The following is a 55418-nucleotide window of genomic DNA, read 5'->3' on the forward strand; positions in this document are numbered from 1 at the left end:
TGGCCCGATACGGCTTCGCTTTGTGGAGGCTACACCGCATCGGGCCAGCTAACCGCACGTCAAACAGGGGGTCAATTTTGGATGCCTATAGGGGGTCAAAGTTCCATGCCGATTGACAAACGTCCGGTGCGATGGGCGAACTTTGCCGAGCGGGTTCCCGTGCGAAGGTCGGCTAAGGGCCGATTGACGCGGCAAATTCGCTTGTCCTCTCAAGAACGCTTTTCACTACTTAGCCCTGCTTTCTTGGCCCTACGACGCGAGTTGGCAAATCTCTGCCTGCCGATTTTCCGCGCTTGTGCGCCCGAACACGTACAATTTTGCCATTCGAATACCGTCTTTCATGTTCGGCCACCCAATGCTCCGTAGGCGCGGCTCGGCTTGCAGCCTGTTCCTGTTCAAAACGACGTCTCGCCTCTTGCTCGTTCAGGTGCCGCTCAGCAGCTGGCCCAATTCGAACGGTAATGTGCGACTTTAGCGTTTCTGTCATCCAAGCTTTGCCAAATCTGCGCGCTGTTTTGGCCTGGGAGGATGTTAGGCTCGCAACTTCTCGAGACAGCAGATCATCTTCTCGCGCTTCAAGCGCTGCGAAAAGCATGAACCCGATCACCATTTCGTAGGACAGGAGCCCCTTGTGTTCTTCGAAGTATTCTCTTGCCGAAGTTTCACTGCGCAACAGACCTGCTCGCATAAGTCCTGCAATAACCGTCCGTTCGGGTTGCCACCTAACATCGTCAAAGTCGGGGCGGCCATCTTGTGCTTTCGAAATCTCCAGGACCAAGGGTGCATCAAAAAACGATTTGTCACTCACCGCGCTGAACAGACGCACGGTGAGCTTATCGGGAGACCGGTTGTCGTAAAGAAGTCCTTTTTGGTGGCGGTTACTCAAGCCCTCTTCACCTAGGGTGGATATTCCCCGCGCAATTCGATCTTCCCATAGTTTACGGTCGTCGAATTGGATCCAAATGATGTCTTGTGGGAAGTCGACATCACGGACGTAGCCTTGGATGTCGGACTCTGGCCGATCCTCCCATGGCATTCCCTGTACATCCATTCGGAGTGAGTCGAGATAATTCGCAGCATTGTGATCTAGTAAATAGATTTTCGCTGAGGCGAGGTCGCCAAGTACGCTTTGCCAATGCTCGCGGATTTCCTCAGCCAATACTGGCCGTCCATCGGGGCCAGGCGTGTTCACAGGTTGCTCGTTCTCTAGGTAGTGCCCGAACTTCAGGGCAATCGTCTTGTAAAGGATCATTGCATCTGCTCAGAAAACAAAGGGTAAATGTGATTTGGGTCAATAACTTGACCCATGCCGCGATACTCCGCTGCTTTTGCCTTCCGGTGCAACAGTGAAACCACCGATGCGGATAGCTTAATGTCCTGCAGTCTTCGCTTGTCAGATGCCGGGCTTTTCAGCACCGTGGGGCGTTTGCAATTTGGAATACCGATTTACGGCAGGCATTGACAGCTATAGAATGTCAACGATATTCACCCCCCCCCTCGTGCAACCATTTGGTTTATCAGTGAGTGGCGCAGTTGTTTTAGCGCACTCGATTTAGGTTCGAGGGGTCGCGGGTTTGAATCCCGCCTCACTCGCCTCCTTTTTCGGACGGAGCCCGGAATCGGCCAGCGCAATTCGATTCTGCAGCCCCAACTATTTAATCGCCAACAAAAAATCGACGCGCTGGTATGTTTTACATTGAATGCGCATGACTATTCCAAGTTACGAACTCGCCTTATCGGCAGCCCTTTGCATCATAGAGAACAGATTGTAGGCAAACATGCCCGTCACAATTGAAAGAAGCATTGAGGCGTACACACCACCGCCGTCAACTGACGCGATCACACCCTCAGCTGAGGCACTGTCCACTCTGCCATCGGCAAAATAGGCTTCTGCGACAATTGAAATTAACCCACTTTCAAAACTTAGGATGGAGATAACGGCAATAAAACCAGCTCCCAGAATGCCTCCCATGTTTTCGGCCATGACGTCCCCAGTCAGCAACGATCTACCCACCGCCCCAAACAAACCACCTAAGAACGCAGGGCCAAGAGAAAACAGCGCATTCAAATTTTGGTCCAACAGCGTCGCAACAGATTCGCTAAGCCGGAATCCACCAACGCTGACGTACCACCCAATTGAACCCGCAATAATCAACATTAATGTGGCAAACATTACTTGGCCATTTACGATCTTTTGACGATAGGCCGCCTTCATCTTGTATAGCTGAAAGTCTCGCTGAATATCCGAAAGATCTACCTTAGCAGCCTTCTTGCCATCACCTGGATCTGGTTTGGTTTCAGTATCTTCGTTGTTGTCAGCATTGTTTAAATCTTTAGCCATACTACTTTCTTTCAAGAGTGTTACTTTTGTTGCGCCCTGAAATCTGCTTGCTGCGCAGCCTTTATCTTCTTCTTCGGTTCGTCGCAAAATTGGTTCCGCTCATCGCCTTCCCTATAAAGTGCGCCCATGCCGGATGCTAGACTTTGCACAGTCCGGTTTCTGCGCTCCGCCGACCTTCGAGCGGGGCGCAGCATCGTCCTGGTCAACTGTGCAGCCCTGAAGGTCCGCTCTCGGGAAATTTGGCTGGTTCCTTCGCGCTTGCAGCGAGGAAGTCGCCGCGCTTCGTGCAAACGTCCGAATTGGGCTGAAACCGTCGACTGCACTCGCGGCAGCCCGTGGTCGCGGCAATGCCAGGTGTGAGCTCGCGTGCCTATTTCCCCTAGGCATCTAAGAGAGTTTCAGACCCACCATTGGTCGATGGCTGCGATTTCCTCGTCAGTCCATCCGAAATGATGGGCGAACTCGTGAATGACAACATGCGCGATCAACTGGTTCAGCTCGACATCGCCACGATCGCGCCATTCCGCCAGGATCGGCTGACGGAAGAGCCAGACAACATCCGGTGGTGGAGCCATGTCGAGAACCGATTTCTCTGTCATAGGAATTCCCTCGTAGAGTCCGGTCAGTTCATATGGATCCGCAAAACCAAGTTCGCGAAGCATGGCAGGCGCGGGCCATTCGGCAATGCGCAGCATGACCTTTTCTGCAGCTGGCCTGAAGGCCCTTGGCAGGGAGGCTATGGTGGAGCGAGCGATCTTCTCGAAATAATCAAGGTCATGATGCATGCGCTTAATATGAATTCTTGGAACGGCGTTGTGAACGGCAAAGCCGGAGGAGGGCAGTTCATGCGCCTAATGCAATCCGCAGCCTCCGGTCTAAATTGGTCTGCGACGGTCACGCTGCCCGTCCTCTGAAAGCGTGAACCGTTGCTTGTCATTTGCGCGACAATCTGGCGGGCGGCATCCGGAGTAATCCGGTGCCTTGCCTTCCTCATGCCACGCAGGAGGTCGTCCAATTAGAATCAGCCCCCTCGACCGAGCGTCAGGCCAACGATATCGGGTTGATGTCGCAGGATACAGGATAGGAACTTGCTCTCATCTGACATGAAAACTGCGGAGCCTGCCTCCTTTTATTCAGGGGGTGTAGTCACCACATCGATGCTCGTGTTTTGTCTTATGTTGTCACCAGGCCTGACCTTGCGTCAGTCATTTGCCGCCTTGTTCATAATCGCTGCCAGATAGTCATAAGTTTCTTCGGCGACCTGTTTTGCGTCGGAAATCAAAAGGTCATCGAAGTAATACCATCCTTCGCCACTCCCGACGAAGGACGTGGGCCTCGGATAGCGGCGCGCCAAGGTTTCAAAGAACATCTTGATCTCGAAGGCGTGTGAAACAAGAACCTGCTTTTTAGCCCCTTCAATGTGCTCGAATTCACATATGAGAACGCAGCGTTTCCGCCTCGCCAAGGCATAAATGCAGGGGATTTGGTTTGCTTCGCAGTGTTTGTGATGGGCCTTCACGTCAATACCGTCGCCGCGATACTTGGTGATCAGGTATTTCATTTATCTTCTTCTTTCTTCTCTTGGAGGCTTGTTTCTGCCGGACGCGGAAGGCGAACAGCGTCGGCAACATCTCTTTCAAATATGGCGCCGTAGTCTTGGCCGTCGGGACTGAAGGGGCACACACCCGTGGTTGCCAATCTGAGCCGAAGGGCCTGCCATGAGGTGCCTAGTTCAACGGCCAGCCCGCGCAGGGTTACGAAACGCTCATGGAAAGCCGCGAGGTCGGCCGGCGCCAGGAACCGCTGCCGGGCTCCCGTCTTCGGGTGTCGGCCCTCCGTAGATGGAACATGACCTTCGCGCACCAGTCGCATAGCAGCGGCGGGTTTAAGGCCGCATTGGCGGGCGAACACCTCGATGCTGATGCCTGGGGCCTCAGGGCGCTCCAGAAGGCGTTCGATCTCGTCATGGGTCACAAGGATCGCTCCGTAACCCTCACGGCCCATGTGGCGTCCGACCCTTTGAACCTTTCCATGTTCGAGGAGCGTGAGAATGGTGCCGGGAGAGATCTTGAGGCGTTGCGCTGTACTCGAAATGTCACCCCAAGCATGCATTGGGACGTAAATCGGCTCAGCTCCAGTCAGCAGGCCTTCCAGATACCTGTGGGCGTCACGCACATCCCAGAGGGGCCTGTGGTCGCCGCTGTCGACCGTGGGAGGGAAATGGTCTTCCTTGCGCAAGAGCTCGAACTGCGAGCGGGGCATGTTCAATGCCTGCTGAAAGTCCTTCGCGGACACCAGGGTGCTGATCTTGTCGAGATGCGGCTGAGCCTGCTTGGCGTCAAACAACTCCCACTGATCATCCTGGCCGGTTTCAGCCGGTCGGACGAGGTTGGCATCAACCAGAAGCTTGCGTAAGCGCCGGGGGTCCATCCCGAGTTCCCGGGCGGCGCTGCGAACGGAGTGAACCTTGCGCTCCAGCACAGGCTCTCCCATCAGGTCGTCACCGGGGCCAAGCGGCCAAGTTGCAGCAATGTGGTCTCGGAGAAAGTTCCGGAACGGAGCATAGGCTTCACTGAGGAGGTCGAAGGCGAGGCGGTCATAAAGCGCGCCGTACTTCTTCTTAGGGCCGTCAGTCGGCGCTCCGATCGTGACCTGCAGTTCCATCAGAGCGGCCCGGATACTGTCTTCGCCTTGAGTGGCGAAGCGGAAGCCCATCTCGAATGCCATCCAGGCATGCTCTGGCTTAAACTTCTTCCATTTCGGGATCCTGACGGCCCATATGGCCCGACCCAGCAACTCGCAGAAATGCGCGGCTGCGTAGAGATCGAACTGGTCCAGCCAGCTTTCCGTGGGGGTGCCGAGGAGGCGCGCCTCGATCCAGTTATCGAAGTCATTGGGAGCACGGGCTTCTTTGTCCAGCTCTCCAGAGCAGACGTCGAGTGCGACCTCGGCCAAACGCGCGGCAACGTCATAGCGATGTCCTACCTTAGGTTCGGTCCATAGCGGGACGAGAGGATGGCAATGCTTCAGGCAGAGGGTCACCGGCCGGAAAAGCCAATGTCCCCTGATGTACATGGCACCTTCTAAACTGTCGGAGTTGATTTCTGCATCCGCTCTCAAGCAGGCAGGGCAACCCCTGAGAGTGCTATCTTTGATGGCCTTAGCGTGAAGGCGTTGACCGCGGAATGCATGTTCCCGGTTGCCTAGGTGGTGAGGTGTCCAGCGCCGAAGGTCTTCGACGTCGATGGCGCAGAGGACCGCCAGACGGTGCAGGTCTTGGGGATTGCCGTTTATCACATTTGTGAACGACAGCCCCATGTCGGTGCAGAAGCCCGCGGTATCCACACCATTCAGAGCTGCCAGGCGCGATACGAACGAAAAGGCGGTTTCCCGTTCTTGTAGAACAGGCACGAGGGGGAGCGGTTTGGTCATGGCCAGGCCTTTGGGTCGTCGTGATTTGCCTTGGTTTCTGGGAGGTTGCCGATCACCACGGCGGCTTCGGTTTTGCGGCCGCTTTGGGAGTAGGCCATGAAGCGCTCAAATGCTTGGCTTTGCATGGTGTTTTCCTCCATTCCTCGATCGTACGATCCGGCTTCCGGAAGCGTCGATAGGAAGCACACCTGAGCCAGATTATCTTCCTGTTCGCCAAGCGTTTCCTCCGGGTAGCAAAACACTTCCTTCAAGGCTTGACCGAAGGTCCCGGACAAGTCGCCATGGACAAAAATGGGGGCGAGCTTTTCCTGGCGCAGGCGATCCTCCAGACCATGAAAATCGAGAGGGTTGCTGCCGTGCCAAAAATGGGATTTGAAGTGGAGGTTCGCGATATTGGCGACTGTTCCGCCGTCAGCAGGTATTTGAAGAATGGACGGGCAGGGCAACTCTGCCTCCTATGGTTTCAAGTGTAACCACCCCGACCGGATGGTTTTGAACAGCCTGATGGAACTTAAGCACCTGATCCGCCAGTATTTCTGGTGGATCTGCAATACCTTCTTCGTCTGTGCAAGGCTGGTGCCGAGCGGTTCAACTTTTCGCAATCGTCGATGAAAGGCTGTGGGCCAGAGTTAGCAGGGGGCTCACGGCTTAGAAAAAAATTATTCGCAAATTTCTATGAGGCTGATCTGTTCGATTTTTCGCATTTTCCCTGCTCAAACTAGCATTCATCGGGTGGCAGGCTGGCGCATCCGACCGGTCACTGAATAAAAAATCAGAGCCGTATTCCGAATCGGTTGTTTTCTGGGGAGTTGGCGATCGAACAAAAGCAGCTCGGCTCTGTTCTATCCTGCAAGGCATTTCCAACCTCGCGGAAGAACTTGTATCGCCGTTTGTTCAAGTCGCATGCAACTGAAGCCGAGAAGATGAGAGGTGCGCGGCTGAGCGTGGTTTTCATCTCTGTTCTGTCCCTTCTGGTGGCACTCCTGATGACCGACATCATCAGCGCCTATCAATGGGCGCTCCGGATTTCGACGGCCACTTTGGTGGTCCCCTTCCTGGCCGCGATGTTCTGGCGTCGGGCAACGTCGAAAGGATGCGCGTCGGCCATGCTCTCGGCCATTGTCGTGACGGTTTTCTGGGCCTTTTGGGGGACAGGAACCGACCCGGTGATCCCCGGCATGCTGACCTGCCTGATCGTGCTGGTGATCGTCAGCATGATGACGCGGCACTCGCCCCTGGAGTGTCCGTGCGCGGTCTACTGGGAAGATTTCCCCACAGCCAAGAGCCGGGCTGAGGCCATTCCGGCAGCCGAAAAAACGGCCGCAGTGGTCTGAAGTCTCGCCAGGCGCGACACCAATATTTTCGGGGTGAACCTTGGTTTGCCCCGAAGAATACACTCCGCCATTTTAGGACTGTTTACGTGAGAAGCGGTCCTTCGCTGCAAGATGTTCGAACTGGTAAATCGCGGGACTTTGCTGCCGTTGCCCTTCCTAGTGTTTGCTGACGCAGCATTCGCTCGCGGGTTCGGCGTAATTTTCGCTGTGAAGCAGCATGTGTCGCCAAACCGGCCGTTGAAAGTCAGCACGAGGGGCCAAATTCAATCCACCCTTTCTCCGCAACGTGGATCGACCAACAAAGAGCGGGACAAAGTGACGTTTCGCTGCAAGCTGTCACAATGGCGGTAAACTGCCTGTTGTGTCTGCGGGGATCCACCGGGAAGGTGGAAACCAGCCATTCCAGCGTAAGCGAACGGACCAAAGCTTGGATAAAATGCAGACCTTCGCAGAGAGCATTAAGCTCTTCATTCACCAGGCAGAACGTGACAATGTTCCGGCAGCCAGTGAACCAAGAGCTTCTGTCCAGCTCTGATGTCTACCGTCTTAAGTTCGTCATGTCCCTTTTGCACCTTCAGTTCCTGCCCCTGATCTGTTTCCAAGAAAACAGTTGCAGAGGCCCCTGCAAATTCGCCTCCAACTACCGTGGCTTCTATGCTGTTTCCTGCCCATGGCGTACCAATGGTGGCCAAGGACATGTTTTCGGAGCTCACCGCGAAAGCCACAGGAGACCCGTCAGTCTTTTGCACCTCTGAAGGAGCTTTCAGATTGAATGAAGAGTGCTCAGTTTCAATTTGCCACACCTCGTTTCCGCTGGACTTTAGGCGGCCGTCAAACACGTTGGATGAGCCTAGGAAACCAGCAACGAAGCGGTTGCGCGGTTCACGGTAGATTTCCTCGGGCGTGCCGATCTGTTCGATCTTACCGCGGCTCATAATCACCACCCGGTCTGCCATGGAAAAGGCTTCGGACATCGAATGGGTCACATAGACGAAAGTGATGCCTAGATCCTTCTGCAGGCCCGACAGAACTGATTGCATGCGAACTTTTAAATGGGCGTCCAGAGCAGACAGCGGTTCGTCCAGCAGCAGGATTTTCGGCTCAGTCACCAGCGAGCGGGCGAGAGCGACACGCTGGCGCTGGCCGCCCGACAGCTGCGAGATATTGCGGTCTGCAAATTCCAGAATGCCCAACCGGTCCAGCCATTTGCGGGCCCGCTCACGCCGTTCGCCCTTAGGCACTTTGCGCATCTTCAGACTGAATTCGACATTCTCCTGCACCGTCAGGAAAGGGAACAGTGCAAGGCTCTGCCAGACCATCGGCGTGTCCCGTTCCCAGGTCGGCTTGCCGTTGATTTTCTTCCCGTCCAGCAAAATATTGCCTTCGGTCGGATCTTCCAGCCCTGCCAGCATCCGCAAGGTCGTGGTCTTGCCGCAGCCGGAAGAGCCCATGATCGCCAGGAACTCTCCGCGGGCGATCTGGAAGTCGGCCTTTTCAACAGCGGTGAAGCTGCCGAACTTTTTAACAACGTTGTCAAAATGTACAATTGGGGTGTCCAGCATGGCTCTGTCCTGTTCGTTATGAGGGCTTGGATTCCGGATTACGCATCAAAATCTGGGCAATCACGATGAAGGAGATCGAGCTGACAAAGGCGAGCGAGCCGATGGCATTGATCCGGGGGCTGACCTGGCCTTGGAGGAAGCCCAGAACCTTGACCGGCAGGGTCTCGTTCAGGCCCGATACGAACCAGGCCACCGCGAATTCGTCAAAGGACACGGCCATGGTGATGAACAAGGCGGCATAGATTGCGGGTTTGGTGAAGGGGATGATCACATGGCGCATGGTTACCCATTCATTGCCGCCCAAGTTCCAGGCTGCGGCTTCCAGATCAGGGTCCATCTGCGACAGGCGCAGGCGGATGATCGCCATGGCAAATGGGCTGCACATCACGCCGTGGGCAATGATCACCGAAATCACATTCCCGGAGAGGCTGACGCGGGAGAGGAAGGCAAGCATCGCCAGCCCCATGATCACCACTGGGATGGTGGGCGGCAGCAGGGCAAGGGCCAGATAGACGGGCTTGCCGAAAAACTTGTAGCGAAAATCGGTGTAGGCGCCGCCAAAGCCCAACAGCGTGGCAATCGCTGCAACGCAGGCGCCAACAAGAAGAGTGTTGAAGAAGCCGGCCCAGACCAGTGGGTCTTCCCAGATAAGCCGGTACCATTCAGTTGAGAACGAGCCTAGCGGCAGCGAAGGGAAGCGGTCCGAGTTCAGCGAGAATACAAAGCTGCCGGCAATCGGGGTGAAGATGAAGATCAGGCAGAGCGTGATATGCAGCTTCAGCAGGCCGTTGATAAGGGGATTACGGTTACCGGTCATTTTCCTGCCTCCCTGTAGGCAAATTTGATGGCGGCAAAGGCAACTGTCAAAAGTGTGGCGATCATCGTCAGCGCCACCACCGCAGCGCGCGGCCATTGCTGCCCGGATTTTGTGATATCGGTGATCATGATCGAAAGGGTCGGCGGGTTGCCTCCACCCAGGTAAAGGGGGCTCACGAAATCGCCGAAGCTGAGGATGAAAGCGAAGAGGCCTGCGATCACCAGGCCGGCTTTGGCAGAAGGGATGATCACTTCCAATACTGTCCGCAGGCGGCCGCAGCGCATGTTGTGCGCGGCTTCAACCAGATCACGGTTCACGAAATTGAGGCTGAAGACCTGCAACAGAATGACTAGCGGAAGACATAGAGTCGCATAGCCGGTGAGGGTGCCGAAGCTGTTGTTGAGCATAGAATAGGGGCCGAGACCAAGGTAGCCTAGGAAAGCATTCAGGATGCCTGCGTCGGACAAGAAGACCTGCAGCGAATAGACGCGGACCAAATAACTGGTGAAGAAAGGGATGATCAGGACGAAGATCATCCAGCGTTTCGCATTTTCACCCAGTTTGAACGAGATCGCATAAGACGCCGGGAAAGCCGTCAAGCTGATCAAAACCGCACTGGCAGAAGCCAGCAGCAGGGTCCTGAAGTAGGCATCCCAGAACACGCTGCGGGAATAGATTTTCACCCAGTTCACGGTGTCGAAGTCGGGCTGCATCTGAAAGTTCCGCACCGTCCAGAAGCTAAGTGCCACCAGAAACGCCAGCGGAAACAAAAAGAAGGCCAGCTGCCAGATCAGAAGCGGCAGCGAAAAGGTCAGTGAAAACAGAGATGGCCGTGTATTCATCGGTTTTCCAGCGCCGGGCGGCAGCTGGCCTTCAGTTGGGCACCGGAGACCGGGGAGGAGAAATCTCCGGTGCTGGTGGAGTTACGCGCCTTTGTAGTCGGACCAGAAGTCGTTCCAGTCCTCCAGGCTTTGCTGCACGGGCAGCTGGCGGTACTTGATGCGGCCCTCGCGGATCAGGTCGATAGCGTTTCTCGAGCCCAGAACCATGTTCTGCCGTTTCGCTTCCGCCGGGTTCGCGTCATTGAGTTGGACCCAGCCCTTCTTGTTGGGGATCAGCGCCGGGTAGGCCGCCATATCCGCAGATTTCGCCTGGCCTTCCGGCGAAGTGATGTACTGGATCCACTTGCGCGCCATCTCCTGGTTGCGGGATCCCTTGCCGATCGAGAAGCTCTCGGTCCACTGCAGACCGCCTTCCTCTGGAATGGCGGTGCGCACATTGGCGCCGTTTTTCTCCAGCACGCCGGTGATCCAGTCGCCAATACCCGCAAACGCAGTCATCTGACCGTTCTTCAGCGACGAGAAAGTGCCGCCATAGTCGAAGAACCCGCCTACCTGGCCGCGCAGCGCCATTGTGCTGTCCTGCACCTGCTGCCAAGCCTCGTCACTCAGGTCGAAGGGATCGGGATTGCCGTTCAGCAAGCTGATCTGCCCCAAGTTCGGAAGGTGCCAGTCGAAGTGGCCCAGCTTACCGGTCAGACGGCTGTCGCCGAAGATGTTGTAACTGGCCGCATCGCTCTCGCTCAGCACCTCGGCATTGTAGGATATGCCCAGGAAGCCGAAGCGGGTGATCACCGAATAGAGCTTGCCGTCCTTCCAGTGGCCCGGGAATCGCTGGAACTCCGGGAAGAAGTCGTCAAAGGCATAGTCATTCGGGTCCAGTTCCTCAATGTAGCCGGCAGCGTTCAACTGCTGCACATATTCGGCGTCGGACAGGATGACGTCATAGGTGCCCGGCGGCGACTGGGCGATCAGCCCCAGCATGTTGTCGCCCCCGGTGTAGTATTTCGGGATGAACTTCACATTGTGCAGCTCTTCAAATTCGCCAACGACATCAGGCTCTGCGTGGCCGTACCACGCCAGCATCGACAGGTTCACGGTTTCAGCCGCGGCCCGGATTGACAGAAACGGGGTTGCGAGCGCCGCACCTGCGGCCGACTTCAGCAGCGCTCGCCGGGTGGGATGGGTAAGTTTGGCAGTCATGTCAGTCTCCTTGCTGGTTTTATTGCGCAGCTGTAGCCGCCGCGCTTGCCGGAGAGCGTTCTCCGAATTCTTTTTGCAGCGCTTTGACGATCCCTGCGGTGCAGACATTGAGAAGCAGCTCGCCCTTTTCGGCCGAGGCATCCTTGGGAGAGGAAAGGGTGCCGGTGGAGGGCGTCCAGTCCTCGTGCGGGGGGTAAACGTCATAGGGCGGAAATTCGGCCGGCGGGTGGTCGATTGCGTCCTGCAGCCACACCAAATCCGGGTAGAGCTTGAGCATCAGCGAGGTTTCCAGCACGCCGCCGTGTTCGATGTCCCAGCCCAGGAAGCCGTCCGGGTAGAGCTTGGCGATTGAGTCGTCCCCGACAAAATCCCAGTAGGACAGCACCATAATTTTCATATCGGTGATACCGTCCCAGCGCAGTTCGCGAAGGGCCAGATCGATGCCCTCGACTATGAACCAGGAATTCTCAAAGTGGCCGTTCACCAAGCAAATCTGCCGGTTGCCGTGGCGGGCGAATTCCTTGATCACGTCCTTCAGCGCGTTGACCAGGCTGCTGCCATCCAGGCTGGTGGTTCCCGGGAAGAAGTTCCCGCCGCCGGATTTCTGGTGCGATTTGTAGCCATAGGTAAAGGGCGGGGCGACAAGGCTGCCGGTCTCTGACGCAACCCTGCGGGCAAATTCAGTCGGCAGCAGCACGTCCACATGCATGGGCATGTGATGCCCGTGCTGTTCCATGGAACCGATCGGGATCAGAATGGGAGTGCAGCCGCCGGCAACGCGGGACTTGTATTCAGGCCAGGGCAGCTCAGCGGCAAAAACAGAGGCGTTCTTCATGGCAAGGCTCAATCCGGGAAAGTTAAGACTGGCTTTACTTTGACTCCGGGCCACACATGTGGGAAATTGATAGTAGCAATGCGAGAATAAGAAATGTAAATGTCCAGAAAGTTCACGAACCTGCAGACCGACTTGCTGCGCACCTTTGTGACGGCAGTCGATCTTGGGAATTATACAGAAACTGGACAGGCTCTTGGCCGGACCCAGCCGGCGATTTCACTGCAGATACGCCGCCTGGAAGAGCTTAGCGGCTGCAAACTGATCGTGCATCAGGGCAAGGAACTGACACTCACAGAAGATGGCCATGCGCTGATCGGATTTGCCCGTGAAATATTGCGGCTGAACGACAGTGCCGTGGCCCGATTGTCACGTTCCAGCATTCAGGGCGTGCTGCGGGTCGGCCTGCCGATCGATTATGCAATCGGTTTTTTCCAGTCGATCATTTCGGAGTTTGTCGCTGAAAACCCGGCTGTAAACTTGGGTATCCGCTGCAATTGGAGCCGTGATCTGCTGAGCAAGCTGCATGCGGATGAGTTGGACATGACAATTGCCATTACCGACTCAATGCCGGCGCCATATGTCTCGCACTACTGGTCCGAGCGCCCCAAGTGGGTTTGCGCAAAGGAGTTCCATTTCGATCCGGATGAGCCGCTGCCACTGGTGCTTCATCCGGAGGGCTGTGTTTACCGCAGCCGAGTGATCGAAGCGCTGAGCGGTGAGGGGCGCAAGTGGCGGATCGCGTTTGAGAGTCCGGGCATTTCAGCGCTGCAGAACGCGGTAGCCAGCGGCTGGGGCATTTCCGCTCTCACAACTAAGACCCTGCTTCCGGGCATGCGCATCCTGACTCCGGACATCGGATTCCCGGAGCTGGCGCGGATACATGTAGGGTTGTTCTACAAGCACGTGCGCCAGAGTGAGGCAGCACTGAAGCTGATCGACCAGATTGCCGGAGGCGTCGGGGGCTTCCGCAAAACTTTGAAGCCGACATCTGGATAGGAGAATTTGCGACACTTATGATGGGATCATATCTATTAATTTTTTGAAATCTTTCTTCGGTGCTACCGACTGGGGCACACCCTGAAGAAAGGATCAAACATGTCTGAAGATATGCTCCACGTCATGGAATGGCATAATGGCGAAAAGGACTATTCGCCATTCTCTGATCAGGAAATGAAACGCCGCCAGGACGAGCTGCGCGGCTGGATGGCAGAGCAGAACGTGGATGCGGCGCTGTTCACTTCCTACCACTGCATCAACTATTATTCCGGCTGGCTCTACTGCTACTTCGGGCGCAAGTACGGCATGGTGATCGACCAGAAGAATGCGACCACGATTTCCGCAGGCATTGATGGCGGCCAGCCCTGGCGCCGCAGCTTCGGAAACAACATCACCTACACAGACTGGCGCCGTGACAATTTCTACCGGGCGGTCCAGGACCTGACCAAGGGTGCCAAGCGGGTCGGGATCGAGTTCGACCACGTGTCGCTGGACTACCGCCAGGCGCTGCAGGATGCCTTGCCGGATGTGGAATTGGTCGATGTGTCCGGCCCCTCTATGTGGATGCGGACGATCAAATCCGGCGAGGAGCTGAAACTGATCCGCGAAGGTGCAAGGATCTGTGATGTGGGCGGCGCGGCCGTAGCCAATGCCGTGCAGGCAGGTGTGGCCGAGCATGAAGTGGCAATTGCGGGCACCAATGCGATGATCCGCGAAATTGCCGCCTCTTTCCCGTTTGTCGAGCTGATGGATACCTGGACCTGGTTCCAGTCGGGCATCAACACCGATGGTGCGCACAACCCAGTCACCAACCGCATCATTCAGTCCGGCGATATCCTCAGCCTGAACACTTTCCCGATGATCTTTGGCTATTACACTGCCTTGGAGCGGACCCTGTTCTGTGATCATGTGGATGATGCCAGCCTGGACATCTGGAAGAAGAATGTCGCCGTGCATGAACGCGGCCTGGAGCTGATCAAGCCCGGTGCGCGCTGCATGGACATTGCCACTGAACTCAATGAAATGTACCGCGAGTGGGATCTGCTGAAGTACCGGTCGTTCGGGTACGGTCACAGCTTCGGCGTGCTCAGCCACTATTATGGACGCGAAGCTGGTGTCGAGCTGCGTGAAGACATCGACACGGTGCTGCGGCCCGGCATGGTGGTGTCGATGGAGCCCATGGTGATGCTGCCTGAAGGCCAGCCCGGCGCCGGTGGGTACCGCGAGCACGACATCCTGATCATCGGAGAAGACGGTGCCGAAAACATCACCGGCTTCCCCTACGGTCCGGAACACAACATCGTCGGCGGCAAGGCTTAAGATGCGGGGGAAGGCAGGAATACTGCTGCAGGGGCTGACCTGTTTGATTGTCCTTGCTGGGTCCATTGGCCTGCTGGCGCTGGCGCCGAACCCGCGGCAAACCAGCGAAAACGCCACCAAGTGGGTTTACCTGCGCCTAGCCTTCTCCTTCCCGCAATAACACTGTACCGCGCCCGCGGGCGCGGTGCCTGGAAATGCCCGAAAATCAAGCCCCGGACAGAAGCTTGCTTTCCGATGTTCTGGAGACTGCCATGCAAGACAACCGCTTCCTTCCGAAAGGTGCAGCAACCGTACGCTTCGACAGCGATGCGCCACCGAAGAAATTCCATTTTCTTCTGCTTCCCAACACTACGATGCTGGCCTTCAGCGCTGCCATCGAGCCGCTGCGGATTGCCAATCAGCTGACGCAGAAGCCGCTGTTTGAATGGCATGCGCTCAGTCCGGACGGCCTGCCGGTGACCTGCTCCAATGGCATTCCGATACAGGTGGATTCTGGGCTGGTCGACCTGGACCGTAATGCTTCGCTCTTTGTCTGTGCGGGGACTGAGCCAGCGCAATCCTATGACAGCCGGGTTGTCAGCTGGATCAGCCGCCAGAAAGCGCACGGGGCAAGCGTTGGAAGCATCTGCACCGGCGCCTTTGCTCTGGCGGCAACGGGTGTTCTGACCAGGCGGCGGTTTACTTTGCATTGGGAAAATGCCCCGGGGTTTGCCGAGCTGTTTCCCTGTCTCGAGCCGACCGGCAACTTCTATGAATCCGATCGCGGGCTCTACACATGCGGCGGCGGCCACGCGGCAACTGACATGATGCTTGAGATCATTGAGAAACATTGCGGCGCCCACCTTGCTTCCTGCGTTGCCGACATGTGCCTGCACAAACGCCTGGGAGCAGGTATGTCGCGGCAGATATCGCCGGTGTCGTCCATGCTCGGCTGCCGCAATCAAAATCTGATCCGCGCCGTGCGACTGATGCAAGCCAACCTGGAAGAGCCGCTGGACATGGATGGAATTGCCGACGCGCTGGCTGTTTCTCGCCGCCAGCTGGAGCGCCTGTTCCAGAAATACGTCGGGAAGTCGCCTTGGCAATTCTATTTTGGCCTGCGGCTGGAACGGGCCTTTTCCCTGCTGAACGAAACCGATCTAAGCGTGCGGGAGATCGCAATGGCCTCAGGCTTTGAAAATGCCTCGTATTTCTCCAGGCAATTCAAGCGGAAGTTTGATCGTTCGCCGCACAGTTTTCGCAGATCCTGGTCGTTCCGCAGCAGCGCGACATAAGCATCCTTAATCCAGCTATTTGCAGTTCTCATTCCCTGCTTCCCCAATGCTCCGCTAAAGTCTCAGGCTGAACATCTATTGCCTGTTGGCGGCTCGGGAGGCCGGGTCATGGCTGGCCCGCCCAGGTCCAGCCGAAACACTATGACAGGGAGAAACAATGTCACTCGAACAGGGCTTTGACGGCCACTACCCCTATAACGCCGTCGCCAGAACCGGCCTGTTAAAAGGCGTCCACCCCCGGATGAGCATCGCCTCGAAACTCATGGTCATCGCCTTTGTGCTATTCACTGTAGCAAATGTCGAATTCGCCTCGAGCGTGTTCGACGGGATCAAGCTGTGGATCACCAGCACCCTTAGCTGGTATTACATCCTGATGATCAGCATCTTCTTGCTGTTCAGTGTCTGGCTGGCATTCAGTCGCTACGGCCACATCCGGTTGGGCAAAGACAGCGACCGGCCGGAATTCGGTAACTTCTCTTGGTTTGCCATGCTGTTCAGCGCAGGCATGGGCAATGGCGTGCTCTTCTGGAGTATCGCCGAGCCGATGTACCACCTGCAAGGCAACCCGTTTATCGAAATGGCCGGAACTGAGGCGAACTCGGCGCTGGCCGCCAGCACTGCCATGCTGATCACTGCCTTTCACTGGGGCGTCCACGGCTGGGCGGTCTATGTGATTGTAGCTTTGTCGCTAGCCTATTTTGCCTACCGCAAAGGGCTGCCGCTTTCGATGCGGTCCACCCTCTACCCGCTGATCGGCGATCGGATCTACGGATTTTGGGGCCATGCCGTCGACCTGCTGGCAATCTTTGGTACCATTTTTGGCGTTGCCACCACGTTGGGGCTGGGCGTCCAACAAATGAACACGGGACTAAGTCTGCTTACCGGAATCGCCACTTCGACAACCAATCAGATCATTCTGATTGCTGTAGTGACCGGCGTTGCCACGCTGTCGGCAGTCTCAGGCGTTTCCAGAGGTGTCCGCATCATCAGTGAATTGAACATGTGGCTGACCTTCGCGATCCTTGCCTTCTTCCTCTTTGCGGGTCCGACCGTCTATCTGCTCGGCCAATACGTCAATCTGCTTGGCAACTATGTGCAGAATTTTGTGCCGATGGGGATGTGGGTGGATGAAGAAGCCGGGCGCGACTGGCAGGGCTGGTGGACCGTATTCTATTGGGGCTGGTGGATCGCCTGGTCGCCGTTTGTCGGCCTGTTCATCGCCCGTGTCTCCAAGGGCAGGACCTTGCGCGAGTTTGTGATTGCATTGCTGATCGTCCCGCCGCTTGTCACCATGTTCCTGCTGGCCATGTTCGGCGGCAACGCGGTCAGCATCGAATTGCAAGGCGCTGGCGGTATCATCGAGGCGGTGAATGAAAGTCCGACCCTAGCGCTTTACGCAACGCTTGAGGGCATGGACGTTGGTCTCTGGGGCACTGCCTTTGCGGCAATCGTCACCTTCCTGATTGCCTCATACTTCATCACCTCGTCGGACTCCGGCACCTTGGTGATCTGCACCATGCTTGCGATGGGCAGCCAGCATCCGCCGCGCCTGGTCCGGATCTTTTGGGGCGTCACCGAAGGAGTAGTCGCCAGTGTTCTGCTGGTCGCAGGCGGGCTTGTTGCTCTGCAAACGGCTTCGATTGCCGCTGCTTTGCCATTCTCCATTGTGATCCTTCTGATGATGATCAGCTTGTACAGGGCGCTAAAGGAAGAGTTACCGTCCAAATAGCCCAGGCGGTTCTAGGTATGCACGCCGCATTACACAAACAGCGGCGTGCATATTTTTTGTTTCCTACCGCCAACATCGCAGATATTGAGCAACTTCATATTTTCTAAGCTGCAGCGAAGGTCTCCTTCAACTGGCTGCTTCGTAGCATCGCGGAGTGTAATGCGGGTCCGGTTTGGGCTGGCGCCACTTTGTCCAACGAAGACTTTGTGCGGTTCCTAGCCGTTCATGTCTCACGCAGCATTCGGTACTGTGGGCTCGCAGTCAAATTTCGCCGTCTGCCACACGAACATCTGCTGCCGATACGGGAACGTCTGGTCGCCGTTCCAGGCCGCACGATTTCAAGGACTTGGCCGTAACTCTGGGTGGCAGCTTCTGTTGCCTCAGAGCCATCGGTCTCGCTGCGTGAGCAGTCGGCAGTAGAGAGCCCATTCTACCGAATGCTGCGCCTGATCTCAGCGGCAGCTATGCGAGGAAAGTTGCGTTTCCAAGGTCGGCACTAGTCGACGCAATGGATCAGCCTGTCCGGACCATTTCAGACATTCCTCAGCATCGAAGCAGCCACAACTCGGCAGGCCCAAAGCAGCAGTTCTGCGGTAGATGCACTGATTGAGGTTCACCGCCGGCAGTGAGGCTGGCATGCGTTCATCCACTTCAATCAAATACTGCGATATACGTATGCACCTTTGCTTCCGAGTAAGGACTTTGAGCCTAACCGCATCAGTCCTCCATTTCCCGAAGTAGTATTCAGTTTTAACAATTTAACGAAATCAGTTTCTTGCGATGACGCCTTTTGGCGCCCCCTCTAAGCCGCCTCACTAGACTTTGGCGCTTGACAGAATAAGTTCAGTTTGCCTAAGTCCCGGCCATTCTGGTCCGGCTGGGAGACCACCCGGTTAAAAGGGAACACGGTGAGGTGTAGCCAACAGGCGCCGAATCCGTGACTGCCCCCGCAACTGTGAGCGGAGAGCAATGCTGCGATATGCCACTGCCCCAAGGGGCGGGAAGGCGCGGCAAAGCCTCGACCCGCAAGTCAGGAGACCTGCCAGGATGATCACCCTGTCCGGGTGCGGGGCGCGCCAAGGACAACGGACTTCCGTAGTGGTGGCAGTTTTCACCGTCTGCGGGGGCAAAGCCTTCCAAAGACCAAAATTTTGAACATGCTGCCCGGCATGGGCAGCCGCTTGGCCTGTGCTTGCTGCGCGGGCCGGGAGGAATGGAATATGCGCAAGGCAAGCTTGTCCCTGGCCGCCGCCCTGGCCGCCGCCCCTGTAATCGCAACCGCTCAGGATGAAGAAGTCACCGATCTGGGGGAGATCATCGTCTCCGGCGGCTTCACGCCGGTCGAGGCCCAGAAGTACGGCCGCTCCGTCTCGGTCCTGACCAGCGAGGAGATCGATGATCGCGGCATCACCACCGTCCAGGACGCGCTGCGTTCGGTACCCGGCCTGATGGTGAGCGGCTCCGGCGACAGCTTTACCCAGGTCCGCATCCGCGGCGCAGAAGCCAATCACACGCTGATCCTGATCGACGGCGTCGAAGCCTCGGGCGGTGACAGCGAGTACATTCTGTCCGGCCTAGACACTGCCAATATCGAGCGGATCGAAGTCCTGCGCGGCCCGCAATCGGTGTTCTACGGCTCCAACGCCTCGGCCGGTGTGATCAACATCATCACCAAGTCCGGCGGCATCGGCACGGAATACGGCGGCAGCGCGGAAGCGGGGTCCGACGGCTACCGGGCCTCGGCCCGGGTTTCGTCGCGGACCGAGCGCGGCGGTATCGCCTTCAGCTTCGCCCATGACAATGACGACGGCTATGACACCTCGGGCGATGGCGGTGAAGAAGACGGCATCCGCCGCAATACACTGCAATTGAAAGGCGACTACCTGGTCACCGACCGGCTGAAACTTGGCTTCAACTTCCGCACGTCGGATGAACGCTATGACAGCGACCGCACCTCCTTCACCGCAACGGATGCGGCCAGCTATGTCGTGGATGATCCGACGCAATTCAGTGACCGGGATGAGCAACTGGCTCAGGTCTATGCTGAACTGGACACATTGGGCGGCCGCCTGAAACACCGCCTGTCAATCGAACGTACTGACTTTGACCGGTCCCTCAATGGCGGTACCCCGACCGAGACCAAAACGGAAGCAGCAAAGTACCTGCTGAGCTTCGGCCTGGACGGGCAGTTAGCGGATCAAGCAGACCACCTTCTTAACGCGATGCTGGAATGGGAAGAGGACTCCAGCAGTTCCAACCCGGCCTTTGCGCGCGAAACCAATTCGATTGCCCTGGAATACCGCGGCAGCTTTGCCAACGGCCTGGACCTGCAGCTCGGGGTGCGCCACGACAACAACAGCGTATTCGAAGACGCCACCAGCTGGACCGCCAGTGCTTCTTACACTTTTGCAGGCAGCGGTGTGCGCCTGCACAGCTCGGCTGGAACCGGTGTTGTGAACCCCTCTTACTTTGAGCTGTTTGCCAACAGCACATTCGGCTCCACCACCTATCTCGGCAATCCGAACTTGCAGCCGGAGGAAAACCGCAGCTTCGATTTCGGGATTGAGGTGCCGTTCCTTCAAGGGCGCGGCCTGGTTGATGTGACCTATTTCGACGAGACGCTGACAGGCGAGATCGAGAGCTACATGGTGAACGCAACCACGTTCTCCTACCGCAACCAAACCGGTGACAGTGATCGCAAGGGTGTTGAGCTGGCAGCAAGCCTGGAAGCCAGCGAATACCTCGATCTGCGTCTGTCCTACACCTATCTGGACGCCACCAACCCCGATGGATCGGTCGAGATCCGCCGCCCGGAGCACGAGCTTCTACTGAGTGCCACACTGGATACTTTCAACGGCCGCGGCTCTGTCACCACGGACATCCGGCATGTGGCAGGCAATTGGGACAGTCAGTTCTTTGGCTCCTTTGCCACCGCTGAGCTGCCGGATTACACCACCGTTGATGTGGCTGCTCAGTATGAGCTGACGGATAACGTGGTGCTGACCGGGCGTGTCACCAACCTGTTCGACGAGGACTACGCGGACGTCTGGGGCTACGCCAAACGCGGCCGCGCCGCCTATATCGGCGTACGGGCCTCGTTCTGATCCATGCGCAAGCTGCCCGGCATAGTCCTTGCTCTTCTATGGGCCGCCACCGGTACTTTTGCCGGGCCATCGCGCGTGGTGTCGATGAACCTCTGCACCGACCAGCTGGCGATGCTGCTTGCAGCACCCGGCCAGCTGGCCTCGATCTCCTACATCGCGCGGGACACACGCGCCTCGGCCATGGCTGGCGCGGCCATGGCTTATCCTGTTAATCACGGGCTGGCAGAGGAGATTTTTCTGCTGCAGCCCGATCTGGTAATTGCCGGCGCCTATTCAACACCTGCCACCACGGAAATGCTGCGCCGTCTTGGCGTGCCGGTGGTGGTGTTCCAGCCCGCCAGCTCGCTGCAGGAGGTGCGCGCACGTATCCTGCAGATGGGTCAGGTTCTTGGCCGCGAAGAAACGGCCCGCGCACTGCTGGCAGACTACGACCAGCGACTGGCAAAGCTCGAGCAAGCCGGACCGGGGGCGCCACGCGCCGCGCTTTATGCCGCCAACGGGTTCACTTCCGGCAGCATGACCCTCGCGGGCCGGGTCCTGCGTGCGGCGGGGCTGCGCAATATCGCGGATGAGCTGGGCCATGCGCACTCCGGTCATATGCCGCTGGAACTGCTGGCGTTGGCCGCGCCGGATCTGCTGATCGGCACGTCGCCCTATCCGCGCGCCTCGCGCAGCGAGGACAATCTGGCGCATCCGGTGGTGCGCCAGCTGGCCGCCCGCAGCGGCGCCGGGCAGATGCGCGATGCGGATTGGGTCTGCGGCACCCCGCATGTGCTGCGCGCGGTGGAAACCCTGGCCGCAGAGCGCCGCCTGTTCATAGAGAAGGAGAGCCGGGAATGACCCGTCTGTTGCAGGTGCTGGCCGCAGCGATGGTGGCGCTGTTCCTGCTGTCGCTCACAGTGGGGCCGGCTGATGTGGGCGCCGGCGAAAGCCTGGCCGCTCTGTTTGACGAGGGTTACGGGCCGCTCACCCTGGTGATGCGGGAAATCCGGCTGCCGCGGGCGCTGCTGGCGGTGATCATCGGCGGCGGGCTGGGGATGGCGGGTGCCGCGATGCAGGGCTACCTGCGCAACCCGCTGGCTGAGCCAGGGCTGATCGGTGTGTCCTCCTCGGCTGCTCTAGGCGCGGTGCTCGCGATCAACACCGGGCTGGCGGCTAGCCTGACGCTGGGTCTGCCGCTGGCCGCTCTGGCGGGTGCTCTGGCAGGTGTCTTTCTGGTGATGGCGCTAGCTGGGCCGCAGGGCGGCTCGCTGACGCTGATCCTGGCGGGCATTGCGATTTCGGCGATGGCGGCGGCGCTCACGTCGCTGGTGCTGAACCTGTCGCCCAACCCCTTTGCCGCCAATGAGATCGTGTTCTGGATGATGGGCTCGCTGGCGGACCGCTCGATGCTGCATGTCTGGCTGGTGCTGCCCTTTGCGCTATCGGGGGGCGCGATCCTGCTGACACTGGCGCGGGGTCTGGATGCGCTGACCCTGGGCGAGGATGCGGCGCAGACCATGGGGATGAACCTGAACCGGCTGCGGCTGCTGTTGGTTGTCGGGACTGCCGCCATTGTCGGCGGCGCCACTGCTGTGGCGGGCGCTATCGGCTTCATCGGCTTGGTGGTGCCGCATATCCTGCGCCCGCTGGTTGGCGGCCAGCCGTCGCGGCTGCTGTGGGCCTCGGCACTTGGCGGCGCCATCATGCTGCAACTGGCTGACATTGCGGTGCGGATAATCCTGCCTTCGCGGGACCTCAAGCTGGGAGTGGTCACCGCCCTGGTCGGCGCGCCGCTGTTCCTGCACCTGATCTACAAGACGCGGAAGGGGCTGGCATGAGCGTGCTTTCGGTCCGGAACCTCTCCGTCACCTTGCGGAACCGCCCGGTGCTCCGCGATGTGTCCTTTGAAATCCAAACAGGTGAATTCGTCGGCCTGCTGGGGCCAAACGGCGCTGGCAAAAGCAGCCTGATGCGCGCCGCCCTGGGGCTGATCCCGGCGCAGGGGCACAGCTCGCTGGCGGAGATGAGTGCCGCGGAACGCGCCCGCGCGGCGGCCTGGATGCCCCAATCGCGCGAAATCGCCTGGCCGATCCCGGTAGAGCGGCTGGTGGCGCTTGGCCGCCTGCCGCATCTGCCTCAGGGGCTGCGGCTGCCGCCCGGCGATCAGGCGCTGGTCGACCAGTCGATTGAGCGCATGGGGCTCGGCCCGTTCCGTCAGCGCGCCGCCTCCCGCCTGTCCGGCGGCGAGCAGGCCCGCGCGCTGATTGCCCGTGCATTGGCGCAGGATACGCCGCTCCTGATGGCCGATGAACCCGCAGCGGGGCTGGACCCGGCGCATCAGATCTCCACCATGGAGGTCTTTGCCAGCCTCGCTGCCGAAGGCCGCGCCGCGCTGGTCTCGCTGCATGACCTGGGGCTAGCGGCGCGCCATTGCACAAGGCTGATCCTGCTGGCCGAAGGCAGCATCCTCGCCGACGGGCCGCCCGCCGAAGTGCTGACTCCGGACCTGATGGCCCGCGCCTTTGGCATCTCGGTCTGGCATGAGATAACGGCGCAAGGGCCGGTGTTCCAGCCGCTGGAGGTTCTGTGATGGGCACGGTCACCCTGGAACGCCCCTGGATCGAGTTTGACCTCGGCGCAGAGATGCAAGTGCTGAGCTGGGCGGTGAACCGCCCCGGCCTTGTTACCGCCCGCCGCATCCTGTGGCGCGAGGTCAGGAACCGCGATCTGCCGCGGGAACTGGATGTGACCGAATGGTTTGCCGGTGAACTGGCACAGAGGGGCTGCGAGGATGCCGTGGCCTTCCTGACCTCGCGGGATGTGCGCCGCTATTGCGAGGCCTCAGCCGCTGTAGAAGGCATCAGCGCTCAGGCGGTGGCCACTGTCGGCCTGTCCAATGCCGAAAGGGCCGGCAGCCGGATGGATTACGCCAGCCGCAACTGGGGCACCATCAATGTCGCCCTGCGCCTCTCCGAAGGACTGACCCAGGCCGGACTGATCGAGGCGATGAGCATAGCGGTCCAGGCCCGCACCGCCGCAGTGATGGAGGCGGGCATCGCCCTGCCAGGCGGCATCGCGACCGGTACCGGAACCGACTGTGTTGCGGTGGCGGCACCGGCTGGTGCAACTTCCTATGCCGGGCTGCATACCGCTACCGGCGAAGCCATAGGCAAAGCCGTTTACCAGGCTGTCCATCTGGGCGCCCTGGAATGGAAATCAACCAACAGGAGGGCAGCACATGCCTGAGCTTCACCAAGTGCTGAAAGATGCGCTGATGCAAGAAGATTGCGGCTGGAACATGGGGTCTTTTGGCGCCATTGCCGAGTTCCATCATGTCTATGGCGACCCGGCCCCGCAGGAGCATGCCGGGCTTATGCAGGTAACCCCCCGCGGCGGCGTGCGCATCGACAACTTGGAGGGCGTGCGCCCGGTCGCCTATGAGACGCTCAGTCCAAAGCCGCACCGCTGGACGCAAGCCGTGTCGCTGTGCTTGCCGCATGACGCCGCCGCGATGAACCAGCGCGTTGCGCTGACCGCGCTTGGCCCCGACGAAGATGCGCTGCGCGACGAAGACCGCGGCACCCAGCTGTTCGACACGGGGCTGGGCCAGTATCAGGCGGATTTCTGCATCCGCACCGCCGACCCTGAGCTGCTGGAGGTGCTGAACGAAAACGCCGGCCGCTCGCTGTTTGAGCACGGCAACCCAGCGATGGGGGCAATCCTGAAGCACCATCCGCACCGGGTGCTGCTGACCCGCCTTGGCCGGGTCGAAGTTTATCAAATGATCGGCGGTCCCGACACCGGCGGCAAGTCTCCCGAAGGCCCGCACACCCATGTGCTGCCCAAACTGCTGCGTGCCGAGCGCACCCATTCCGCCAACACGCCCATCCCCGAAGGCTGGGTGCCCTGCTGCGGCGTCCATCCTGAGAACCCGGTGATAGGCCGCCTGGGCGAGGACAAGGTCTTCAACCGCGCCGCCTTTGACGCGTTCCAGAAACTGCTGAGCACTTGGGGCGCCGAAGCATACTGCCAGGGCAAGCAGGCGGTCTGGGAGCTGCTGGAGACGGAAATTCCGGCTGAGGATGCCGTAGAGCCCGACACCCGCGAAGGCCGGGCCGGCTGGCGCAATGGCATCCGGCAATGGCGGGTGCTGCATGGTCCGAACCGGCTGACCGAGGCTTACGCCGAACGCTTTGACCGCGGCACTGAGCAAACTGATCCGGAAAACCCGGGCCACTGACGGAGGCTGCGATGTCCCTAGCCCCTCTCCTCGATTTCATGGCCCGCGGCGGCCCCGCCCTGTGGGTGATCGCGGCGCTGTCGGTACTGACCCTGGCGCTGTTCTTCTGGCGGGTGATCGGGCTTGCGCAGGCGGGTGCCTGGCGCAAACCGCAGGCTGACGCCTGGCTCGGTCAATGGCGTGCGGGGGGCACCCCGCCCAACAGCGCAGGCCGCACGCCGCTGGACCGGGTGACGCAGTCCGCGATGCGGGCGCTTCTGACACCTGAGTTCAGCCCAGACACCGCGGAAAAAGAGACCACCCGCATTGCCAAGGCAGAGCTGGCGGGCCTCCGCCGCGGCCTGCGCCCGCTGGAGCTGATTGCCGCCGTAGCGCCTCTGGTCGGGCTCCTTGGCACCGTGCTGGGGATGATCGGCGCGTTCCAGGCCCTGCAGGAAAGCGGCAGCGGCGCTGACCCTTCGGTGCTGGCCGGCGGCATCTGGGAGGCGCTGCTGACCACGGCGGCGGGCATGGCGGTGGCAATCCCGGCCTCGGCTCTTGCCTCCTGGATAGAGGGGCTGGCTGAGCGTGAGCAAGCCGCAATGGAGGACGCCGCGACCCGTGTGTTCTCCGCGGCAGCCGCCCGCCCGGCACTGCGGCACGCCGCAGAATGACACTTGCCTTTGGAACACCGCGCGCGAAAAAGCGCCTCAGCCTCGCGCCGATGATCGACGTGGTGTTTCTTCTGCTGGTGTTCTTCATGCTCGCCTCGCAATTCGGCCGCGACCGGGTGGTGCCATTGGCCATGGACGGCGCGGGCAGCGCCTATCAGGGGCCGCCACGTCTGGTTCAGGTGACCGCCGAAGGGTTGCGGCTGAACGGGGTTCCAGCGGAGGAAGAAGCCCTGACGGAGAGGTTGACTGCGCTGACCCACAAGAAATCGGATGCGATCATCCTGCAACCGGACACCAAGGCTTCGCTGCAGCAGCTGATGGATGCGGCAGGTCTGCTGTCCGGAGCCGGCTTCACCGGCCTGGTGGTGATGGAGTGAGCGGCATGAATTTCTCAACACCCAAGAAGCGGCAAGCAGGCGAGCCAATCCTGCCGATGATCAATGTGGTGTTCCTGCTGCTGATCTTCTTCCTTCTGTCCTCACAAATCGCGCCACGCGCGCCCTTTGCGGTGACCCCGCCGGAGCTGGAAAGTGGTGAACCTCCGACGCCGGAGGCGGTGCTGTTCATGGCCGCAGACGGCCAGCTGCATTTCTCCGGAGCTGAAGGTGGGGACGCCCTGGCCGCTGTTGCGGCGCAGGCAGCAGAACTTGAGGTCCTCACACTGCGCGCCGATGCCGGGGTGCCTGCCCGCGAGGTTGCGGCGCTGATCTCCCGGCTGCGCGACGCAGGCATCAAGGCTGTCAGCCTGACAGGTACAGGCTCTTGACCCGGCGCGCCTTGTTCCCCGCCTGCCTTGCCGCCGCCGCTGTGCTGCACGCCTTGCCATTTCTGACAATGCGCGAGGGCGGCACAAGGGCAGCCGGCTTCGGCAGCAGCGGCAGCGGGCAAGTGACACTGGCGGCCGCCTCTGAGGCGCTGACGCAGCAGGTCTCTGACTGGAACCGTCCGCCGGAGGTCCACACGCCAGCTCCTGCCAAGGCCCCAGCCGACCCACCGCAGCAGCCTGTGCAGGCTGCCGCTCCGGCTGCGCCTTATGCCCCGCACGCTCCGGCAGCTGTCAGTTCGCCTGTGCTTGCCGCTGCACCCGCCGCGGACACAGCACCTGCGCGGCAAGTATCACCGCCGCCTCCACCACCTCCGCCCGCTGCAGCGGCACCCGCCCCATCCCCCGCACCTTCAACGGAAAGTATGCAAGAGCAAGCTGCCGGCAGCAGCCGCCAACAGGCCAAGGGCGACGGCGGCGCAGATGCGGCCACCACCGGAGATACAAAGCGCACTGCCAGTCTCAAGAACCGCTGGGGTGCAGCAATCATCTCGCGGATCGAGCGGCAGAAACGCCCGCCCCGCGGTGGCGGGGAGGGGACAGTACGGCTACACCTAACGGTCTCAACCCAGGGGCGTTTGATGACCGTTTCTATTACCCGAAGCTCCGGCAACGCAAAGGTAGATCAAGCGGCAGTAGCCGCGGTAAAAAGAGCCCGTGTGCCGCGTGCTCCCAAAGCCCTGGCGCCCGGCAGCTACAGCTTCACATTCCGCACGACATTTACCGGCTGATTGCAGCTTTCTCCGGCCCTCTTCACATTGTGGAACACATCTAAGGTGTAAGTAAGTGCCAGCTTGTTGACACACTTAGATGTTTCAACCGCAAAAGCATTAGGTATGTCTGCGAAGGGTATAGAAAGAGACAAGCTTTATACTGTCCCAAAAACTGTCATCCCAGCCCGCTGGCAATTTTCAAAGGATCGATGTTTCGTTTTCAATAGATCGACAGACCTCCAATTTGAACGTCCGATTTAATGGCGCAAAGTTTGTGGCTGGTTGGCTGCAGCGAATTTTTTCTTTCCGCCCAGCGAGCATGAACGACCCCGGTGATCTGCTATTAGGACGAAGGTTCGCAATACGGCGGCCTGCAGCCATTGTCCCCGGCGACCGGAGCGACGGCTTTGTCCGGCGACCTGTGAATTCGAGTGATAGATCTCGCTGCAGCATGCTTGAACGGCTGGTTTTCACGCTGCTCAGCGGCGCCCAAAATGATGCAGTCGCGGCGATTCTGCTGCTGCGAGCGCGTGCAGCGAAAAAATCCAAGGTTCAAGTTGGGCTCTTACCGCAAATTCGCCGCACCGGACGTGAATGGCTGTTCTCCGAGATAGAGACCGTTTACCTGGTCAGGCTTGGACCGGCAGTCAGGCGGGACGAACCGGACTTTTGCCCGTGCGGCATTTGCATGCGTAGAAAATGCTCGCTGGCGTCGCACGGTTCTGGCTGTGAAGCGGCAATTGCCGGCATAGCGGTCATTGAAAAGACAGTCATGCCCAAGGCTGATCGCCACTCCAACGCTCGACCGCCTGAAACGCGGTTGTAGGTCGGCGGAGAACTGTCATTTGCTGCATTTGTAAATGCAACTCCCCGTCCATTCAGAAAGCAAGCATCGCGCCTCTGCTTTCAACTCAGATTCAATGCCATCAGGCAGTGGGTTCTGACTGTTCCTGCTTAGCCGGATACGGCTCATTCAGGCGCAGCAAGGCAGTTTCCTCTTCGTGAGACCGCAATTCTCTGGTCAGCCAATCGCGCACCGAAGCGAGACCCGGCAGGTCTTCTTCGGTGCGGAATTGGAGGAAGTACAGCGAACTGTTGGATTTCCGCACCAGGCCGACGGGCTTGATCAGGCCGCCGGAGAGCAAAAGGTCCGCGGCGACGATGTCATCTCCCAATGCGATTCCCTCGCAGGCAATCACCTTGCTGAAAATTGTCTGTGTGGAGTGGAAGATGGGGCCATTGCGGAGGCCCGGGTGCTGCACGCCGGCATAAGCAAGCCACTTGGCCCAGCCAGAGGCATCATCTTCATGAAGCAGCTGGAAGCCGGCCAGGCTGGACGGATCGGCCATTTGTTGTCCCGGCGGCAGCAGCTCCGGGCTGCAGACGGGAAACTCGTAGCCGGTCCGGAGGTAGGCCGACTGATACTCTGGCCAGTCACCGCGGCCAAAGTGGATGGCGACATCGGCATTGCCCCTGAGATAATCCTCGACGCTGCTGCCGAATGCGACCTCCAGCTGAATCCCCGGAACCGCGGCCTGCAGCGCGCTCAACCGGGGCCCAAGCCAGCATTCGACAAAACCGGCATTGGCGAACACCTTCAGCTTCTGGTGTTCAGTTTCACCACACATAGGCTTGCGGATCAGCCCGGTCACTGCAGCCATTTCATCAAAGGCGGAGGCAATGGTGCCGAAATATGTCCGGCCTGCGTCGGTCAGGACGACTTTCCGGTTGAGCCGCTGAAAGAGCTGAACCCCGAGCCAGTCCTCAAGCTTCTGGATCTGATGGCTCACCGACGAAGGCGTGACGCAAAGCTCGTCCGCCGCACGCTTGAAGCTGGCGTGGCGGGCCGCAGCCTCGAAGGCGCGCAAGGAGGTTAGCGGAGGCAGATGTCTTTTCATGATCCTTCGGGCACCCTTTCAGGTGAATCTATTCGATCTGAACGGTTCGATAAACATCGTTTGTTCTATTGCAGCCATTCCGCCACGCTGAAGCCAGCCCCGAAACACAAACAGTCAAAGACGGGTGCCACATGACAGCAGGGAGAACCACCATGTCAGCAAAAACCGGAACCCGGGCTCTATACCGGCGGGCGTTGAACACCACTGCGGCGGCGTGTCTTCTGATAGGCGCAGCGGCGTCTCAGGCCAGTGCAGACAGCCAGCAGGTGAATATCACCGCCTGGGCCGAGTATTTCCCCCGCGAGGTGCTCGACAGCTTCGAAGCGGAGACCGGTATTTTCGTTGTCTATGACTATTTTGACTCGCTGGAGCAGCTGGAAACCAAGATGCTGGCCGGCGCCACAAACTATGATGTGGTGTTGCCGTCGGCTTTGGTCGCCAACCGGCTGATGCAAGTCGGTGCGCTGGCCGAACTCGACCAGGAAAAGCTGCCGAACCGGGGCAATCTCGACCCGAAGATCATGGAATTCCTGTCCCGGCATGATGAGGACAACCGTTTCGGCGTGCCGTATCTGTGGGGAACCACCGGCGTCATCCACAATCCTGCCCTGATTGCCGAACGCATGGAAAATGCCCCGGTCGAAAGCCTCCGCATGATCTTCGATCCGGACGTGGTTTCAAAATTCGCCGATTGCGGCGTCGCTATCATCGATTCACCGGAAGAGATTATGGCGATCGCCTTGAATTATCTGGGCCTGAACCCTTTCACTTCGGACAAAGCGGATTTCGACAAGGCATACGAAATGCTGGCTGAGGTCTGGCCGCATGTGCGTCACTTCAAAACCGCCTCCATCATCAACGACTTGGCCCGGGGCGACCTGTGCCTGGCGTTGGGCTGGAGCGGCGATGCAGGCCTTGCCAATGCCCGTGCGCTTGAAGCCGGTAATGGCGTCGAGATTGCCTACTCCATCCCCCAAGAAGGAACCGAGGTCTTTTTCGACTTCATGTCGGTTCCGGATGATGCCCCGCACCCGGAGAACGCTCATGCCTTCATCAACTACATGATGAAGCCGGATGTCATCGCCAGCGTCACCAATCTTTACTACTACCCGAACGGCAACCAGGCATCGCTCGAATTCGTGGCCCCGGAAATCCGCAACGATCCCAATGTGTATCCGGCGCCGGAACGGATGAGCAAACTGTTCCCGAACCTGCCGCGCGATCAGAAAAGCCTGCGCCTGCTGAACCGCGCCTGGACCCGGTTCAAGACCGGCCGCTAAGCCGCCTCCCACTCAAATTCAGCCCACAGCAAGGAAACAAGCTGCGTCCTCGCGGCCTGGGTTCCCTGTGCCGCGTGCTATCCAAAGGAGAACAACCAGATGACACAGAAGACTGATACCCCCTTCGCCCATGGCTTCCGTATGCCTGCCCGGTTTGACCGGCACGCCCGAACGCTGCTGACCTGGCCGCCCGCCGAAGAGGCAGTGGGCACCGATGTTGAGGGCTTCCGCAAGGAGACGGAACGCCTTGTTCATGCCATCAGCCGCTACGAACCCGTCACGCTGATCGCCGATCCCAAAGACGTAGCAGATGCACGTGAGCGCTGCGGGGAAGTTGCGGAAATCTTCGAAGCCCCGGTCGATGCTTCATGGATCCGTGACAACGGCCCTATCTTCGTGCGCAACGATGCAGGCGAAGTGGCCGGCGTGCATTTCGGCTTCAACGGCTGGGGCGACCGGGCTGTCAGCGAAAAGACCCAGGAGATGCCGTCGAAAGTGCTGGAACATCTCGGGGTGCCCTGTTTCCGCACGTCCTTCATCGGCGAAGGCGGCGGCATGTCAGTGGACGGCGAAGGCACACTGATCACCACCGAGCAGAATATGCGCAACGTGAACCGCTACGCCGGAATGAGCCGCAAAACCATTGAACAGAACCTGCATGACTTTCTCGGCATTGAAAAAGTGATCTGGTTGCCGCTGGGTCTTTACGAGGACGCCGGCACTGACGGTCATGTCGATAATGTTGTTGAATATGTGGCCCCAGGCCGGGTCTTGGCGCAGGTGGTTACTGACACAGCCAACCCGAATTACGATCTGCTGCAGGAGAACCTTGAAATCCTTAAGAGTGCCCGGGATGCGCAAGGCCGCCAGCTCGAGATCATCGAAATGGATGTGCTGCCCTACAGCACCAAACTGCCCGGCCGCCGGCTCGCCACCCCTTATACCAATGCCTATGTCATCAACGGTGCGGTTGTGACACCGGAGGTCGATCCCAAGCTCGACGACCGCGGCTTTACGATCTTGCAGCAGGCCTATCCGGGCCGCGAAATCGTCCCCTGCCGCAGCGAATGGCAAGCTGTGGGCGGCGGCGGTATCGGCTGCGTTACCCAGCAGGTGCCGGCCGGCACGAATGTGGAGGGCTAAGCAATGCGCATGGTTACCGTCGCAGCCACCCAGATGACCTGCAGCGCGGATGTGAAGAGCAACGTGGAAGACGGCGAGCGCCTGATCCGTGAAGCTGCTGCCAAGGGCGCCAATATCATCCTGCTTCAAGAGCTGTTCGAGGGTTACTACTTCTGCCAGGACGAGGACCCGGAGCATTGGAAGCGCGCCCTGCCGGCCAAGGGGCATCCGACACTGGAGCACTTTCAGGGCGTCGCGCGCGAACTAGGCGTGGTGCTGCCTGTCTCCTTCTACGAGAAAGCCGGAAACGCGCGGTTCAACTCGATTGCGATCATGGACGCCGACGGGCGGAACCTCGGCATTTACCGCAAGAGCCATATCCCGCATGGGTTCGGCTACCAGGAGAAGTTCTATTTCTCCCCCGGCGACACTGGCTTCAAGGTCTGGGATACCGCCTATGGCCGCATCGGCGCAGGCATCTGCTGGGACCAGTGGTTCCCGGAATGCGCCCGCTCGATGGCATTGATGGGGGCGGAAATCCTGTTCTACCCGACCGCCATCGGCTCCGAGCTTGGCAGCACGCAATGGAACTCTGCCGCCCACTGGCAGCGGGTGCAACAAGGCCACGCTGGCGCCAGCCTGGTGCCGCTGGTGGCTTCCAACCGGATCGGAACCGAAGCCGGGCTTGAGGGAACCGAAATGACCTTCTACGGGTCTTCTTTCATCGCCAACCAGTTCGGCGAGAAGGTGCAGGAAGCGGACCGGGTCAGCGAAACCGTCCTGGTGCATCGCTTCGACCTGGATGAAGTGGCCAGCCACCGGGACTACTGGTGCGTTTACCGCGACCGTCGGCCAGAGCATTACGGTATCCTGTCTAGCCTTGACGGAAAAGTAAGTCACTGAACCTGCTGACAACCGATTCCTCTACACTGGGGGTTTTGACCTGTCTGTTGGAGTAGTCCCCTGACCATCGCGCTTCGCACGGCAAGCAGATCCCCGACATCGCCAGTACTCAACGCTAAATGATGGTACAACCAGAACGCATAGACGATGATCTCGCTAGGAAAACGGTACCCGTTCTGGCGTTACAGCGTAGATGGTATCTTCATTCCGGCCGCCTAACGAAAGCTGGCGGGTAAAGAAATTGGCAATGCCGCCTGCACTGCTGGAGACAGTACCGAGACCACTACTCTCCCTCATCTTCTGAACGGCGTTCTTCCCAGTGAAAGTAGTGCAGGAAACGATGTATAATCGGTGCCATCAAAGTCGCAACCGTTGCCAGAAACACGAAGCCAGCATAAAGAGCAAACAGACTGGCGAAAAGCTTCGCCGCGGTCGCTTCAGGAATTTCTGCCATGCCGAGGCCGCTGAGCAAAGTGGTTGCGTGCAAGGTGCCGGTTACCCAATGCATGTCTCCAAGTATGGCGAAGCCGATCGCGCCACCGTGATGGACGCCAGGAGTAAACCTGCAGCAGTGAGGAAATGCAGGACCAATCGTCGCCTGAAACGCTTTGGAGAGGGAGGCGGGTCGATGAGACGTTCGTACACAGGCGGAACCTTATCAATTAATTTATAGACAGGGCACTGGTATCTCGCGGCTCGAAACCGGTCTGGCGCAGCGACCCCACACTCCCGGGTTTGCTTTGCCCGACCGTAGGGTTGGTTTGAGGCAATTCGACAATCCCCTGAGTCGGGATTAGAGGATGTCATCATACGCTTGGCTGTTTTCAACCTATCCAGACCGCGGCCAAGCCACAGTAAACATGACTTTCTAAGCCTGTGAGCGTGCTAGTACCGAGGTGACGACATTGTCCTCGTGCATGGAATCCATGAAATGGGAGAGGTGTGGAAACTCCCGCCACGATTTAGGAAAGTTCGTGGACCACCGTGTCATAACAAAAGCGTAAGCATCAGCGACGGTTCGTTTGCTGCGGTACACGTGGCCAGTCCTGCCAATTGTGTTGTCAAGGTGATCAAGCACGCGTTCAACCCGTGCATAGGAGGCTGTTCTTGCTGCCTCAAGGCTCTCCTCGGTTTCGTCGGTGGTAAAGCGCTGCGGTGCAAAATACGGCCAGAATGCCGGATGAAAATCACCGGTCAAGAAGCTCATGATTTCGTTGAACTCGAACCGCGCTTCGAGGCCCGTGTCAGCTCCTAAGTCGCTGTCCGGGTAGCGTTCGGCAATATACTGCAGGATTGCGTCAGCCTGCGTCATCGGGCGGCTGCCGCCAATGTCCAAGGCAGGCACCATCCCAAGTGGATTAATCTTCCGGTAGCTCTCTGACCGTGGATCTGCTTGCTCAACTTCATGCTTTGCCCCCGCCCACTCCAGAGCGATCCAGCAAGCAAGAGCGCAGGTCCCTGGGGCATAGTACAGTTTCATAGCGTCCTCCAATTTGTTGCGTCACAATTTGTGAAACCAGCGCAGATAGATGCTAGTTCTTCATTCCTAATCCCAAACCTGTGCAATTCGCGGGGGCGGGACTTGATCCGTGCTTGTTCCTATTCATTCAGTGCCAACTCCTCCTGCAGAAATTCGATAAACCGCTGAGTTTTCGCCGGGAGCAGCTTGGATTCCGTGACAACATGGATCGGCCGGGATTCCCCTTCCCATCCTAGTAGAACCCTTTCTACCCGTCCCGCAGCGAGATCGTCTGCGACCACATGTTCAGACATGAAAAGTATACCCATGCCTTGGACAGTAAGGTGCCGTAGCAACCCTGCACTGTTGACCGAAAAACGCCCCTGAACCTGTACCTCAGCTTCTCCGCGTTCTTTTGATTGCAAGTGCCAGGTTTTCAGGTTGGGCATCGTCAAACAGTCATGCTGCGACAGATCCGAAGGGTGCGCAGGAATGCCGTTCACCTCCAAATAATCCGGGGAAGCGAAAAGCTTAAAGCGTACCCGGCCGATGACGCGGGAAATCAGCCCATCCGCCTGCGGTGCGGCCATCCTGATCGCGAGATCATATGGCTCGGAAATCAGATCCACGTTTCGCGGGGTCAAGTCGAGATCAAAATCGATGCCAGGATACCTTTCTGCAAACTTTGGGAAGAGGGGCCCCAGCCACACGATTGCGAAATCCACCGGCAGGGACATGTGCAGTGTTCCGGATGGCTGAGTTACCATCTCGCCGAGTTCTTCGTGTGCTACCCCTGCTTCTTCGACAATCCTCTTGCACCGGTCAAAATAGAGTTGCCCGGCTTCCGTCGGCTCGACTCGGCGTGTGGTGCGATGGAGCAGACGCAAACCGATGGCTTTTTCCAACGCAGTGATACGCCGGGAAAGTGTCGAATTCGGGACACCAGCAGCCTTGGCAGCGCCCCGGAAACTGCGGGCTTTCACCACTTCGACAAAAAGAGCCATATCATTCAGATGATTAACCATATTGCGCCATTTTTGGAATACTGGTTCCCATTTGAACACCTTTATGCCGTGGCTGGCGAGAGCTAAGTTCGGGTTACACACAAAAAAGGAGACCCGTCATGTCCTTCGAGCGCTTCACTGGCGAGAATGCCGCAATGCTTCTGGTCGATCATCAGGTCGGCACGATGGGGTGGGTCAAATCGATCCCATATGAAGAGTTGAAGCGCAACGCGATCATGCTCGCAAAGACAGCCAAGATCCTTGGCATGCCGGTTGTGCTGACCTCGAGCATGGAAGAGCATGCGCAAGGGCCGCTCCTGAGCGAGCTCAAGGAAATCCTGCCTGACCAATTTGAAACGCGGATCAAACGTCTGGGCATTGTCAATGCCATGGACGACGAGAATTTTGCGGCCGCAGTCGCGGCGACCAACCGCGAGAAAATTATTCTGGCTGGCGTTACCAACGATGTCTGCACCGTTTACCCCGCTTTGACCCTCCTTGCAGATGGTTTTGACGTTCAGGTCATCGCGGATGCCGGCGGGTCGCCCTCCAAAATGGGCGATGAGATGGCGCTGCGCCGGATGGAGAAAGGCGGGGTAACGCTTAGCAGCACGAACCAGGTCATTGCTGAACTGGCCGGAAGCTGGGCAACGCCGGAAGGAGAACAGCTCGTTCAGGTGATGGTGGAAGCTTTAAACAGCTGACGCCAGAGATAGCGCAGCGCGCACTGTCAGAACCGCAATACCAATCTAAGCCCGCCGTGGCCGGCATATGCTGGCCGCGGACCAAACCGGAGTGCCCGAAATGCCCCGTAAACCGCATATACTGATCCCCAGAGACCGCAAGCAGGCCCATGGCAGCGGCTGGTTCCGTATCGAGATCCTGTATCCTGGCCTTTTTACCGGGGACCGCGACAGCGGCATAGGGACACTCGGGCGTATCGACGACGCCCGCGTAACGCCGGGACATATTGTTAAGATGCATCCTCATCGCGATGACGAGATCCTGACCTACCTGAGATCAGGCATGCTGGAGCACCGGGACACAGTGGGTGTTCCGGAAGCGGTTACCCCAACACGGCTGATGCTCATGAATGCCGGTGCGGAGTTTCAGCACGAGGAGCGTGTGGTTGCGGAAGGCGGGCCTCTTCGAGCCCTGCAAATATTTCTGCGGCCGGAAACTCCCGGCCTGAAACCGCAGGTTCAGTTCCACGACTTCGGAACGGCAACCTCCGATGGGGAATGGCGTTTGATCGCGGGGCCCGAAGGCGAAGCTCCTCTCGAGGTTCGCAGCCGTTCCTGGGTTGAGGATGCCCGTTTCAAAGCTGGCAACGGCTACCTGCTGCCGGAGCCCTACAGCACCGGGCTGACCCGGATGCTGTATGTATTTGACGGAACCATAGAACTTGATGGCCACCGTCTCACTGCTGGCGGCGCGGCAATTCTGTCCGGGGACGCTGCAAGCTTCAGCGTTGAAGAGCACGCCGAGCTTGTCCTCTTCAGCACGGACGAAGCTGCCCCGGTGTTCAAGAGCGGCAAGTTCAGCGGCAACAGGCTGCCCGCTTAAACCGGAACCAATCGGAAAAGAACCATGACACAACAAGTTAACTTGTCGCATGAAACGGCCGTGGTGAACGGCCTGCGTTTGCATTACGTGATTGCAGGCTCGGGTGATCCTCTGGTCCTCCTGCACGGATGGCCGCAAAGCTGGCGCGAATGGCGCCATGTGATCCCGGAACTCGCGTCACGTTTTACCGTAATTGCTCCGGACATGAGGGGTTTCGGGGACTCTGATAAACCCTCGGGAGGCTATGACAAGCGCACCGTTGCCCGGGATATCCGCGAATTGGTGCATGTCCTCGGCTTCCGCGAAATCCACCTGGCCGGGCATGATCTCGGCATGATGGTTGCCTATGAGTATGCCGCCTCATATCCGGCCGAAGTCCGGCGGCTGGCCGTTCTGGAAGCCGGCCTCCCTGGATTGGGGCTGGAAGCCTTCCTGGACACTGCGAAGTATCCGCACCTCTGGCATTTCGGTTTCTTCAACGCTCCCGGTGTCGCGGAAACGCTCATAGCCGGGCGGGAGAAACTGTTTCTGTCGCACTTCATCAGGCATCTTGCCTATGACCCTTACGCCGTCACCGGCGATGACCTCGATGAATACGCGGACCGGATGAGTGCGCCCGGCGCTTTGCGGGCAAGTTTTGAACATTACCGGGCCTTTCCGGCTGATGCCCTCAACAATCAGGAAAACGCCCGCAAAAAGCTTGCCATGCCCGTGCTTGGCATAGGAGGCGATCACAGCCTCGGAGAGCACGTCGGCAAGTTAATGGAGCCCCTGGCTGACCAGGTTTCCACTGCTGTCGTGGAACGCAGCGGTCACTGGGTCCCCGAAGAACAACCCGAACAGCTGGCCAATCTGCTGACCGGCTTCTTCACCCAGCCCTAGTCTATGACGAAACACAAAACACGGAGAAGAACGATGACTGCACTTATTCGCAACCCCGGCGACGGCAGAATGGCAGGCGTGGCAGGTGACATCTACACGATAAAGGTCAGCGGATCGGAAACCGGAGGGTCTGTTGCTCTTATCGAAGCCATTGTGCCGCCGGGAGGCGGACCGCCGCCGCACCGGCATACCCGCGAGGATGAAACTTTCTACATCCTCGATGGAGAGCTTGAGATTGTGGCTGACGGGGAAAAGGCCACCGCAGGCACGGGAGCGACAGTTCTGCTGCCAAAAGGATCGGTCCACCAGTTCAAGAACTCAGGAAAGACAGCTGCGCGTATGCTGATCCTCGTGGCGCCCGCGGGGCTGGAAGAGTTTTTCGCCGAAGTCAGCCAGGAACCAGGCACCTTCTCGGAAAACAATCCGCCTGCCATCGACCCGTCGCAAATCGAGAAAATGCTGGCGCTCGCCCCCGAGTACGGCTTGGAGATCATTCCGCCGGATCATTGACCCCCCCAACGTAAGAGCGGTCCAGATAGCTTTGCCGCAGGATCATGTAGGCCGAATGAGCTGAAAACGTATCGGGATATTGGAAAAGGAGCGCCGGTTTCATGAACAGCCGCCCCACCGCAACTTTGGCGGTTGCCTTCTTTGGCACAGTGCTTGCGACCTCGTCTGGAGCCGCGGTAGCTTTGGTCCTTGCCGATGTGGCCGCAGGATTCTCTGTGAGCCGGGATCAGGCCCAATGGTTCTCGACTCTCTACTTAATCGGGCAGGCAATTGCGATTCCAATCGCCTTTCCTCTGGCAGCAGCGATTGGCGCCTCCCGGGCAATGGCGTTTTCTGGAACCGGCTTTGCACTAAGTTCGGGTCTTATCGCATCGGCGCATAGCCTTGAAGCCGCGTGCTTGGTCCGGCTCATTCAAGGCGCCTTCGGAAGCCTTTTGCCTGTTCTGTTCATGTCCCTGATAATGAGGAATTTCACGCCTGGCCGCGGTCAGATCGAAGGTCTTGCTCTCTTCGCACTGTCTACAACCATCGGGGTCGGATTTGCGCCTGCTTTCGCCAGCTTCAGCCTTTCGTTTCTGGGATGGCAAGGGCTTTTTCTCATCGCAGCTCTACTGGCTTTGGGCTATGCAGCAGCGGCCAAGCTGCTTGAACGTCCACAACCTGCTACAGCCGAACCTTTCAGGCAACTCGACTGGCTGAGTGCAGGGCTTCTTGCAGTTGGCCTCGCGGGAATGATAGTTGCGCTGGACCAAGGAGAACGGCGTTTCTGGTTCGACGACCCGACTATCGCAACCGCGTTCGGAATAGGTGTTGCCGGCATACTTCTGGCTGTATTCTCAATGAGAACCGCAACTGCCCCCCTTTTTGACGGGCAGCTTGTTAAGAGGCCGACATTCGCTCTCGCTATTTTGATGGCCTCGTGCTTTCGTTTTGCCATTCTCATAGCAACTTTTGTTGGCCCCCAATATCTGTCCCGGATACAGGGCTTTAGGGTCGAGCAACTGGCCTCTGCACTGTTTCCAATGGTGCCGTCCACTCTGTTTGGTGTTCTGATAGGTTGGCTTCTGGTCCGGGCAGGTATGCCACGCCTGGCTCTTTCTACCGGTATTGCGCTCTTCGCAGCCGCTGCTTTCGTAGCGGGTAATCTCAGTCCTGCTTGGGCGGCGGATGAATTCCGCATGATCGCAATTCTGTCCGGTTTGGCCCAAGGGGCCTTCAGCGTTGGTGTGCTACGTTATGCGACTTTTGGAGTTCGGCCGGAGCAAGGACCGACGGCAGGCGGTCTGTTCAATTTGACGCGCATTATAGGCCAAGTGGGCGGAACCGCCGCAGTTGGCCGGTTGATTACTGTGGCCGAGGCAAACCACTCAGCCACACTGGTCAGTTCACTTACACCCGCCGACGGCGAAACGATGTCGCGGTTGGCTGCGTTGGCAACTGGGTTCCATTCATGGTCCGCAGATGCGACCACAGCATCAATGCAGGCTGCTTCCGTCCTCAAATCCCAGATCCAGGCACAGGCGTTCGTCCTTGCATATACAGATGCGTTTATCTGTTTGTCCCTGATACTCTTGGCCGCTGCAATTCTGGTCTGGGCATTCCCCAATCTATCGAGAAACTCCCAAGGACGGATCCTGCTATGATCGATACCCCAGCCCCCCGGGCGACCGAAGAGACAGGCCGGCGCGAAAGTGCGGGGCTGCGCGTAGTAATTGCCATGCTTATTTTTAGCATGATCGGCGCGGGCATTTGGTACGGGTACCGTTTTTTCAGTGTCTACACCCCCTACGCGAGAACAAATAATGCAAACGTCGATGGTGACATCACGTGGATTGGGCCTAGAATTCCAGGCTATGCCATAGAAATTCTGGTTTCCGACAATGAGCGTGTATCACCCGGCCAGGCGCTGGTGCAAATTGATCCGCGCGATCTACAGGATACACTCCGCGAGGCAGAAGCTGGGGTTGCACAGGCGCAATCGGCTATTTCCCAGAACGATGCCGACCGCGACCTGCTGCATGCGGATATCCTAGTAGCGGAAGCGGATCTGGAAGCTGCACGCGGCACTCTTGAGAGAGTAGAAACGGACTATGCACGTGCGGAAGAACTCCGGAACCGCGGAGCCGGCACCGAACAAACCCTTGACCAGCGACGAGCAGAGTTGATTGAAGCCCGATCCTCTGTCGATCAGGCAACAGCGCGGCTCGAATTTCAGAAGACCCGCACGCGTGTCATCGAGGTTAACCGGGAAAAGGCGGAAGCCGATCTCCAAGCCGCACTGGCTGCGGCAGATACAGCTCGGCAGCGGCTTGAAGATACGAGGGTTTGGGCGCCAATAGCAGGACGCGTTTCAGCCCGGAACATTCGATTGGGAGAGTATGTCAATACAGGCCAAAGATTACTGGCAATTACCCCGGAGAACCGTTTGTGGATCACCGCGAACTATACTGAGACTATGATTGGAAGAATGAAGCCTGGCGATCGTGCAATGATCACCGTCGATGCCTTGCCTGATGCAATTTATTGCGCGACGGTAGAAAGCATCTCGGCGGCCTCGGGCGCCAACTTCGCTCTCATCCCTCCCGATAACGCGACCGGAAACTTTACAAAGGTGGTTCGCCGTTTTCCGGTTCGATTGATATTGGACCCGGACCAGGAGCACCTAGATCAGTTGCGGGTCGGCATGTCTGTTAGCCCCACGGTTGCCTTCGGCAGCAACGCAACAGGGCGAAGCAGCGCATCGGTTCTGTCCAACCTGCTATATTGGCGTGGCAGAAATTTTGCATGTGAAACCGATGTTCCCGTGGGAATACCAGCGCTTCACCGGCTGAGGCTTCCTGCGGATGCCGACGTGTTCAAAACGCACATGTTTCCTGCTGAAAAAACTGAATAAGGCTATGGCGGAACGACTATGGCTATCTCCACAGGTCAACTGCCTGCAACCGTAGCCGCTGCTTCTTCGATCAGAGCGACGACGGCATCGGCTTCAGATGCCATCGAAGCATGACCGGCATTGAGCGTGATTGTCTTTTTCGGTTTCATCCGTTCGGCGAACCATTCTTGAGTTGCGGGCGGGATCATGCGGTCTTCCGATGAGATTTGATACCAGCACGGTTTGACCTTCCACGCTGGCGGGCCGGACTTATCATCAAAGCAGCGCGCTGCAATTGGCTTTTGCGATAGCGCCATCACGCGCGCTTCGTCAGCGTCAAGGTCCTGACAAAAATCGGGATGGAACCGTTCGGGATCGATCCAAAGGAATCCGTTGTCGTCGGGACGAATGGCAGCCGCACCCGGGGGAACATCGCGCAAGCCGAATAAGCTGCCGGGGTTTTCGCCCTCGTCGGGTGCGAAAGCCGCGATATAGACGAGACCAACGACATTCACGGCGTGTCCCGCGCCAGTTATGACCATGCCGCCATAAGAGTGGCCAACCAAGAGGGTAGGCCCTTCCTGCGCCTCGGCGAGTTTGGTGGTTCGGTCAATATCGTCTGGCAGTGAAGTCAGAGGGTTCTGCACCGCGGTAACCTTGTAGCCCTTTTTGTGCAGCCTCAGGATCACCTTGCCCCAGTGCGAGCCATCGCCCCAGGCGCCGTGAACGAGTACGATATTCGGTTTCTTTGACATTGCAGTCCCCCCTTGCGAGGCCTACCGGCATTTCGGGATTTAGAAGCGATGCACAGTTTCCGGGCGGCGATTTCCACACGCTCCAGCTACGAATGTAGGGGCCGCCGAAGGTTGGCACAAGTCATGGAGTGTCAGGTCGCGGCGGCCGCTTGCGGCACAAGACCGGCATAACCTCGAAGGTGGCATACGCGACCGTATCTGGAATTCTAGATCTGACGGCAGGTGGCAGGTTCATTGAATATTTTGTTTGAAGCGGGTCGCGAGGCATCGGTATCGTCAATAAGTAACCCAGCCCGTGGTGGGAACCGGCGGCTGTTCTCCGGCCTGCAGGCTCTCCTGATGGCGAGGCTATTGGCAAGCCCATCGTGCTTGTACTGCGGGGCTGGCAACCGTCACCTCAAACCCAGCCGGCCAAAAAAATGATATACAGGAAGCTTGGATCCACTGGTGGATCGGCACCCAGGAAAGAGATGGGCGCGACTTACAAGGTTGGTTACTTCATTGGAAGCCTCGCCAAAGGTGCAATCAATCGCAAACTTGCGAAGGCCCTGTTCCGGCTGGCCCCGGAGGGCCTCGAGATGACCGAAATTTCCTTTAAGGACATGCCCCTCTACAGCTACGACTACGATTTCCCTGCCGTGACCCGCGGTTTCAAGGACGCGCTCGCAGCTGTTGATGCCGTGTTGTTTGTGACGCCAGAGTACAACCGCTCGATCCCTGGCGGGTTGAAGAATGCCATCGACTGGGCAAGTCGCCCGTGGGGGGCAACTCCTTTTCCCGTACGCCCTCCGGCGTCATCGGCACATCCCCGGGCGCCATCGGGACGGCAATCGCCCAGCAGAGCTTGAAAAGTGTCCTGAGCTTTTGCAATTCGCCCATGATGAACGCGATTGAGGCCTACATCCAGGTCATCCCGGATCTCATAACAGATGAGGCTGAAGTCGCGAACGCTTCGACAGAGCAGTTTCTCAAAAACTACATGAAGGAAGCCGCCGCTCGGATCGGATGCCAAAGCTATACCCCACCGCAAGCATGCGGATCATTATTTCAGGATCGACCGATGATCGGCCTGTGTGGCTGTAGAAACCCGCCAGATGCCCCCGGATGCAGTTCAGATCGAGATGCCGATAAAGTAGGAGTTTTTCAACGACACCGGCTCTTCCAGCTCTTGAGCCGCGCCAGGGGTGAACGGCCGCCCCCGAGATTGGGGCCATTCACCTGGTCGGGCTTGGACTGGCAGTGAGGCCGGACAAAGCGCCAATTCGCTGCGGTTGGCCGAGGTCTGCTTTTACCTTGGCTGAAGCCTACGGCGGCATTGGCTAGACACCAAATTGGCGCCGATACTCTGAGGCTGAAATTCCAGAGACACGCTGGAAAATCTTGCTGAACGCAGAGGGGTCCTTGTAGCCTACTTCCCACGCTATTTGATCCAAGGGGCGGCTGGTTAGTTCAAGAATACCGCGGGCTTTGGCAACACGGGCCTGTTGAATGTACTGTGTGGGGTTGAGCGACGTTGCTTTGGCAAAACGGCGCATGAAGGTCCGCTTTCCCAGATGTGCAAGATCAGCGAGATCGCCCAAGTTCAGCGATGCAGTCAGATCAGCGTGGATATGGTGCTGCACCCGCAAGATAGCCTCGTCCCCATGATCGAAATCCGGGATAAACTCGGTGAATGGAAGCTGGGTGGCACGCGGCGGCTGAACGACAAGAAACCGGGCCGTTGACAGCATCGTGCTCCGTCCAAAGAGGCGCTCGACAAGGGTCAGGCCAAGATCGGTCCAGGCGAGAATACCGCCCGCTGATATGACGTCACCATCGTCCAGCACCAGATTTCGGTCGGCTACTTCAATTTCCTGATAACTTTCTGCGAGGTGTTTGGCGAAAGCCCAATGCGTTGTCACACGCCGGCCTTGCAGCAATCCGCTTTCAGCCAGAACAAAGGCACCAGCACAGATCGAGCAAACGCGACTTCCCTCTTTGTGTTGCGCGCGAAGCCAGGCGGCCTCGCGGGGCATGGACTGCATCTGGTGGGGCATAACGATGCTGGGCGGAGTGATCACGTAGTCCAAGTGATGGATCTTGTTCGGATGGGTATCCCAGACGCACATGGGCTCCCCGTCTTCCTGGGCACGCCAATGCGTGACCCGAACCTGCCGCGGGTTGTCGCTACCTGCCCACTCGCCCGCAATCCGGAACAGGTCGGTCAGGCCGTAGATCGCGGACAACTGGCAGTCCGGGTAAATCAACAGGCCAATCTCACAAAGCAAGTCTTTTCCACTTCTGTCACTTTTGAGCCTCGTTTTGTCATTTGTGACAATCGTCGATCGCGACCCAAATTGCAACATTGGCCTCATCGAACAAGCTACGAGGACCCGATGACCATGACCCAAAACGAACCCACCAGGCGCAAAGTTTTGCAGGCGGGGGCCGCAACCACGTTGATCGCCGTGATGCCTGCCGCGCTTGCGGCTCAACCCCTTACTCAACAAGAAGGAGACATAATCATGTCCACTATTGAAACACGCGACGGCACCAAGATTTTCTACAAGGACTGGGGGCCAAAAGATGCGCAGCCCATCGTCTTTCACCACGGCTGGCCGCTGAGCGGCGATGACTGGGACAATCAGATGTTGTTCTTCCTCGCCAACGGGTATCGCGTGATTGCACACGATCGGCGCGGGCACGGACGGTCTGATCAGACGGACCTTGGCCATGATATGGCGACCTATTCCAACGACGTCGTCGATCTTGCGGCGGCACTGGATCTGAGAAACGCGGTCCATATTGGCCACTCGACAGGCGGCGGTGAAGTCGCGGCCTACGTGGCCAAAGCCGAGCCCGGCCGGGTCGCCAAGGCTGCGCTGCTGGGGGCCATCCCTCCCCTGATGCTGAAGACCGATGCCAACCCGGACGGTGTTCCGATCGAGGTATTCGATGGGTTGCGGGCCGGGCTGGCCGCTAACCGCGCGCAGTTCTTCCTCGACGTTCCGTCAGGTCCTTTCTACGGCTTCAACCGAGACGGGGCCGAAGTGAGCCAAGGTTTGATCAACAACTGGTGGCGTCAGGGCATGATGGGCAGCGCGTCCGCACATTACCAGTGTATCGCGGTGTTCTCTGAGACCGACCAGACTGAGGACCTCAAGGCGATGAACGTGCCTACCCTCGTGATGCACGGTGATGACGATCAGGTCGTCCCGATCGCAAACTCGGCCGGGAAGGCGGTGAAGCTTCTGCCGAACGGGACGCTGAAAGTTTACGAGGGTCTGTCACACGGCTTCTTCGCGACGCACCCTGATTTGGTCAACGCGGACCTGCTCAGCTTTGTTCAAAGCTAAGCTCATCGAAACGGGTCTCTTAAGGGAGGGCAGTGCTGCCCTCCCATACAGAATTGGAAAATAATATGGCTAGTAGAACTTGGTGCAGCAAACATCCGCACGACTGCGCACGCGTTCAAAAGCAACAAGAACGGGAGTGGCTCCATACACATGACTTAGCGTTTGGGCCACTGGATACCGTCGTCGCTTCAGTGATCGTGGGAACGTGTGTGCTGGCATTGCTTTGAAAAGTAGGCGACAGCTTAGGAGCGAGTATCAGGCGACACTCGGATTGGAGCAGCCCTCCGCCCGTATGCTCGCCTTTGACGCGAAAGCGGCCGTTCAGAGCATCTGCAGCATTGGTCGCTCAGGGCTCGAAGACAGTTTTCGCCGCTTTCGACGCGGAGGTCTGTTCCTGGGCGACAAACGGCAGCGTATCGGCCAAGACCCGGGAAGCTCAAGAGTTTACCCCACTTCACCGATGGCTGGTTCCAGAGCGCGCGCGCCAAGGTGATTGCGGCACCGGCATTCGGCGGCAGTGAGCCCATTGCGGTCACTGACCACCAGATAGGCCCTCGCACCTGCAGCAAGCTGCTACCGGCGCAAAGCGGACGGTTGGCGGACGGCCCTGATAAAGCGGGAGCTGCTGTGAGTTGGCGCTCGCGCACCAAGCTTGGGCGGCTCTTTTCTCCCGTCGAAGAACATTACTTCCGTCTCTAGTCGAAGCGCCGAGAAGCTCCACAAGCCAGTTGCGTCGAGCTGGTTGTTAGACTTAAATTTCGCTTCACGCTGTGACTCTGCAAGCTCTCAGAACAGAAACGCCGTCAGGGGCGCCCCAAAATGGGAAGACCATCTGCGGAAATTTCATAAGCTGTGAGTGAAGGAGTATGCAACGGTCACGTTCAGTCGTTTCATGATCCCAATAATGTTTCGACAAAAAAATAGTATCGGACCCGCCTAGGAGAATTTGCGGGATGTAGGCCGCCAAGAGATGGGAGTCCATTCTCAAAATTCTTTTCAAGAATATTTGTGACCAACGATCGGCGCGCCTGCAGGCGAGGATGATATGGGGCCGCCCCTCTTGGTGCATTGTTGTAAATACCAAGCTAGGAAGAATTGAGTGAAAATTCCCGACGCTTGGATGCGTGTTTCTGTCAAAATCAACGGGGATGGGAATGACGCCGCATCCAGCAAAAGGCAACTTTTTGAACTCAATGGAGGCAATCGCCAATTCATTCTTGGGGCCCCACACCTGATTGCCAAGAGAATTTACCCACCTTTCAGACATCTTGTATGAGTGTATCGAGGTTTTTAAATTGAAGGCTGAGGCGAAGGCGGTAAATGGGTCTTCGTTCTCCTTGGAAATGTTGTACATTTCTGGCTTGGACACCATCATAGCTCGGGCTTTGACTTCCTGAGCCCTCCTATATCGAATGAAGCAGAGTGCCCTCCAGAGAAGCAACGCTACATTCTCCATGTTTACCTCCGCATTCCTAAGTTCAGCCCTGTGAAAAACGGACTGCTCGCAGTCCTTGCAGTAGCCGGGGAACACAGAAGCATACCTAGCACCCAGCTCCTTCATGCCGCCAGAACTGGAAAACGGTGTGATCTTAGTTTGAAGGATTCTCCCGTTTTCATCGGCGAGAGTCGCCAAAATTCCGTTCTTCTGAAGAGCATGTGAGTTCCTTACTGCCACTCCGTGGCAATCGGGCGTGCAGCAAGGTAGGTCAACGGGGGCAGGCTTTTCGACAGAAATTGCGATTTTTTGCTCGAGGCCAAGAAAACGTTTATCCTTTAAAGTGCGCTCTTGAACATCCGCCTGCAGTTCAGCCAGGTGCCTTCCAATCTTATATCTTCTTGCCAGCTTGGCAGCCTCGCTAGCGGCCTTATAGGGGTCTAAAATATCCTCGACTTCGTTCGACAATCCCATAAGTGGTTTGAAGTCTCGAAAGAGATCTTTTCGATCGGCCCGTACGTTGATGTCGATGTGACCGTAGTCAAGTGTCGGAGGAATCATTTTTTACAATCTCTTTAGTCTTTGGTGAAAGCACTAGGCGCTCAAAGCAAGCAGCAATGCAATCGCTTGGCTTGAAGCGCTGAGATGGATGCATGCTGCGTCAGGTGCCTACTTCCGCTTTGGGTTGCGAGCTATCCAACGCGTTTGCAGCATCCCAGTCGTGCAGAAAGGGCGTCATGGGCTCGATCCGGCCGCCTGCTGCAGAAGGCGCAACCAGGTACTTGAGCCCTCAGCCGTCATTGTCCTGGGGGCGGCCCTTCGCTGGCGCGGCACCTCAGGCACAGCCCAGAGCGGTCATAGACAAGGAGTGCCGCTCCAAAGATACCGCCGGTGCGAAATCTTATGGCCCGCGCACCGAAAGCGGCCATCCAACCTCTCTGGCGCACCACGTCCAATGCTGCGGGAAGCAGCGGCGTCAGCGATGGTGCAGGAAGCTGACTTTGCAAAGTTTGGCGGGTGTCACCGAAGCAGACGTTGTTCGGAGACACAAAGAATGACGGGTGTGACCTTAAAATAGCCCTTTCTGCACAATGCATTTTCTTTACCAAGCAGTCTCTGCGGAGTAACTTCCACCAACAGGATTTCAACAATTGAATTGTGCAGCACATGGATTTCACCGGAATTATCAAAACGGCATTGGACAGGCTTAGCTTTTCAATCGGACTGGCCTCATGTGTTGCTAGTGGCTTCGCCGCGCTTTCACCATGGATGAACGCCAACCTTGATCCGAAGTACCTGGTGATCGCGTGGATCGTCTTTGTGTTTTCATCCGTCTGGGTGGTTGCAGAAATCGGTCGCTGGGCGTCTGGCCGCCTAAAGAGCCGCAAGAGATCGATCACGGCTGTTCGGGGAAATCTCTACATGGATATTTACCAGTTGCAGAAAAAGCAGGGTGGCCTAGGAGGTTCGCGCTGGGTTTTGGAACAGCCGTTCGAAGTTGCTTCTGAAATCGCCGACAAGTATGCGCGTTTGAACAAGCTCGGCATCAAGACCCCCGAGATCAATCCTGCAGCTGGGGAATGGGATTTTGACCTACACAACCAGTTCCTGACTGCAATGATGCCGTTTCTTACAAAAAGCCCGATGAAAGAGGTGAAGGCTCAAGCCCGCAAAATTCTGCGGGGTTTGCTGGCCTAGCGCGGTACCAATTTGGACATGAGGAAATCACATGTCAGAACGGACAAAACGGCAGCACATTGTACCCAGATTCTACCTGAGTAAATTTTGCGATGCAAATGGTAGGGTTTGGACATACGGGGCCAATATGAAACCGCTGGCAAGTGTCCCAGAGAAAACCGGTGTGGAAACCAACTTCTATTCGCCGATTGGTCCCGATGGTGAGCGCTATGATGAAATCGAAACGCTCTTGTCTCAGATCGAAGGCGGCGCTGCCCCGTTATGGGATGGCCTGTCAAACGGTCGAATGCCAACCGGTGAAGATCGCGAAATGATTTCGTTGTTTCTTGCGGCCCAATACTTGCGGTCGCCTTCTGTCGTGGGTGCAGGTGCCGAACTGGTCGGACATATCGCGCATCATACAACGCAAGTCTTGGTATCGCACAAAGAGGCGCATGAACGATCTGTAGATGATTTCGAAGCTGAAACTGGCGAAGCAAATTCGCCAGAAGAACGCGAATGGATGCGCGAATTCCTGAGCGATCCAGACAATTACAAAATCAGCGTTCTTCGTGCAGCAGGATTGCAGATGCTTGGGGGTATAGAAACGATAGCAAACATGTTCTTCAACATGACTTGGGTAGTTGGCCGAAGCAAAGACCAACACTTGATCACGTCTGATAGCCCGGTAACCCTCGTTTCTGATCCGGCCACACATCACCCGCTCTACGGTGATGCTGGATTTGCCAACAAGACGGCGCGGGTGCAGTTTCCACTGTCACCGGACCGTATGCTGGAAATGACTTGGCAAGGGAATGAGCGCGACCGCGTAGTCGAAATCCCCAAAATGATGGCCAGGGAAATGAATGGACGGCGTGCTTTCTATGCAGAGCGAAACGTCTTTGGAAGCCAGCGCGATGGTGGAATTCAAAAACTCTGCGACAAGTGGCTTAGTCGAGAAAAATTACCTAAGGTAACAACTGGTCGGGATACAGCAGAAGTCGAGGTAAAAAGAAAACTCTGATCTAAGCTTCAGGTTCCGGTCGCAGTGCTCGTCCTGAACTGCTGTCACTCCTGCTCGGCAGAATGAACGTCTGCTTCGACGTTTTGACACTTTGCAGGTCGACGACGGCTCCGGGGCTCGCTTGAGCCGATCACGGTCAGCCTAGGGCAGGCTGCTGCTGGCTTTTCGGTGCTGTGCCGCCGCATGGCGGCCCTTCGCTGGCGCGGCACGTCAGGCACAGCCCAAAGCAGCCGATCGCGCGAGGCGATGCCCTGACGAAGGGCGCACCAAAGAAATTCGTCACGGTTGGGGTAGAAGAAGTGCATGCCAAGAATTCGAGATCGGCCAACCATTGCGTCAGAATATGCTTAGCTTCTTCGCTATTTCAATACCCGAAACGCTAAGCTCAAAATTTACCTTTCTTGGAGCGCTTACTTCTCTAAAAGGACGCGCGGAGAATAGTGTTCGATTGTCAACAAGCTCTTTGGTCTTCTGCACCAGATCTGATACAATCATGTCAAGTCCGGCCTTGTTGACGTTGACCCCTCTACTAAATGGCTCATCGTCAAAGGCAATAGGAACTACCTTCGCTTGAATTAGGTTTAGCCTTAAAAGTTCAGATTTAGAGATATCAAGCTGAGCATCTCCTTTGATACCTGTCCAAAAGCCGTCAATCTCAAAGATTACTCGATCCTTTTCATCTGTGAGGTTTCGTTCATCCAGAGTTTCCTCGCTTTCGGTTAGAGGAAAAAACTCTTTGGTTCTCAATCTCTGAATTTTCTTATCCAGAAGAGCCATGTGATGCATTTTTGCGAGCAGAAAAAAAACCTTGGCAGCATCCGGGCTCATCTGCTCTAGGACTGAAGCGACTGATCTCGAAGACACCGCAGGTTCATCACTTTCGCTCATGGCGCCCGCTATAAGTCTGGCCCACAAGTCGGAAAGGTCAGCGTCGTCTTCCTTTGAAATCCCATCGAATAGAGCCAGCATATCCCCGTAAGGCAGGGGCTTCGCTTGGGATAAGTCTAGTCCCATCCTCTCAATGTGAGCTGCGGTTTTCTCGAGCCCACTAATCCAGTTCCTAATTCGCCAGAGCTTAACCCGGTCTCCAACCAAAGCCCCCCAAATGTCTGCCGAAGTGTCTTTAATGCCAGGCGTCAAGCCCCCAGCAGCGGCTGACAGTACCTTTGCTACCCCTGGGGGAAGGCCCTCGGAGATGCTCGCCAATGGATTTTCTTCACTTTGCATGCCAGCTGAACTCCTTCTAATCAATGATACAATGCACGTGATGATAGGGATATTGCAAACGGGGATATCCTCTAACTACCCGTTTCGCAGTGCCATAGGTAATTCACTATGCGGCTATGCTGTCTTACTGGAATTTCTGTTTCCACACAGTCCGGAGGGTAGTTTGCCAAGGTCGGCAACTTCCGATGTTCATCCCACCAAACCAAGGTGGCGGCCGACCGCTTCTTGCGCTGTAGCGCCAGACCAAGGCGAAAAATCCACCGTCCGCTTCCTGCGCATAGCGACCGCCCCTGATCGTTCGTGCTGCGCTTGCAGCGAATGGCCGGAAGGTCCCGCGATCTGTGAATTGCCTTCGTCAACTTCGCAGCGGCTCGCACGAACGGCAGTTTTCCCCGCCGCGCTGCGACACCCAAAGTTGCGCGGGTGCAGAAAAATCTGTGTCGCAAGCGCGCGCAGCAAGAACTCGCCTCGTCCGGTGTGGGCTCGATCCGACCCACCGCTGCGCCGCGAACACAGGTCTGCTCAGGATTGGCGAACGGCAAGAGCCGCCCGCCAAGGTGGTTCAAATGTCGATTTGCTCGGCAATGCTCAGCGCATCTTCGAGTTCGACGCCAAGGTACCGTACTGTGCTGTCTACCTTGGTGTGTCCGAGCAGAAGTTGAACCGCTCTTAGATTTCCGGTTTTGCGGTAAATCTCCGCTGCTTTGGTCCGGCGCAGAGAATGGGTGCCGTATCCGCTGGAATCCAGCCCAATCGCGGCCACCCAATCCCTCACAAGCCGGCCATATTGGCGCGTTGAGATATGCAGGCGGTCATGAAACCTGCTGGGAAACATGAAACGGCAGCCGAGCATCTCCGGTGACTTGATCCATGCGGCAATGGTATCCCGCGTGTTTTCAGAGAGTTCAAACTGAACGGGCCGCTTGGTTTTGCTCTGGATCACAGATACGCGTTCGCGAACGCGATCGTCCCTCACCAGGTCGGTGACGGCCAGTTTCACCAGATCGCATCCGCGAAGCTTGCTATCAATTGCCACATTGAACAGCGCAAGATCGCGCAGGTTGCCCGCCAGTTCGAGACGCGCGCGGATCGCCCAGACCTGTTTCGGCAACAGTGGTCGTTTCTGGCCGATGATCCGGCCCTTGTTCCAGGCTCTTCGTTTCGGGGTGACAGCGGGAAGTTGGACTCTTGGCATAGTTTGCCCTCCAATCCTCCCGCCAAACCCAGACATCAGCACAGCGCTGACGCCTCAGTTTACTGGTGGTTTGAATGGCCGTTGTCAGGTTGTGTGTTCTTTGGGAAACGCCGCGGATGCATTGGGCCGGTCTGAGCCCAACTCGGTCATAGCGATTTCGTGCTGCGCGCGCTCGCAGCACCAGATGTGCTGCAGCTGCTGAAAAATGGCGCTGCCGTGCAGCGCGGAGATCGGCCATTCATCGACTGTGCAGCAATTTTCGGATAGCCAATTCACAAGTCGCCGGACAGAGCCGCCATTGAAGGCGTATTCTTGAACAGCAGCTTTTCCATCCAATTTCATGGCTGCGCTATGACATTAATGGAAGCCCGTCGTTTGTCGACACTGGACGTCTGCAACAGCCGCGCCTTAGTTTGCTCATCATGTAAAGGCCTGGCCGTCTTGGCTTGCAGTATTGAAACGCCGCCGCTCTTCATCCATCGCGGTGCGCCATTCGGCCTTTAACAAGTCCATCCGGCGAGGAATTTTGTCGGTCAGGATGCCGCCATCGGTGATCCGCTCAGTCCGAAAGTACCGAAAACCGCGCCGCAGCTCGCACCACGCCGCCACGATTCGGCCGTGGTCGCGGTAGCCCAGGAATATCGGCCAGATCACGCGCTCAGTCAGCGCACCATTGGAGCCGCGATAGGTCAAGGCGATCTTGACCCGGCGTTGAATGGCGCGGCGTATCTCCGCCGCACCAAGCACTTCCGGCGGCTGATCCACCGGCGCGACACTGATTGCAGGCTCAACGAATAAAGTCTCAAAACCGGAGGGTGCCACGGTTTCGATCTTGGACAGCAATTTCCCGGCCGCGAGGGCCAGTTCCGGCTCCCCGCGGGTCTGAACCCATTGCGCACCAAGGATCGCAGCCTCAATCTCATCGGAGGTGAGCATCAATGGCGGCATATGAAACCCCGCCTCCAAAATGTATCCGACGCCTGCTTCGCCGTGGATCGGGACGCCTTGCGCCATCAGGGCGGCAACATCACGGTACACCGTGCGCTTGGTGACGCCGAGCTCATGACCGATGGACTGCCCGGAGATCGGGCCTTTCGCCCGCCGCAAGATTTCAATGATCTCAAACAGCCTGTCTCCGCGCCGCATCATCGCTCTCCTTAGGTCCACTGCATCCATGCTGACACCATGGTGACAATATGCTGTCAGCATGGGCGGGGTATTGGTGGGCCGTCAAACTGAATCGAAAGGAAATTCTGATGCCCATTCAAGGAAGCTGCGCCTGCGGCGCCGTCCGCTTCGCGATTGAGGGCGCGCCGTCTGCCGTGGGCACATGCCATTGTTCGCGCTGCCGGAAACTCGGCTCATCAACGATTGTCTTCGTTGCGAGGAAGCAATTCAGCTTGCTCAGCGGGGCGCAGCAAATCGAGACAATTGCCCCCCGTGCGCCCTACACCTACACGCGTTCTTTCTGCCGGTGCTGCGGCACGGCCCTAGGCGAGCCTCTGTCACCTGATGCGTCATTTCCGATCAATGCCCATTGTTTGGATGACGACCCGGGGATTCCCCATTCCTTCCATGAATTCACCGAAAACCGCCCCTCCTGGGACACGCAGCCCGAAGCGTCCGGGGCAATACCGGAGACTATCCGATGAAGACGGTCTGCGCGCTCGCCCTTTCCGCATATCTGGCTGGATCAATCGGCGTTCAGGCACAAAACGCCACATCCCAGGACGCCATCCTGGCCATGGGCGCCTATGTGCCAACCGACGACATGCCGTCATCGGAACAGTTCTACCGCACGCTATTCGATCGCCAACCAGTCATTCAGCTCGATGACTTCATCGCTTTCGATATTGCAGAGGGATGGTTCGCTATAGTGTCACGCGAGCGCTACGCTCCCGATGCCGTGCCCGGAACCGGTGCGGTCCCCTACCTTCAATCCGGGAACCTCGTGACCCTGCAAGCCCGTATCGCCCAGGCAGGAGGTACCGTCCCGGAGATCATCGAAGAGCCGGGCATTCACCTCCTCAAGATCAGCGACCCAAACGGCCAGTCGATTGAGTTCTTCATGTTGACCAGCCGATGAGGCGCGGCGCGATGGGAAGAACAGCCATTCCTTTATGTCCCGGCTTCGGTTGAATTGGGCTCTGAGGGTGAGTTCGCTGCTGTCAGGGCAAATGGCCGGCTCTGGCTGCCTCGTCTATCGCTGCGCTGTCAGTGCGCCGCCGGATGGGCGAGGAAATTGACATTTTCTGCATTCAGACCGATATAGCCTGCATGGTTGAGAAGGACATCCACATTGTCGCCCGGTTGGCCGGTATCCCCTTGGCGGGATGCCGGGATGCCAATCACGCGAACTGACCACGCTGATTGCCAGCCTCGGCCTCGCCCTTTTGGACGAGGTTGTTAGGCGTGGAAACGTGCCTCGTCCTCCCCTTTATCTGGAGACAAACATGGCACAGAATATCTACGACAATCCCGATTTTTTTGCTGGCTACAGCCAGCTTCCCCGGCAGGTTCATGGGCTGGACGGTGCGCCGGAATGGCCGGCAATTCAAGCACTGTTGCCCGGACTGTCAGGCAAGCGCGTGGCGGACCTGGGCTGCGGCTTCGGCTGGGCAGCACGCTGGTTCCGCGGTCAGGGGGCTGCTTCAGTTCTGGGGTTTGACCTGTCTCAGAACATGATTGAACGTGCGAGGGCTGACACCGAGGATTCCGCAATCGAATACCGGATTGCTGACCTGGAAACGCTTGAATTGCCCGAGGCGGCGTTTGATCTGGTCTACAGTGCTTTGACCTTCCACTACGTGCAGGATTTTGAACGGCTGATCCGCATGATCCATGCGGCTTTGGCGCCTGGCGGGGATCTGGTCTTCACCATCGAGCATCCGATCTTCATGGCAGCCGCTCGTCCGCAATGGATACTGGACGAAGACGGCCGAAAGACCTGGCCGGTGAACGGCTATTCTATCGAGGGCGAACGCCGTACGGACTGGTTCGCCAAGGGGGTACTGAAGCACCATCGGACCTTGGCATCCACTCTCAACACCTTGATTGGAGCGGGTTTCGAATTGCGCCGGATGGAAGAGTTCGCGCCCACACCTGAACAAATTGCGGATATACCGGACCTGGCCGAAGAACTGGAGCGGCCTATGATGCTGCTGGTTTCGGCACGCAAGATCTGATCCTACCGCCGCCCAGTCTAATCGCTTGGGCGGCGGGTTTGCCAATGACTTGAAAGGGCTCACTGCAGCCCGATGCGCTTGCAGAAGTCTCGTGAAAGAGGCGTATCTGATAGCGGTCACCGGGCTCAATGGACGATGAATGGACGCAGTTCATCATCCGTATCGAGACGGAACGTCCTCTGCCAAAGTGGTGTTTTTGTATAGGTCGTCCGGTCAGAAGGCGAATGGCGCCCGTCGAGCTCTGTTGCATCCAAGTATCCCAACCAGCTCAGCGGCTTCAGGACATGCCACATCAAAAACGAGGCATGATCCCAAAACTCTCGACCCCCTGCGCCAGAATATTCTACACCGTAAAAGGTCTTTAGTAGCGCTGCCTCGCTCACCCCTCCATGCGCTTCGACGTTGATAACGTTGAGCCAAATGTCCCAGTTGCCAGGTGCAACAAAGGGGAAGCGCTGCAATCGGCTATGATCAAACTCGAACAAGAACCCCCGCGTCAACGCCGCTTGCAGGACACCAGGCGTTTGAGACAGAACCTCCGCCTTCTTGCTGAAGCGCCACTTGCCTTTGGTGTGGCGCCCCAGCTTCATTGAGATCATCAGCTCATGCAAAACTAGGACGGGTAAGACGTCTTCCTCGTTCAACACTTTTTGGATGCGCAAGAGTTGGTCAGCTGAGTATTCAGGCCAGTTGAAATTCTCAGCCGCCCATGTCGCGAACTTTCGGTTGAATGCCCTGCTTTTCGTTAGGCCGATCCCATCATTTTCTTGAGCGAAACCAATCGCTTTCTGTACCGCATCAAGCAGTTTGGAACTGCCAAGAAGTGGATCGGAGTCATCAAGTGTTCGAATGTCCACGGCTACCCTGCTGATTTCTGGCAAACGTTTTTGTG

At 57.8% G+C, this 55418-nt stretch carries 56 protein-coding genes, 1 tRNA gene, 2 pseudogenes and 1 riboswitch; of the genes and pseudogenes, 33 read left to right on the forward strand and 26 right to left on the reverse strand.

The features are described from left to right. Positions 1-229: 229 nt before the first annotated feature. A complete protein-coding gene (locus KUV26_RS20360) occupies positions 230-1252 on the reverse strand; it encodes a hypothetical protein (protein ID WP_222509756.1) in 1023 nt (340 codons plus the stop codon). A 267-nt stretch (positions 1253-1519) separates the two neighbouring features. Between KUV26_RS20360 and KUV26_RS20365 the strand changes: the two genes are divergently transcribed. Next, a tRNA-Leu gene (locus tag KUV26_RS20365) sits at positions 1520-1593 on the forward strand. Positions 1594-1720: 127 nt separating this feature from the next. Here KUV26_RS20365 and KUV26_RS20370 read toward each other — a convergent pair. The 5 genes from KUV26_RS20370 to KUV26_RS20390 all read right to left on the reverse strand — a co-directional run bounded on the left by KUV26_RS20370 (position 1721) and on the right by KUV26_RS20390 (position 6219). Then, on the reverse strand, positions 1721-2428 hold the full coding sequence (locus tag KUV26_RS20370; protein ID WP_222509757.1) for a hypothetical protein: 708 nt from the start codon (positions 2426-2428) through the stop codon (positions 1721-1723). A gap of 311 nt (positions 2429-2739) precedes the next feature. Beyond that, complete coding sequence (locus KUV26_RS20375) at positions 2740-3126, reverse strand: metallopeptidase family protein (protein ID WP_222509758.1); 387 nt, start codon at positions 3124-3126, stop codon at positions 2740-2742. Between the two features lie 416 nt (positions 3127-3542). Further along, positions 3543-3902: a hypothetical protein gene (locus tag KUV26_RS20380; protein ID WP_222509759.1), complete on the reverse strand. Its 360-nt coding sequence runs from the start codon at positions 3900-3902 to the stop codon at positions 3543-3545. Further along, positions 3899-5773, reverse strand: coding sequence for a TniQ family protein (locus tag KUV26_RS20385; protein ID WP_222509760.1), 1875 nt, complete (start codon positions 5771-5773; stop codon positions 3899-3901). Before KUV26_RS20385 ends, KUV26_RS20380 begins: the two co-directional genes overlap by 4 nt. Then, positions 5770-6219 carry a hypothetical protein gene (locus tag KUV26_RS20390; protein WP_222509761.1) on the reverse strand — a complete coding sequence of 150 codons (450 nt, stop codon included), beginning with the start codon at positions 6217-6219 and terminating at the stop codon, positions 5770-5772. Before KUV26_RS20390 ends, KUV26_RS20385 begins: the two co-directional genes overlap by 4 nt. A 363-nt stretch (positions 6220-6582) precedes the next feature. Here KUV26_RS20390 and KUV26_RS20395 point away from each other — a divergent pair, with 363 nt between their 5' ends. Further along, positions 6583-7107 (forward strand): sodium:solute symporter family transporter, encoded by a 525-nt coding sequence (locus KUV26_RS20395; protein WP_222509762.1) that lies wholly within the window; start codon positions 6583-6585, stop codon positions 7105-7107. 467 nt (positions 7108-7574) lie between these two features. Here the strand turns inward: KUV26_RS20395 and KUV26_RS20400 are convergent, their stop codons facing one another. The 5 genes from KUV26_RS20400 to KUV26_RS20420 all read right to left on the reverse strand — a co-directional run bounded on the left by KUV26_RS20400 (position 7575) and on the right by KUV26_RS20420 (position 12363). Beyond that, positions 7575-8669 carry an ABC transporter ATP-binding protein gene (locus KUV26_RS20400; RefSeq protein ID WP_222509763.1) on the reverse strand — a complete coding sequence of 365 codons (1095 nt, stop codon included), beginning with the start codon at positions 8667-8669 and terminating at the stop codon, positions 7575-7577. 16 nt (positions 8670-8685) lie between these two features. Next, positions 8686-9486, reverse strand: a complete 801-nt coding sequence (locus KUV26_RS20405) for an ABC transporter permease (protein WP_222509764.1) — start codon at positions 9484-9486, stop codon at positions 8686-8688. Next, positions 9483-10328 carry an ABC transporter permease gene (locus KUV26_RS20410; protein ID WP_222509765.1) on the reverse strand — a complete coding sequence of 282 codons (846 nt, stop codon included), beginning with the start codon at positions 10326-10328 and terminating at the stop codon, positions 9483-9485. Before KUV26_RS20410 ends, KUV26_RS20405 begins: the two co-directional genes overlap by 4 nt. 81 nt (positions 10329-10409) lie before the next feature. Further along, positions 10410-11528 carry a spermidine/putrescine ABC transporter substrate-binding protein gene (locus tag KUV26_RS20415; protein ID WP_222509766.1) on the reverse strand — a complete coding sequence of 373 codons (1119 nt, stop codon included), beginning with the start codon at positions 11526-11528 and terminating at the stop codon, positions 10410-10412. Positions 11529-11547: 19 nt separating this feature from the next. After that, positions 11548-12363 carry a creatininase gene (locus KUV26_RS20420; RefSeq protein ID WP_222509767.1) on the reverse strand — a complete coding sequence of 272 codons (816 nt, stop codon included), beginning with the start codon at positions 12361-12363 and terminating at the stop codon, positions 11548-11550. A gap of 99 nt (positions 12364-12462) precedes the next feature. Between KUV26_RS20420 and KUV26_RS20425 the strand changes: the two genes are divergently transcribed. From KUV26_RS20425 to KUV26_RS20485, 13 genes are all read left to right on the forward strand, one after another. Continuing rightward, a complete protein-coding gene (locus KUV26_RS20425) occupies positions 12463-13359 on the forward strand; it encodes a LysR substrate-binding domain-containing protein (protein WP_222509768.1) in 897 nt (298 codons plus the stop codon). Positions 13360-13458: 99 nt separating this feature from the next. Continuing rightward, positions 13459-14679 carry a M24 family metallopeptidase gene (locus tag KUV26_RS20430; protein ID WP_222509769.1) on the forward strand — a complete coding sequence of 407 codons (1221 nt, stop codon included), beginning with the start codon at positions 13459-13461 and terminating at the stop codon, positions 14677-14679. Positions 14680-14930: 251 nt separating this feature from the next. After that, entirely contained in the window at positions 14931-15953 is a 1023-nt protein-coding gene (locus tag KUV26_RS20435; protein WP_222509770.1) for a GlxA family transcriptional regulator, read from the forward strand. 157 nt (positions 15954-16110) lie between these two features. Continuing rightward, positions 16111-17682, forward strand: coding sequence for a BCCT family transporter (locus KUV26_RS20440; protein WP_222509771.1), 1572 nt, complete (start codon positions 16111-16113; stop codon positions 17680-17682). A gap of 852 nt (positions 17683-18534) precedes the next feature. Beyond that, positions 18535-18744: riboswitch (cobalamin riboswitch) on the forward strand. Between the two features lie 158 nt (positions 18745-18902). Then, entirely contained in the window at positions 18903-20786 is a 1884-nt protein-coding gene (locus KUV26_RS20445; RefSeq protein ID WP_261399034.1) for a TonB-dependent receptor plug domain-containing protein, read from the forward strand. 3 nt (positions 20787-20789) lie between these two features. After that, positions 20790-21626 carry an ABC transporter substrate-binding protein gene (locus KUV26_RS20450; protein ID WP_222505949.1) on the forward strand — a complete coding sequence of 279 codons (837 nt, stop codon included), beginning with the start codon at positions 20790-20792 and terminating at the stop codon, positions 21624-21626. Next, entirely contained in the window at positions 21623-22606 is a 984-nt protein-coding gene (locus KUV26_RS20455) for a FecCD family ABC transporter permease (protein WP_222505948.1), read from the forward strand. Before KUV26_RS20450 ends, KUV26_RS20455 begins: the two co-directional genes overlap by 4 nt. After that, positions 22603-23358 (forward strand): ABC transporter ATP-binding protein, encoded by a 756-nt coding sequence (locus KUV26_RS20460; protein WP_222505947.1) that lies wholly within the window; start codon positions 22603-22605, stop codon positions 23356-23358. Before KUV26_RS20455 ends, KUV26_RS20460 begins: the two co-directional genes overlap by 4 nt. Continuing rightward, positions 23358-24014, forward strand: a complete 657-nt coding sequence (locus KUV26_RS20465) for an adenosylcobinamide amidohydrolase (RefSeq protein ID WP_222505946.1) — start codon at positions 23358-23360, stop codon at positions 24012-24014. Before KUV26_RS20460 ends, KUV26_RS20465 begins: the two co-directional genes overlap by 1 nt. After that, positions 24007-25008, forward strand: a complete 1002-nt coding sequence (locus KUV26_RS20470; RefSeq protein ID WP_222509772.1) for a DUF6925 family protein — start codon at positions 24007-24009, stop codon at positions 25006-25008. The genes KUV26_RS20465 and KUV26_RS20470 overlap by 8 nt, the downstream gene beginning before the upstream one ends. An 11-nt stretch (positions 25009-25019) precedes the next feature. Further along, a complete protein-coding gene (locus KUV26_RS20475; protein ID WP_222505944.1) occupies positions 25020-25661 on the forward strand; it encodes a MotA/TolQ/ExbB proton channel family protein in 642 nt (213 codons plus the stop codon). After that, positions 25658-26038, forward strand: coding sequence for an ExbD/TolR family protein (locus KUV26_RS20480; protein ID WP_222505943.1), 381 nt, complete (start codon positions 25658-25660; stop codon positions 26036-26038). Before KUV26_RS20475 ends, KUV26_RS20480 begins: the two co-directional genes overlap by 4 nt. A 5-nt stretch (positions 26039-26043) precedes the next feature. After that, the gene (locus KUV26_RS20485) at positions 26044-26427 is read left to right on the forward strand and encodes a biopolymer transporter ExbD (RefSeq protein ID WP_222505942.1); all 384 of its coding nucleotides are present in this window, start codon (positions 26044-26046) and stop codon (positions 26425-26427) included. 291 nt (positions 26428-26718) lie between these two features. On the opposite strand, the gene KUV26_RS23750 is transcribed toward KUV26_RS20485, so the two are convergent. Continuing rightward, entirely contained in the window at positions 26719-26841 is a 123-nt protein-coding gene (locus tag KUV26_RS23750; RefSeq protein ID WP_261399033.1) for a hypothetical protein, read from the reverse strand. An 8-nt stretch (positions 26842-26849) separates the two neighbouring features. Here KUV26_RS23750 and KUV26_RS23875 point away from each other — a divergent pair, with 8 nt between their 5' ends. Both KUV26_RS23875 and KUV26_RS20495 read left to right on the forward strand, forming a co-directional pair. Further along, entirely contained in the window at positions 26850-27215 is a 366-nt protein-coding gene (locus KUV26_RS23875) for a TonB family protein (RefSeq protein ID WP_158525098.1), read from the forward strand. Positions 27216-27648: 433 nt separating this feature from the next. Further along, positions 27649-28023: a hypothetical protein gene (locus tag KUV26_RS20495; RefSeq protein ID WP_222509773.1), complete on the forward strand. Its 375-nt coding sequence runs from the start codon at positions 27649-27651 to the stop codon at positions 28021-28023. Positions 28024-28123: 100 nt separating this feature from the next. Here KUV26_RS20495 and KUV26_RS20500 read toward each other — a convergent pair whose 3' ends face one another. Further along, the gene (locus KUV26_RS20500) at positions 28124-28849 is read right to left on the reverse strand and encodes a LysR substrate-binding domain-containing protein (protein ID WP_315900156.1); all 726 of its coding nucleotides are present in this window, start codon (positions 28847-28849) and stop codon (positions 28124-28126) included. Between the two features lie 57 nt (positions 28850-28906). Further along, positions 28907-29095 (reverse strand): annotated as a pseudogene (locus KUV26_RS23755) (LysR family transcriptional regulator); the annotation flags it as partial. Between the two features lie 152 nt (positions 29096-29247). Between KUV26_RS23755 and KUV26_RS20505 the strand changes: the two are divergent. The 3 genes from KUV26_RS20505 to aguB all read left to right on the forward strand — a co-directional run bounded on the left by KUV26_RS20505 (position 29248) and on the right by aguB (position 32400). After that, entirely contained in the window at positions 29248-30375 is a 1128-nt protein-coding gene (locus tag KUV26_RS20505; RefSeq protein ID WP_222509775.1) for an extracellular solute-binding protein, read from the forward strand. Between the two features lie 99 nt (positions 30376-30474). After that, positions 30475-31518, forward strand: a complete 1044-nt coding sequence (locus KUV26_RS20510) for an agmatine/peptidylarginine deiminase (RefSeq protein WP_222509776.1) — start codon at positions 30475-30477, stop codon at positions 31516-31518. Positions 31519-31521: 3 nt separating this feature from the next. After that, positions 31522-32400 (forward strand): N-carbamoylputrescine amidase, encoded by an 879-nt coding sequence (gene aguB, locus KUV26_RS20515; protein ID WP_222509777.1) that lies wholly within the window; start codon positions 31522-31524, stop codon positions 32398-32400. Between the two features lie 283 nt (positions 32401-32683). On the opposite strand, the gene KUV26_RS20520 is transcribed toward aguB, so the two are convergent. The 3 genes from KUV26_RS20520 to KUV26_RS20530 all read right to left on the reverse strand — a co-directional run bounded on the left by KUV26_RS20520 (position 32684) and on the right by KUV26_RS20530 (position 34884). Then, the gene (locus tag KUV26_RS20520; protein ID WP_222509778.1) at positions 32684-32908 is read right to left on the reverse strand and encodes a hypothetical protein; all 225 of its coding nucleotides are present in this window, start codon (positions 32906-32908) and stop codon (positions 32684-32686) included. Between the two features lie 360 nt (positions 32909-33268). Further along, entirely contained in the window at positions 33269-33880 is a 612-nt protein-coding gene (locus tag KUV26_RS20525; protein WP_222509779.1) for a glutathione S-transferase family protein, read from the reverse strand. A 119-nt stretch (positions 33881-33999) separates the two neighbouring features. After that, positions 34000-34884, reverse strand: a complete 885-nt coding sequence (locus KUV26_RS20530; RefSeq protein ID WP_222509780.1) for a LysR family transcriptional regulator — start codon at positions 34882-34884, stop codon at positions 34000-34002. A 98-nt stretch (positions 34885-34982) separates the two neighbouring features. On the opposite strand from KUV26_RS20530, the gene KUV26_RS20535 reads away from it, so the two are divergent. From KUV26_RS20535 to KUV26_RS20560, 6 genes are all read left to right on the forward strand, one after another. After that, positions 34983-35567, forward strand: a complete 585-nt coding sequence (locus KUV26_RS20535) for an isochorismatase family protein (RefSeq protein ID WP_222509781.1) — start codon at positions 34983-34985, stop codon at positions 35565-35567. A gap of 100 nt (positions 35568-35667) precedes the next feature. Further along, positions 35668-36429 (forward strand): pirin family protein, encoded by a 762-nt coding sequence (locus KUV26_RS20540; RefSeq protein WP_222509782.1) that lies wholly within the window; start codon positions 35668-35670, stop codon positions 36427-36429. Positions 36430-36489: 60 nt separating this feature from the next. Beyond that, a complete protein-coding gene (locus tag KUV26_RS20545; protein ID WP_222509783.1) occupies positions 36490-37311 on the forward strand; it encodes an alpha/beta fold hydrolase in 822 nt (273 codons plus the stop codon). Positions 37312-37344: 33 nt separating this feature from the next. Continuing rightward, positions 37345-37821 carry a cupin domain-containing protein gene (locus KUV26_RS20550; protein ID WP_222509784.1) on the forward strand — a complete coding sequence of 159 codons (477 nt, stop codon included), beginning with the start codon at positions 37345-37347 and terminating at the stop codon, positions 37819-37821. A gap of 101 nt (positions 37822-37922) precedes the next feature. Continuing rightward, positions 37923-39464, forward strand: coding sequence for an MFS transporter (locus tag KUV26_RS20555; protein WP_222509785.1), 1542 nt, complete (start codon positions 37923-37925; stop codon positions 39462-39464). Next, positions 39461-40714, forward strand: coding sequence for an HlyD family secretion protein (locus KUV26_RS20560; RefSeq protein ID WP_222509786.1), 1254 nt, complete (start codon positions 39461-39463; stop codon positions 40712-40714). Before KUV26_RS20555 ends, KUV26_RS20560 begins: the two co-directional genes overlap by 4 nt. 35 nt (positions 40715-40749) lie before the next feature. Here the strand turns inward: KUV26_RS20560 and KUV26_RS20565 are convergent, their stop codons facing one another. Next, positions 40750-41448, reverse strand: coding sequence for an alpha/beta hydrolase (locus KUV26_RS20565; protein WP_222509787.1), 699 nt, complete (start codon positions 41446-41448; stop codon positions 40750-40752). Between the two features lie 470 nt (positions 41449-41918). Here KUV26_RS20565 and KUV26_RS20570 point away from each other — a divergent pair, with 470 nt between their 5' ends. Beyond that, complete coding sequence (locus KUV26_RS20570; protein WP_261400013.1) at positions 41919-42296, forward strand: NADPH-dependent FMN reductase; 378 nt, start codon at positions 41919-41921, stop codon at positions 42294-42296. A gap of 138 nt (positions 42297-42434) precedes the next feature. Here KUV26_RS20570 and KUV26_RS20575 read toward each other — a convergent pair. Together KUV26_RS20575 and KUV26_RS20580 are read right to left on the reverse strand one after the other, a co-directional pair. Further along, positions 42435-42575 (reverse strand): annotated as a pseudogene (locus tag KUV26_RS20575) (transposase); the annotation flags it as partial. Between the two features lie 192 nt (positions 42576-42767). Continuing rightward, entirely contained in the window at positions 42768-43694 is a 927-nt protein-coding gene (locus KUV26_RS20580) for a GlxA family transcriptional regulator (protein ID WP_222509788.1), read from the reverse strand. Between the two features lie 258 nt (positions 43695-43952). Between KUV26_RS20580 and KUV26_RS20585 the strand changes: the two genes are divergently transcribed. Further along, a complete protein-coding gene (locus KUV26_RS20585) occupies positions 43953-44783 on the forward strand; it encodes an alpha/beta fold hydrolase (RefSeq protein WP_222509828.1) in 831 nt (276 codons plus the stop codon). Between the two features lie 763 nt (positions 44784-45546). Here KUV26_RS20585 and KUV26_RS20590 read toward each other — a convergent pair. Then, positions 45547-46779 (reverse strand): hypothetical protein, encoded by a 1233-nt coding sequence (locus KUV26_RS20590; RefSeq protein WP_222509789.1) that lies wholly within the window; start codon positions 46777-46779, stop codon positions 45547-45549. A gap of 606 nt (positions 46780-47385) precedes the next feature. Between KUV26_RS20590 and KUV26_RS20595 the strand changes: the two genes are divergently transcribed. Further along, a complete protein-coding gene (locus KUV26_RS20595) occupies positions 47386-47916 on the forward strand; it encodes a hypothetical protein (RefSeq protein WP_222509790.1) in 531 nt (176 codons plus the stop codon). 31 nt (positions 47917-47947) lie between these two features. Then, positions 47948-48919, forward strand: a complete 972-nt coding sequence (locus KUV26_RS20600; RefSeq protein ID WP_222509791.1) for a DUF4238 domain-containing protein — start codon at positions 47948-47950, stop codon at positions 48917-48919. A gap of 336 nt (positions 48920-49255) precedes the next feature. On the opposite strand, the gene KUV26_RS20605 is transcribed toward KUV26_RS20600, so the two are convergent. The 4 genes from KUV26_RS20605 to KUV26_RS20620 all read right to left on the reverse strand — a co-directional run bounded on the left by KUV26_RS20605 (position 49256) and on the right by KUV26_RS20620 (position 52487). Next, positions 49256-50146 carry an Abi-alpha family protein gene (locus KUV26_RS20605; protein ID WP_222509792.1) on the reverse strand — a complete coding sequence of 297 codons (891 nt, stop codon included), beginning with the start codon at positions 50144-50146 and terminating at the stop codon, positions 49256-49258. A 562-nt stretch (positions 50147-50708) separates the two neighbouring features. Next, on the reverse strand, positions 50709-51341 hold the full coding sequence (locus tag KUV26_RS20610; RefSeq protein WP_222509793.1) for a tyrosine-type recombinase/integrase: 633 nt from the start codon (positions 51339-51341) through the stop codon (positions 50709-50711). A gap of 84 nt (positions 51342-51425) precedes the next feature. After that, complete coding sequence (locus tag KUV26_RS20615; protein ID WP_222509794.1) at positions 51426-51683, reverse strand: hypothetical protein; 258 nt, start codon at positions 51681-51683, stop codon at positions 51426-51428. Positions 51684-51761: 78 nt separating this feature from the next. After that, positions 51762-52487 carry a helix-turn-helix transcriptional regulator gene (locus tag KUV26_RS20620; protein WP_222509795.1) on the reverse strand — a complete coding sequence of 242 codons (726 nt, stop codon included), beginning with the start codon at positions 52485-52487 and terminating at the stop codon, positions 51762-51764. Between the two features lie 110 nt (positions 52488-52597). Here KUV26_RS20620 and KUV26_RS20625 point away from each other — a divergent pair, with 110 nt between their 5' ends. From KUV26_RS20625 to KUV26_RS20635, 3 genes are all read left to right on the forward strand, one after another. After that, on the forward strand, positions 52598-52993 hold the full coding sequence (locus tag KUV26_RS20625; RefSeq protein WP_222509796.1) for a GFA family protein: 396 nt from the start codon (positions 52598-52600) through the stop codon (positions 52991-52993). After that, positions 52990-53427 carry a VOC family protein gene (locus tag KUV26_RS20630; protein WP_222509797.1) on the forward strand — a complete coding sequence of 146 codons (438 nt, stop codon included), beginning with the start codon at positions 52990-52992 and terminating at the stop codon, positions 53425-53427. The genes KUV26_RS20625 and KUV26_RS20630 overlap by 4 nt, the downstream gene beginning before the upstream one ends. Before the next feature lie 247 nt (positions 53428-53674). Continuing rightward, positions 53675-54526, forward strand: a complete 852-nt coding sequence (locus KUV26_RS20635; protein WP_261400015.1) for a class I SAM-dependent methyltransferase — start codon at positions 53675-53677, stop codon at positions 54524-54526. Positions 54527-54651: 125 nt separating this feature from the next. On the opposite strand, the gene KUV26_RS20640 is transcribed toward KUV26_RS20635, so the two are convergent. Then, positions 54652-55383 carry a hypothetical protein gene (locus KUV26_RS20640; RefSeq protein WP_222509798.1) on the reverse strand — a complete coding sequence of 244 codons (732 nt, stop codon included), beginning with the start codon at positions 55381-55383 and terminating at the stop codon, positions 54652-54654. Positions 55384-55418: the final 35 nt, after the last annotated feature.

This window comes from Leisingera daeponensis, assembly GCF_019801465.1.
GTDB lineage: Bacteria > Pseudomonadota > Alphaproteobacteria > Rhodobacterales > Rhodobacteraceae > Leisingera > Leisingera daeponensis_A.

Excerpts from the sequence above, each read along its gene's own strand:
- KUV26_RS20360 (WP_222509756.1), bottom strand. The coding sequence starts at position 1,252 with ATGATCCTTTACAAGACGATTGCCCTGAAGTTCGGGCACTACCTAGAG.
- KUV26_RS20375 (WP_222509758.1), bottom strand. The coding sequence starts at position 3,126 with ATGCATCATGACCTTGATTATTTCGAGAAGATCGCTCGCTCCACCATA.
- KUV26_RS20380 (WP_222509759.1), bottom strand. The coding sequence starts at position 3,902 with ATGAAATACCTGATCACCAAGTATCGCGGCGACGGTATTGACGTGAAG.
- KUV26_RS20385 (WP_222509760.1), bottom strand. The coding sequence starts at position 5,773 with ATGACCAAACCGCTCCCCCTCGTGCCTGTTCTACAAGAACGGGAAACC.
- KUV26_RS20400 (WP_222509763.1), bottom strand. The coding sequence starts at position 8,669 with ATGCTGGACACCCCAATTGTACATTTTGACAACGTTGTTAAAAAGTTC.
- KUV26_RS20405 (WP_222509764.1), bottom strand. The coding sequence starts at position 9,486 with ATGACCGGTAACCGTAATCCCCTTATCAACGGCCTGCTGAAGCTGCAT.
- KUV26_RS20410 (WP_222509765.1), bottom strand. The coding sequence starts at position 10,328 with ATGAATACACGGCCATCTCTGTTTTCACTGACCTTTTCGCTGCCGCTT.
- KUV26_RS20415 (WP_222509766.1), bottom strand. The coding sequence starts at position 11,528 with ATGACTGCCAAACTTACCCATCCCACCCGGCGAGCGCTGCTGAAGTCG.
- KUV26_RS20420 (WP_222509767.1), bottom strand. The coding sequence starts at position 12,363 with ATGAAGAACGCCTCTGTTTTTGCCGCTGAGCTGCCCTGGCCTGAATAC.
- KUV26_RS20425 (WP_222509768.1), top strand. The coding sequence starts at position 12,463 with ATGTCCAGAAAGTTCACGAACCTGCAGACCGACTTGCTGCGCACCTTT.
- KUV26_RS20430 (WP_222509769.1), top strand. The coding sequence starts at position 13,459 with ATGTCTGAAGATATGCTCCACGTCATGGAATGGCATAATGGCGAAAAG.
- KUV26_RS20435 (WP_222509770.1), top strand. The coding sequence starts at position 14,931 with ATGCAAGACAACCGCTTCCTTCCGAAAGGTGCAGCAACCGTACGCTTC.
- KUV26_RS20440 (WP_222509771.1), top strand. The coding sequence starts at position 16,111 with ATGTCACTCGAACAGGGCTTTGACGGCCACTACCCCTATAACGCCGTC.
- KUV26_RS20445 (WP_261399034.1), top strand. The coding sequence starts at position 18,903 with ATGCGCAAGGCAAGCTTGTCCCTGGCCGCCGCCCTGGCCGCCGCCCCT.
- KUV26_RS20450 (WP_222505949.1), top strand. The coding sequence starts at position 20,790 with ATGCGCAAGCTGCCCGGCATAGTCCTTGCTCTTCTATGGGCCGCCACC.
- KUV26_RS20455 (WP_222505948.1), top strand. The coding sequence starts at position 21,623 with ATGACCCGTCTGTTGCAGGTGCTGGCCGCAGCGATGGTGGCGCTGTTC.
- KUV26_RS20460 (WP_222505947.1), top strand. The coding sequence starts at position 22,603 with ATGAGCGTGCTTTCGGTCCGGAACCTCTCCGTCACCTTGCGGAACCGC.
- KUV26_RS20465 (WP_222505946.1), top strand. The coding sequence starts at position 23,358 with ATGGGCACGGTCACCCTGGAACGCCCCTGGATCGAGTTTGACCTCGGC.
- KUV26_RS20470 (WP_222509772.1), top strand. The coding sequence starts at position 24,007 with ATGCCTGAGCTTCACCAAGTGCTGAAAGATGCGCTGATGCAAGAAGAT.
- KUV26_RS20475 (WP_222505944.1), top strand. The coding sequence starts at position 25,020 with ATGTCCCTAGCCCCTCTCCTCGATTTCATGGCCCGCGGCGGCCCCGCC.
- KUV26_RS20480 (WP_222505943.1), top strand. The coding sequence starts at position 25,658 with ATGACACTTGCCTTTGGAACACCGCGCGCGAAAAAGCGCCTCAGCCTC.
- KUV26_RS20485 (WP_222505942.1), top strand. The coding sequence starts at position 26,044 with ATGAATTTCTCAACACCCAAGAAGCGGCAAGCAGGCGAGCCAATCCTG.
- KUV26_RS23875 (WP_158525098.1), top strand. The coding sequence starts at position 26,850 with ATGCAAGAGCAAGCTGCCGGCAGCAGCCGCCAACAGGCCAAGGGCGAC.
- KUV26_RS20495 (WP_222509773.1), top strand. The coding sequence starts at position 27,649 with ATGCTTGAACGGCTGGTTTTCACGCTGCTCAGCGGCGCCCAAAATGAT.
- KUV26_RS20505 (WP_222509775.1), top strand. The coding sequence starts at position 29,248 with ATGTCAGCAAAAACCGGAACCCGGGCTCTATACCGGCGGGCGTTGAAC.
- KUV26_RS20510 (WP_222509776.1), top strand. The coding sequence starts at position 30,475 with ATGACACAGAAGACTGATACCCCCTTCGCCCATGGCTTCCGTATGCCT.
- aguB (WP_222509777.1), top strand. The coding sequence starts at position 31,522 with ATGCGCATGGTTACCGTCGCAGCCACCCAGATGACCTGCAGCGCGGAT.
- KUV26_RS20520 (WP_222509778.1), bottom strand. The coding sequence starts at position 32,908 with ATGCATTGGGTAACCGGCACCTTGCACGCAACCACTTTGCTCAGCGGC.
- KUV26_RS20525 (WP_222509779.1), bottom strand. The coding sequence starts at position 33,880 with ATGAAACTGTACTATGCCCCAGGGACCTGCGCTCTTGCTTGCTGGATC.
- KUV26_RS20530 (WP_222509780.1), bottom strand. The coding sequence starts at position 34,884 with ATGGTTAATCATCTGAATGATATGGCTCTTTTTGTCGAAGTGGTGAAA.
- KUV26_RS20535 (WP_222509781.1), top strand. The coding sequence starts at position 34,983 with ATGTCCTTCGAGCGCTTCACTGGCGAGAATGCCGCAATGCTTCTGGTC.
- KUV26_RS20540 (WP_222509782.1), top strand. The coding sequence starts at position 35,668 with ATGCCCCGTAAACCGCATATACTGATCCCCAGAGACCGCAAGCAGGCC.
- KUV26_RS20550 (WP_222509784.1), top strand. The coding sequence starts at position 37,345 with ATGACTGCACTTATTCGCAACCCCGGCGACGGCAGAATGGCAGGCGTG.
- KUV26_RS20555 (WP_222509785.1), top strand. The coding sequence starts at position 37,923 with ATGAACAGCCGCCCCACCGCAACTTTGGCGGTTGCCTTCTTTGGCACA.
- KUV26_RS20560 (WP_222509786.1), top strand. The coding sequence starts at position 39,461 with ATGATCGATACCCCAGCCCCCCGGGCGACCGAAGAGACAGGCCGGCGC.
- KUV26_RS20565 (WP_222509787.1), bottom strand. The coding sequence starts at position 41,448 with ATGTCAAAGAAACCGAATATCGTACTCGTTCACGGCGCCTGGGGCGAT.
- KUV26_RS20570 (WP_261400013.1), top strand. The coding sequence starts at position 41,919 with ATGGGCGCGACTTACAAGGTTGGTTACTTCATTGGAAGCCTCGCCAAA.
- KUV26_RS20585 (WP_222509828.1), top strand. The coding sequence starts at position 43,953 with ATGTCCACTATTGAAACACGCGACGGCACCAAGATTTTCTACAAGGAC.
- KUV26_RS20590 (WP_222509789.1), bottom strand. The coding sequence starts at position 46,779 with ATGATTCCTCCGACACTTGACTACGGTCACATCGACATCAACGTACGG.
- KUV26_RS20595 (WP_222509790.1), top strand. The coding sequence starts at position 47,386 with ATGGATTTCACCGGAATTATCAAAACGGCATTGGACAGGCTTAGCTTT.
- KUV26_RS20600 (WP_222509791.1), top strand. The coding sequence starts at position 47,948 with ATGTCAGAACGGACAAAACGGCAGCACATTGTACCCAGATTCTACCTG.
- KUV26_RS20605 (WP_222509792.1), bottom strand. The coding sequence starts at position 50,146 with ATGCAAAGTGAAGAAAATCCATTGGCGAGCATCTCCGAGGGCCTTCCC.
- KUV26_RS20610 (WP_222509793.1), bottom strand. The coding sequence starts at position 51,341 with ATGCCAAGAGTCCAACTTCCCGCTGTCACCCCGAAACGAAGAGCCTGG.
- KUV26_RS20615 (WP_222509794.1), bottom strand. The coding sequence starts at position 51,683 with ATGAAATTGGATGGAAAAGCTGCTGTTCAAGAATACGCCTTCAATGGC.
- KUV26_RS20620 (WP_222509795.1), bottom strand. The coding sequence starts at position 52,487 with ATGCGGCGCGGAGACAGGCTGTTTGAGATCATTGAAATCTTGCGGCGG.
- KUV26_RS20625 (WP_222509796.1), top strand. The coding sequence starts at position 52,598 with ATGCCCATTCAAGGAAGCTGCGCCTGCGGCGCCGTCCGCTTCGCGATT.
- KUV26_RS20630 (WP_222509797.1), top strand. The coding sequence starts at position 52,990 with ATGAAGACGGTCTGCGCGCTCGCCCTTTCCGCATATCTGGCTGGATCA.
- KUV26_RS20635 (WP_261400015.1), top strand. The coding sequence starts at position 53,675 with ATGCCGGGATGCCAATCACGCGAACTGACCACGCTGATTGCCAGCCTC.